49 protein-coding genes, 1 riboswitch and 1 other annotated feature (2 of these 51 only partly in view) are annotated in these 57,671 nt (G+C 38.4%); of the genes, 8 read left to right on the top strand and 41 right to left on the bottom strand.

The features are described from left to right. The 4 genes from R8495_RS07585 to R8495_RS07600 all read left to right on the top strand — a co-directional run. Window positions 1-305, top strand: the 3' portion of a protein-coding gene (locus tag R8495_RS07585; RefSeq protein WP_317634872.1) for an LTA glycolipid anchor biosynthesis glycosyltransferase, IagA/BgsA family. Its footprint begins 697 nt before the window's first position; the window shows 305 of its 1,002 coding nt (coding positions 698-1,002); its start codon lies beyond the left edge, outside the window; its stop codon occupies window positions 303-305. Then, entirely contained in the window at window positions 302-1,057 is a 756-nt protein-coding gene (locus R8495_RS07590; RefSeq protein ID WP_317634873.1) for an exodeoxyribonuclease III, read from the top strand. Before R8495_RS07585 ends, R8495_RS07590 begins: the two co-directional genes overlap by 4 nt. A gap of 6 nt (window positions 1,058-1,063) precedes the next feature. After that, on the top strand, window positions 1,064-1,603 hold the full coding sequence (locus tag R8495_RS07595; protein WP_317634874.1) for a 3'-5' exonuclease: 540 nt from the start codon (window positions 1,064-1,066) through the stop codon (window positions 1,601-1,603). A gap of 141 nt (window positions 1,604-1,744) precedes the next feature. After that, complete coding sequence (locus R8495_RS07600; RefSeq protein ID WP_317634875.1) at window positions 1,745-3,682, top strand: cation:proton antiporter; 1,938 nt, start codon at window positions 1,745-1,747, stop codon at window positions 3,680-3,682. Here the strand turns inward: R8495_RS07600 and R8495_RS07605 are convergent. The 5 genes from R8495_RS07605 to R8495_RS07625 all read right to left on the bottom strand — a co-directional run bounded on the left by R8495_RS07605 (window position 3,679) and on the right by R8495_RS07625 (window position 7,694). Next, complete coding sequence (locus tag R8495_RS07605; protein ID WP_317634876.1) at window positions 3,679-4,014, bottom strand: hypothetical protein; 336 nt, start codon at window positions 4,012-4,014, stop codon at window positions 3,679-3,681. The genes R8495_RS07600 and R8495_RS07605 overlap by 4 nt on opposite strands. A gap of 11 nt (window positions 4,015-4,025) precedes the next feature. Beyond that, the gene (locus R8495_RS07610; RefSeq protein ID WP_317634877.1) at window positions 4,026-5,492 is read right to left on the bottom strand and encodes a ribonuclease H1 domain-containing protein; all 1,467 of its coding nucleotides are present in this window, start codon (window positions 5,490-5,492) and stop codon (window positions 4,026-4,028) included. A gap of 63 nt (window positions 5,493-5,555) precedes the next feature. Further along, window positions 5,556-6,020 carry a tRNA (adenosine(37)-N6)-threonylcarbamoyltransferase complex ATPase subunit type 1 TsaE gene (tsaE, locus tag R8495_RS07615; RefSeq protein WP_317634878.1) on the bottom strand — a complete coding sequence of 155 codons (465 nt, stop codon included), beginning with the start codon at window positions 6,018-6,020 and terminating at the stop codon, window positions 5,556-5,558. Beyond that, window positions 6,010-6,993, bottom strand: coding sequence for a phosphate acetyltransferase (pta, locus tag R8495_RS07620; RefSeq protein WP_317634879.1), 984 nt, complete (start codon window positions 6,991-6,993; stop codon window positions 6,010-6,012). The genes tsaE and pta overlap by 11 nt, the downstream gene beginning before the upstream one ends. After that, window positions 6,990-7,694: a uracil-DNA glycosylase gene (locus tag R8495_RS07625; protein WP_317634880.1), complete on the bottom strand. Its 705-nt coding sequence runs from the start codon at window positions 7,692-7,694 to the stop codon at window positions 6,990-6,992. Before R8495_RS07625 ends, pta begins: the two co-directional genes overlap by 4 nt. Before the next feature lie 63 nt (window positions 7,695-7,757). Here R8495_RS07625 and R8495_RS07630 point away from each other — a divergent pair, with 63 nt between their 5' ends. Continuing rightward, window positions 7,758-8,639: a Cof-type HAD-IIB family hydrolase gene (locus R8495_RS07630; protein ID WP_317634881.1), complete on the top strand. Its 882-nt coding sequence runs from the start codon at window positions 7,758-7,760 to the stop codon at window positions 8,637-8,639. 240 nt (window positions 8,640-8,879) lie between these two features. Here R8495_RS07630 and R8495_RS07635 read toward each other — a convergent pair whose 3' ends face one another. The 15 genes from R8495_RS07635 to lysA form a co-directional block, all read right to left on the bottom strand. Beyond that, entirely contained in the window at window positions 8,880-9,074 is a 195-nt protein-coding gene (locus tag R8495_RS07635; RefSeq protein WP_317634882.1) for a hypothetical protein, read from the bottom strand. A 38-nt stretch (window positions 9,075-9,112) separates the two neighbouring features. Beyond that, window positions 9,113-9,664: an MgtC/SapB family protein gene (locus R8495_RS07640; RefSeq protein ID WP_317634883.1), complete on the bottom strand. Its 552-nt coding sequence runs from the start codon at window positions 9,662-9,664 to the stop codon at window positions 9,113-9,115. Beyond that, window positions 9,583-9,804: an MgtC/SapB family protein gene (locus tag R8495_RS07645; RefSeq protein WP_317636616.1), complete on the bottom strand. Its 222-nt coding sequence runs from the start codon at window positions 9,802-9,804 to the stop codon at window positions 9,583-9,585. Before R8495_RS07645 ends, R8495_RS07640 begins: the two co-directional genes overlap by 82 nt. A gap of 57 nt (window positions 9,805-9,861) precedes the next feature. Further along, window positions 9,862-10,662: a tyrosine-protein phosphatase gene (locus tag R8495_RS07650; RefSeq protein ID WP_317634884.1), complete on the bottom strand. Its 801-nt coding sequence runs from the start codon at window positions 10,660-10,662 to the stop codon at window positions 9,862-9,864. A gap of 85 nt (window positions 10,663-10,747) precedes the next feature. After that, the gene (locus R8495_RS07655) at window positions 10,748-15,880 is read right to left on the bottom strand and encodes a BspA family leucine-rich repeat surface protein (RefSeq protein WP_317634885.1); all 5,133 of its coding nucleotides are present in this window, start codon (window positions 15,878-15,880) and stop codon (window positions 10,748-10,750) included. 248 nt (window positions 15,881-16,128) lie between these two features. Then, window positions 16,129-16,845, bottom strand: coding sequence for a glucosamine-6-phosphate deaminase (locus R8495_RS07660; protein WP_317634886.1), 717 nt, complete (start codon window positions 16,843-16,845; stop codon window positions 16,129-16,131). Then, window positions 16,842-18,710: a beta-glucoside-specific PTS transporter subunit IIABC gene (locus tag R8495_RS07665; RefSeq protein ID WP_317634887.1), complete on the bottom strand. Its 1,869-nt coding sequence runs from the start codon at window positions 18,708-18,710 to the stop codon at window positions 16,842-16,844. Before R8495_RS07665 ends, R8495_RS07660 begins: the two co-directional genes overlap by 4 nt. 75 nt (window positions 18,711-18,785) lie before the next feature. After that, on the bottom strand, window positions 18,786-19,628 hold the full coding sequence (locus R8495_RS07670) for a PRD domain-containing protein (RefSeq protein ID WP_317634888.1): 843 nt from the start codon (window positions 19,626-19,628) through the stop codon (window positions 18,786-18,788). A gap of 155 nt (window positions 19,629-19,783) precedes the next feature. Continuing rightward, entirely contained in the window at window positions 19,784-20,836 is a 1,053-nt protein-coding gene (locus R8495_RS07675) for an aspartate-semialdehyde dehydrogenase (protein ID WP_317634889.1), read from the bottom strand. Continuing rightward, window positions 20,836-22,026 (bottom strand): aminotransferase class I/II-fold pyridoxal phosphate-dependent enzyme, encoded by a 1,191-nt coding sequence (locus tag R8495_RS07680; protein ID WP_317634890.1) that lies wholly within the window; start codon window positions 22,024-22,026, stop codon window positions 20,836-20,838. The genes R8495_RS07675 and R8495_RS07680 overlap by 1 nt, the downstream gene beginning before the upstream one ends. A gap of 18 nt (window positions 22,027-22,044) precedes the next feature. Beyond that, the gene (gene dapB / locus R8495_RS07685; RefSeq protein ID WP_317634891.1) at window positions 22,045-22,815 is read right to left on the bottom strand and encodes a 4-hydroxy-tetrahydrodipicolinate reductase; all 771 of its coding nucleotides are present in this window, start codon (window positions 22,813-22,815) and stop codon (window positions 22,045-22,047) included. Further along, window positions 22,812-23,708, bottom strand: a complete 897-nt coding sequence (gene dapA / locus R8495_RS07690; protein WP_317634892.1) for a 4-hydroxy-tetrahydrodipicolinate synthase — start codon at window positions 23,706-23,708, stop codon at window positions 22,812-22,814. The genes dapB and dapA overlap by 4 nt, the downstream gene beginning before the upstream one ends. Further along, window positions 23,705-24,871 (bottom strand): N-acetyldiaminopimelate deacetylase, encoded by a 1,167-nt coding sequence (locus tag R8495_RS07695; protein WP_317634893.1) that lies wholly within the window; start codon window positions 24,869-24,871, stop codon window positions 23,705-23,707. Before R8495_RS07695 ends, dapA begins: the two co-directional genes overlap by 4 nt. 2 nt (window positions 24,872-24,873) lie before the next feature. Beyond that, complete coding sequence (gene dapD / locus R8495_RS07700; RefSeq protein WP_317634894.1) at window positions 24,874-25,581, bottom strand: 2,3,4,5-tetrahydropyridine-2,6-dicarboxylate N-acetyltransferase; 708 nt, start codon at window positions 25,579-25,581, stop codon at window positions 24,874-24,876. Window positions 25,582-25,583: 2 nt separating this feature from the next. After that, complete coding sequence (gene lysA, locus R8495_RS07705) at window positions 25,584-26,894, bottom strand: diaminopimelate decarboxylase (protein WP_317634895.1); 1,311 nt, start codon at window positions 26,892-26,894, stop codon at window positions 25,584-25,586. Window positions 26,895-26,989: 95 nt separating this feature from the next. After that, window positions 26,990-27,167: riboswitch (Lysine riboswitch) on the bottom strand. Window positions 27,168-27,307: 140 nt separating this feature from the next. Here lysA and R8495_RS07710 point away from each other — a divergent pair. Then, on the top strand, window positions 27,308-28,642 hold the full coding sequence (locus tag R8495_RS07710; protein ID WP_317634896.1) for an MFS transporter: 1,335 nt from the start codon (window positions 27,308-27,310) through the stop codon (window positions 28,640-28,642). A gap of 23 nt (window positions 28,643-28,665) precedes the next feature. On the opposite strand, the gene R8495_RS07715 is transcribed toward R8495_RS07710, so the two are convergent. The 4 genes from R8495_RS07715 to citG form a co-directional block, all read right to left on the bottom strand. Further along, the gene (locus R8495_RS07715; RefSeq protein ID WP_317634897.1) at window positions 28,666-29,979 is read right to left on the bottom strand and encodes an MFS transporter; all 1,314 of its coding nucleotides are present in this window, start codon (window positions 29,977-29,979) and stop codon (window positions 28,666-28,668) included. 150 nt (window positions 29,980-30,129) lie between these two features. After that, window positions 30,130-31,590, bottom strand: coding sequence for a glycoside hydrolase family 1 protein (locus tag R8495_RS07720; RefSeq protein ID WP_317634898.1), 1,461 nt, complete (start codon window positions 31,588-31,590; stop codon window positions 30,130-30,132). Continuing rightward, the gene (locus tag R8495_RS07725) at window positions 31,587-34,226 is read right to left on the bottom strand and encodes a valine--tRNA ligase (RefSeq protein WP_425613243.1); all 2,640 of its coding nucleotides are present in this window, start codon (window positions 34,224-34,226) and stop codon (window positions 31,587-31,589) included. The genes R8495_RS07720 and R8495_RS07725 overlap by 4 nt, the downstream gene beginning before the upstream one ends. A gap of 40 nt (window positions 34,227-34,266) precedes the next feature. Next, window positions 34,267-34,469 (bottom strand) — a binding site (T-box leader). A gap of 28 nt (window positions 34,470-34,497) precedes the next feature. Further along, a complete protein-coding gene (gene citG / locus R8495_RS07730) occupies window positions 34,498-35,361 on the bottom strand; it encodes a triphosphoribosyl-dephospho-CoA synthase CitG (RefSeq protein WP_317636617.1) in 864 nt (287 codons plus the stop codon). Window positions 35,362-35,522: 161 nt separating this feature from the next. On the opposite strand from citG, the gene R8495_RS07735 reads away from it, so the two are divergent. Further along, window positions 35,523-36,476 (top strand): sugar-binding transcriptional regulator, encoded by a 954-nt coding sequence (locus tag R8495_RS07735; RefSeq protein WP_317634900.1) that lies wholly within the window; start codon window positions 35,523-35,525, stop codon window positions 36,474-36,476. Between the two features lie 288 nt (window positions 36,477-36,764). On the opposite strand, the gene R8495_RS07740 is transcribed toward R8495_RS07735, so the two are convergent. After that, window positions 36,765-37,130 carry a BlaI/MecI/CopY family transcriptional regulator gene (locus R8495_RS07740; RefSeq protein ID WP_317634901.1) on the bottom strand — a complete coding sequence of 122 codons (366 nt, stop codon included), beginning with the start codon at window positions 37,128-37,130 and terminating at the stop codon, window positions 36,765-36,767. A 715-nt stretch (window positions 37,131-37,845) separates the two neighbouring features. On the opposite strand from R8495_RS07740, the gene R8495_RS07745 reads away from it, so the two are divergent. After that, complete coding sequence (locus tag R8495_RS07745) at window positions 37,846-38,280, top strand: hypothetical protein (RefSeq protein ID WP_317634902.1); 435 nt, start codon at window positions 37,846-37,848, stop codon at window positions 38,278-38,280. 31 nt (window positions 38,281-38,311) lie between these two features. Here R8495_RS07745 and R8495_RS07750 read toward each other — a convergent pair whose 3' ends face one another. The 16 genes from R8495_RS07750 to R8495_RS07825 form a co-directional block, all read right to left on the bottom strand. Then, complete coding sequence (locus R8495_RS07750) at window positions 38,312-40,141, bottom strand: FtsX-like permease family protein (protein WP_317634903.1); 1,830 nt, start codon at window positions 40,139-40,141, stop codon at window positions 38,312-38,314. 8 nt (window positions 40,142-40,149) lie between these two features. Then, window positions 40,150-40,896, bottom strand: coding sequence for an ABC transporter ATP-binding protein (locus R8495_RS07755; protein ID WP_317634904.1), 747 nt, complete (start codon window positions 40,894-40,896; stop codon window positions 40,150-40,152). A gap of 56 nt (window positions 40,897-40,952) precedes the next feature. Beyond that, a complete protein-coding gene (locus R8495_RS07760) occupies window positions 40,953-42,884 on the bottom strand; it encodes an FtsX-like permease family protein (RefSeq protein ID WP_317634905.1) in 1,932 nt (643 codons plus the stop codon). Window positions 42,885-43,394: 510 nt separating this feature from the next. Further along, entirely contained in the window at window positions 43,395-47,015 is a 3,621-nt protein-coding gene (locus R8495_RS07765) for a pectate lyase-like adhesive domain-containing protein (RefSeq protein WP_317634906.1), read from the bottom strand. Between the two features lie 900 nt (window positions 47,016-47,915). Next, window positions 47,916-48,683: an ABC transporter ATP-binding protein gene (locus R8495_RS07770; protein WP_317634907.1), complete on the bottom strand. Its 768-nt coding sequence runs from the start codon at window positions 48,681-48,683 to the stop codon at window positions 47,916-47,918. Beyond that, entirely contained in the window at window positions 48,676-49,575 is a 900-nt protein-coding gene (locus tag R8495_RS07775) for an ABC transporter permease (protein ID WP_317634908.1), read from the bottom strand. The genes R8495_RS07770 and R8495_RS07775 overlap by 8 nt, the downstream gene beginning before the upstream one ends. Beyond that, window positions 49,575-50,570 (bottom strand): tryptophan ABC transporter substrate-binding protein, encoded by a 996-nt coding sequence (trpX, locus tag R8495_RS07780; protein ID WP_317634909.1) that lies wholly within the window; start codon window positions 50,568-50,570, stop codon window positions 49,575-49,577. Before trpX ends, R8495_RS07775 begins: the two co-directional genes overlap by 1 nt. 291 nt (window positions 50,571-50,861) lie before the next feature. Continuing rightward, entirely contained in the window at window positions 50,862-51,614 is a 753-nt protein-coding gene (locus R8495_RS07785; protein WP_317634910.1) for a tyrosine-protein phosphatase, read from the bottom strand. A gap of 341 nt (window positions 51,615-51,955) precedes the next feature. Continuing rightward, window positions 51,956-52,114 (bottom strand): hypothetical protein, encoded by a 159-nt coding sequence (locus R8495_RS07790; protein WP_317634911.1) that lies wholly within the window; start codon window positions 52,112-52,114, stop codon window positions 51,956-51,958. Window positions 52,115-52,294: 180 nt separating this feature from the next. Then, complete coding sequence (locus tag R8495_RS07795; RefSeq protein ID WP_317634912.1) at window positions 52,295-52,519, bottom strand: hypothetical protein; 225 nt, start codon at window positions 52,517-52,519, stop codon at window positions 52,295-52,297. A 16-nt stretch (window positions 52,520-52,535) separates the two neighbouring features. Continuing rightward, on the bottom strand, window positions 52,536-53,714 hold the full coding sequence (locus tag R8495_RS07800) for an ABC transporter permease (protein WP_317634913.1): 1,179 nt from the start codon (window positions 53,712-53,714) through the stop codon (window positions 52,536-52,538). Next, entirely contained in the window at window positions 53,711-54,382 is a 672-nt protein-coding gene (locus R8495_RS07805) for an ABC transporter ATP-binding protein (RefSeq protein ID WP_317634914.1), read from the bottom strand. Before R8495_RS07805 ends, R8495_RS07800 begins: the two co-directional genes overlap by 4 nt. A 3-nt stretch (window positions 54,383-54,385) precedes the next feature. Continuing rightward, window positions 54,386-55,345: an efflux RND transporter periplasmic adaptor subunit gene (locus tag R8495_RS07810; RefSeq protein WP_317634915.1), complete on the bottom strand. Its 960-nt coding sequence runs from the start codon at window positions 55,343-55,345 to the stop codon at window positions 54,386-54,388. A gap of 40 nt (window positions 55,346-55,385) precedes the next feature. After that, window positions 55,386-55,877: a hypothetical protein gene (locus R8495_RS07815; protein ID WP_317634916.1), complete on the bottom strand. Its 492-nt coding sequence runs from the start codon at window positions 55,875-55,877 to the stop codon at window positions 55,386-55,388. 167 nt (window positions 55,878-56,044) lie between these two features. Beyond that, window positions 56,045-56,674 (bottom strand): Rpn family recombination-promoting nuclease/putative transposase, encoded by a 630-nt coding sequence (locus R8495_RS07820; RefSeq protein WP_317634917.1) that lies wholly within the window; start codon window positions 56,672-56,674, stop codon window positions 56,045-56,047. 354 nt (window positions 56,675-57,028) lie between these two features. Then, a protein-coding gene (locus R8495_RS07825; RefSeq protein ID WP_317634918.1) for a LytR/AlgR family response regulator transcription factor crosses the window boundary here: on the bottom strand, window positions 57,029-57,671 show its 3' portion. Its footprint extends 107 nt past the window's final position; only the last 643 of its 750 coding nucleotides appear in the window; its start codon lies beyond the right edge, outside the window — the gene reads right to left on this strand; it ends in the stop codon at window positions 57,029-57,031.

Below are 57,671 nucleotides of genomic sequence, written 5' to 3' on the forward strand. Positions count from 1 at the left end.
ACACTGGTTGTGATCTCTTCTTTTTCCCTTCTAATGAGGAAACCGAAGGAATTGTTGTCTTAGAAGCTCTGGCCAGCCACAGTAAAACTCTTTTGCGTGACATTCCAGTCTATGACCCTTGGCTTTCTGACGGAGTAAACTGTTACAAAGGCAAAAACAACGAAGATTTCAATCTCAAGATTGAACAAATCATGAACAATCAAATTCCTGATTTGACTGATGCTGGTTTTGAAGTCGCCCAAGAACGTGATCTTGCAAGCATTGGACAAAAATTAAAGTCCATTTACGAAGAGGTTTTAAAATGAAATTTATCTCATGGAACGTTAATGGCCTGCGTGCCATTTTAAAAAAAGATTTTATCGAAGAATTTAACTCGCTGAACGCCGATTTTGTTTGCCTACAAGAAACTAAAATGCAAGAAGGCCAAGCAACGATGGATCTTCCTGGTTATTATCAATATTTTAACTACGCCGAGCGCAAAGGATATTCTGGCACTGCCATTTTGACTCGGATCAAACCCATCTCTGTTCACCTTGGGATGGATGTGGAAGAATTCGACAACGAAGGGAGATTAATTCGCCTTGAATATCCAGATTTCTTTTTGATTTGCTGTTACACGCCAAATTCTGGCTCTGAGTTAAAACGTCTAGCTTATCGCATGAAGTGGGAAGATGCTTTTAGAAATTATGTCAATAAACTTAAACAGCAGAAAACCGTCATCATTTGTGGTGATCTTAACGTAGCGCACGAAGAAATTGATCTCAAAAATTTCAAAACCAACCATCACAATGCAGGATTCACTGATGAAGAGCGCAGCAAGATGACCGAATTACTTGATTCTGGTTTCACTGATAGTTTTAGAAGTATTTATCCAGATGTGCGTAAATATTCATGGTGGAGCTACCGAGGGCACGCAAGAGAAAATAACGCTGGCTGGAGAATCGATTATTTCTTGGTCTCTAATAATGAAGAACGCAAACTAAAAATTAAAGATGCCCAAATCCTCAACGATTATCTGGGATCTGACCACTGCCCAGTTGTTTTAATTACGGAGTAGCTAACGATGACTTTAAATTTTGTCGCAATTGACTTTGAAACTGGCAACAATGAACGGTCTAGTGCCTGCTCTTTAGGCCTTGCTGTTGTAAGAAACAGTGAAATTCAAGATTCCTTCTACTCACTGATCAATCCGCCGACCCCGATCACTCCCGACACCCAAAAAATTCACGGAATTTCTAATGAAGATGTTGCCAATGCGCCAACTTTTGATCAGATTTGGCCCCATATTCAATACTTTTTCAAACAAGATTGTCTTGTTGCAGCCCACAATGCACCGTTTGATCTTGGAGTTTTACGGGCAACAGCTAATTACTACAATATTTATTTTGAACCGGTTTTAAGTATTGATACAGTTACCACCTCGCGCAAACTTTATCCTGAAATTCGTAGACACTCACTTGATGCGATGACCCGTTACTTAAAAATTGATCTGCCGCACCATCATCGATCAATCGATGACGCGATCGCTTGTGCGCAAATTCTTTTGACTCAAGAGAAACACTTTGGTGATTTTGTCTTAAAAGGAATGGTTCGAAGTTTTTAGAGTTTTTTTTATAAGAAGTACTGATTTTGAGCAATGGCAATCTTCTTCGTCGTATGAGACGGAGCTGATTGCTTTTTATTTGACCTTAAAGGACAGCTTTGAAATAATAAATTGATCGCAACCAAAAAGGAGGAGAAGTTTTTGGAAATAGTAATTAGTGTTATTTTACTCCTTGGAGCAACCGTAATTGCAAATATAATTCATCCGCTATTACCCCAAATTCCGTTAGCTTTTTATCAAATTGGGGCCGGATTTCTTGTCTCTTGGCTACCCCAGTTCAATAAATTTCATCTAGCGCCCGAAGTTTTTCTGTTAGTAATAATTGCCCCGTTAATGTTTAACGAGGGCCAAAACACATCACACGTCAGCCTTCAACGGCATTTCAAATCAATAATTTCTTTAGCAGTAGTCTTGACCGTTGCAACTGTTTTAGTAATTGGATTTTTCCTTCACTCAATTTGGCCAATCATTGCCCTCCCGCTTGCTTTTTGTCTCGCAGCAATCATTACGCCGACTGATTCAGTTGCTGTATCTTCGATTACCGCCAATTTCGAAATATCTCAATCTATTCGTGAAAAAATCGAAAATGAATCGTTGTTTAATGATGCAGCAGGAATCGTAGTTCTTGATTTAGCACTCACTGCTTTTATGACTGGTAAGTTTTCTCTGATCCGAGGAATCGCTAATTTCATTGTAGTTTTTGGAGGTGGGATTGTTTGTGGAATTATTTTAGGTTCGTTATGTGGGGCGTTACAACTATTCTTCCAACAACATTCACCCAACTCAGCCGCGACAATTTCCTCAATTAACCTCTTAACTCCCTTTTTGGTCTATTTAAGCGCTGAAGAATTGAATTTCTCTGGGATCTTAGCAGTTGTCTCAGCTGGTATTATCCAAGGAGTATACAAAAAAAGATTGCGCTTAACTTCTACTTCTAATCAGGTGGTTTTAAGCAGTATGTGGGAAATTTTATCCCAATTGTTGAATGGTTTCACTTTTGTCTTATTAGGAATTAGTTTGCCTCGTAATATGATCGAACTCGCTAATTCCGATAGTTTGAACCCTGGCACGCTTTTATTTCTAGCTTTAATTATTTATATTTTAATGACGCTTTTACGATTCATTTGGGTCCAATTTGGCAAGCCTTTAAAGAGAAATAATCTTAAAAATAGTGCTGTTATTGCTTTATGCGGAATTCACGGAACAATTACCCTAGCAATGGCATTTTCTTTACCTATAACGTTTAGAAATCAGCCATTTCCTCTTCGCACGAACCTAATCTTTCTAGCAGAAACCATTATTATCCTAAGTTTAATTGTCCCAACTTTTCTGTTGCCTTTATTTTTGCCTCATAAGAAAAATTCATTTAACGAACAACAATTTAACGGACTTTTAGCACAAATGATTGACTACGCGATTCAAGAATTAAAAGAACAAAAGAAGATCGATCCTCTGACCTTAAGCCAAGTCATCTCAATTTTACACACTCAAAGAGGACCAAATGACCACAATACAATTAAAAAAGTATCCAAATTATTTCAAAGATGTTTGGGTTTGGAAATCAAAGTTATTCGCTATTATGCCCACAAACAATTGATTCAACAAAATTTCGCCGAATATTATAACGCCAAACAGCTTCTACGTCTGCATAAAGTTATCTTAACTCCTAAAATGAGACTCAAATTGGATTGGAAAATTTTTTCAAACGTCTATGTTAATCAAAATATTTGGCGGACCGCTCACTTGATCAAGAAGAATCCTACAGAATACCGAAATCAAGCAAAATTAATGGAAAAATGGGGTTATCAAGCCGTTCTCAAGTATTTGAAGCAAGATAAAATTAGCGATCCAAAATGCCTCAAAATTCTTCGCCGCTATTATGAAATTCGGCATCAAAGGATTAACAAAACACCTGAAAAGAATACCAACGAACAAGAAGTATTAATTTCTGCTTTTCAGTATGAATATTCTTACTTGCAAATGATTGCCAAAGAGCAAATCTGCTCTGCTGAACTAATTCATGCATTAAGTGAGAAAATATCAACTGATCAATTCGTTTACATCACATCTGATGATTAATCTACAAAAATACTTTTTCGATATTCACTACTGACTGGCAAAAGATCAATTACGGCTGGAAATTCGCGGAGAACCTGGTTAGCTAAAGAAATTAAATTTCTTTGATCAATCTTCACTCCTCTTTGCGCCAGTTCAACTTGATTTTCCACCAAATGATAAGTCATAAACCGCCTTTTGCCCCCGCCGTTGAGTAAGATCACATCAGCAACAATTTCTCTAACTTGAGGTGATTTTTCAAATGCTGACAGTAATCGATCTGGTACAAACCAGGGCTGTAAAGCCGTTGCCAAAAAAATATCATCACTTAAATAAGTTAATTTATAAGTGTTCATCAAGCCTCCTTTCAAAATAGTTCATAATATCGATCAATAACTAATGCGCCTGCGCGCAATATCCGCTTCACTTCATAAATAGAATCATAAAACAAGACAATCTCTGGGTTGGACGGGAAATGAAATAGTTGATTACGCAAATAATAATAATCACGATAGATTTCACAATATAAGGCTTTTTGTTCTTTGTTCCAATTAATTTGATCTAAAAACTTTTTCTTGATGGTAACGCTTTTTCCTTTAGCTCCAATATTAAAAATTTGTCCGTAATTAACATAACGTTTCTTTTGCACTGCCGTGGGATAATATTTTCGCACTTGTTGATTCAAAAGATAGTCCGCAATTCGAAAAAGCGGGAAAAGCAAATCTGAATAGTCAGGTTTCACTCCTTTAAAATTTAAGTTATAAGCAATATTTTTAATTGTCGCAAGCACTTCATCAGTCATATTTTTAGAGTTAACGTGAGGAAAAACCGCCTTAAACTCGTTGTCAACCTCCTGTTGAGTAGTCATATTTGCATAGTAATCGTTAAGTACTTCAACAATCTCGCTTGTACTTTGAATATGCGACACAATGATAGACACTACCAAACTCATGAGAAACTGAGCCGGGTCGCCTTGTACATAAATGCTGCCTTTTAGATAACTGGTAATCACAATTCGCTGATCAGCAAACGTTAATGTTCGCTTTAAGGTCGAATTTTTGAGTTTCACTTCTTCAACTTTCAAATTCATCGGCGATTGAAGTTCTGTCAAATAACTAATTATTTCTTTTAGCCAACCTTCACCCACGTAATTGAAATAAACCGAACCGTCCGAATTTGTCCGAGCTGACTGATTGACCAAAGCTGCTTGAGCCAACTGTTTCACCTGTACTCGGTATTTAAATCTTGATCGCGCTGGAAGCTTCCTAAAATTAATTTTGAAATCCGTTGGCTGAAGGCTTAGAAACTCTACATACTTCTTCGATTCAGCCTTTAAAGGACGCCAGACCCCTGTTGCCCAATTACCAAGTCCTGGATACGAATAAAAAATAGTAATTGACTTATAGTTTTGCTTGACCGCCCAGCCAATTGCAGAAATTGCCGCTTGAATTTCACCTGCCAAACTACTAACTTGAATTTGAGCCTGGTCAATCACATGCGAAAAGTTATTTTGTTCTAACTTGCCATTTAATTTTCGAGTAAGTAAAATAGCGCCCCACGCACAAACATTATTAGTGCGGTCATATCCGCCGTTGGTAAAGGCAAAAACTTCGTCAAAAGTTTGTTCTTTAGTTAAATCCATTAGATCTAGGGCATCTTCAACTGAAATAACGGGACTGGCGTGACATTTTTTTAAATACTCTTTAGCGCTAATGAGATCATTAAACCCCCGATAATCCCCGTTTGAAAAGCCCTTAACCTGCTTTTCCGCATCCGGCCAATTATCGTAAATTCCTGGTCTACGACCTTGATAAACTGCATAAAATTTTTTCATTTTATAATTCTCCTACGTATATAGATTACGAGAAAAAAAGAATTATCACTAAAAAAAAATTAACTAATCGCTAGTTAATTCAAATTTTTCTGTAATTTTATGCTTGAGCTCAGACCCTGCGTTGATAATTTCTACCACCCGATGATAACCTGAAATCTCACTAAATGATAAGCGCAATGCCGCTGGATAATCGTTTAATAACGCCTCGCCCCACTCAATAATTAAAACATTGTGCTGATCTTGATAATCTTCAACCATTTCTGCGTCTTCCTGGGACAACTCTTTCAAGCGATAAAGATCAAGATGCATCAATGGCAAGCGCCCAGAACGATATTCTTTAACCAGCGTAAAAGTCGGACTATTAACAATTTCTTTAATCCCCAGCTCAAGTGCAATTTGCTGAGTCAAAGTCGTTTTGCCAGCACCCAAATCGCCGCTTAGAAAAATTAACTCACCACCGTGCAAGCTTTGAGCAATGAGTTTACCTAATTTTTTGGTTGAATCTAGATCTGTTAACTTAATTTTCATTATTCATTAACGCCAAAGTCGCAGTAACCGCCGCAATTTCAACAATATCTTCTTTACTGCACCCACGAGATAAATCAGAAACAGGCCGATTCAAGCCTTGTAAAATTGGACCAAGTGCTCGAAATCCACCTAAGCGCTGAGTCATCTTGTAACCAATATTCCCCGCTTCCAGACTTGGAAAAATAAACACGTTGGCATTTCCTGCCACCTTAGAGTCGGGCGCCTTAAGTTGTCCTACTTCTGGCACGAAAGCCGCATCAAATTGTAAATCACCATCATAATGCCCACTTGGATCTAACTGTTGAACCAATTTAGTTGCTTCACTAACTTTATCAACTAATGGATGTTTTGCCGAACCCTTGGTTGAAAAACTCAACAATGCAACTTTAGGATCAATATTAAAAAGTTCAGCTGTTTGTTTGGATTGATACGCAATCTCAGCCAAAGTCGCAGCATCCGGCTCAATATTAATTGCACAATCTGCCATTAAATATCTTTGTTCACCTTTTTCCATCAAAAATGACCCACTGACCCGACTAGCTCCCGGTCTGGTTTTGATAATCTGTAAAGCTGGTCGCACCGTATCGGCCGTCGAATGAATTGCACCTGATACCAAACCGTCAGCTCGCTTCAAATATACCAGCATCGTCGCATAGTAAATGGGATCTAGAAGAATTTTTTCAGCATCTTCTTTAGTCGCTTTACCTTTGCGCCGTTTTACAAACGCTTCAACTGTTGACTCAAAATTAGGGTCAGTTGCCGGATCTACAATTTCACTTCTACTTAAATCGATATGCAAATTACTTGCTGCTTCCTCAATACTCCCTTTTTTGCCCACTAGAACTGTTTTAATAAAGCCTTCTTGATTCAACTGCGCAACTGCCCGTAAATTTCGTTCTTCCGTCGCTTCTGGAAAAACAATCCGAAAGTCTTTTCCTTTAATCTTAGATTTCAATTCATCAATGATATTCATTTTTGTTCTCCTTTTGTCAAATCCCAATCAATGGGAGTTTTTTGAATCTGTTCCAAATATTCATTTGTTTTGGAAAATGGACGAGAGCCAAAAAATCCATAGCTGGCAGAAAATGGACTGGGATGCGAACTTTTAATTACAAAATTACGATTTAAGTCGATTAATTCCTCTTTCTTTTTCGCAAAATTTCCCCATAAGATAAAGACAATCCCGCCTTGTTTGGACAATATCTTAATAACCGTGTCCGTGAAATTCTCCCAACCTTTTCCTTGATGAGAATTAGCCTCCCCTGCTCGTACTGTTAAAACCGCATTTAAAAGCAACACGCCTTGATGGCCCCATTGGCTCAAATCACCATTTTCAGGAATCGGTAAATTCAAGTCGGTATGCAATTCCTTAAAAATATTCACTAGCGATGGCGGAACTTTGGCACTTGGTTGGACCGAAAAACTAGCTCCCATCGCTTGTCCTGCCCCGTGGTAAGGATCTTGACCCACGATTACAACTTTTACATTTTCCATCGGCGTCCATTTGAACGCATTAAATACACTACCGCGTGGCGGATAAATTGTAAATTTTTCTTCTTCGGCATTAAGAAAACTTAAGAGCTCCCCAAAATAGGGCTTATTAATTTCCTCATTAAGTACTTGATCCCAAGAATTACCAATAATTTCTAATCTTTTATTTGAATTCGTTTCCATAGTCATTACTACTATTGTACGACAATATGATAAAATTTGGGAAGAAAAGGAGAAAATTTTTCAATGATAAAATTAATTGCATCTGATATGGACGGGACCCTTTTAAATCATGACATGATCGTTCCCGAGGAAAACATTAAAGCTATTAAGCATGCGCAAGAAGAAGGAATCGAGTTTATGATTGCAACTGGACGTAATATCACCGAAGCTCGGCCGTTGCTGGCTAAATATGACTTAGAAACGGCGTTCATCACACTTAATGGGGCGCAAGTTTACGATGAAGACAACAACGTTAGAGTTGAATTCCCGTTAACCCCCGAGTGGATTAAAAAAGTGGTGCAGGAATTAAAAGCAGAAGATCTTTATTTTGAAATTATCACAAGTGACGGAATTTTTTCTGATAACAAGGTCAAAAGAATCAACAATCTCGCTAGTTTAATTTCTAATTTAAATCCCGACACTCCTTTTAAGCTCGCAATTGCTTTATCTTCTGCCCGGATGGAGCTGATGAATATCAAATACGTCGATAGTTATGAGCAAATTTTGTCAGATCCCAACATTGTTGTCTTTAAGATTATCGCTTTTGACACGGAAACTACCGAACATCTTAATGCTGTCAAGAATCGGCTCTTGTCTTTACCAAATCCAGGCGTCGCAATTACTGCCAGCTCAACTTACAATATTGAAATTAACGATATTCACGCCCAAAAAGGCATTGCTTTAAAGAAATACGCCGAACAAAGAGGGCTGACCGCTGAAAATGTGATGTCTCTTGGCGACAATGTAAACGATACGACGATGATCGAATACGCAAAGTATTCCGTTGCAATGGGTAACGCCATTGATGACATCAAAAAAATTGCCACTTGGCAAACTGATACCAACAATAACGCTGGTGTCGCAAAAGCCATTGAACGAGCAATCGAATTTAATCAAAAAAGCTGATAAACTCGGCTTTTTTTGTATTCGGCTTCAACTGCATTGTAAAAATAAAAATGAACTTTGAGGCGCCTCTCTTCTCGACTTTCTTCAAAAACACTCATTCGGTTACCTCCAAATACTGCGATCGTTCCTTAGTAATGAATAACTGATCACTAGCTGATTTTAAACATTGATCCAAAGGTCGATCAGAGACTACATAAAGGTAATAGTCATAACCGAAATGAAAAGCAACAGAAGTGCCTTCTAATTTACACCAGATTTTTTCCGCAAAATGAACTTTGCGAGTTTTTTTAGTTCATCAAACTTGACCAGTTGACCTTCACGATAGCCAGAAATATGATTAAAATTCTCTAGCTCTTTAATTGCAACTTGCTCGATGACATCTAAGTAGTTGTTCTCCATTTGTTGATACAGGATTTTAGAAACGATTAAGCCCACCTAGTCCACTCGCTTGTAGAATTATATTTTGAAACAATTTAACTACTAACCATCTTTATTGATTTGATATTTTCGTTCATCGATAAATCCTCGACGATCTCGGCATAACTCATCTCCGGAGGAATCTCCAGCTCATACTCGTTAGAATAAAGTTGATTTTCACTAGCAATAATCACATCAAGAACCACAATTTTATGCTCTACAAAATAATTTTGGATAAATTCTCTCGTCTCTTTGCGATGCCAATATTCAATCAAAACTTTCTTACTGGATTGGAAATGAAAAAGCTTTTTAAAAACTATTAAAACCAGTAAAACAACAACCGTCCCGGTACTGGCTATTCGATAATCCCCGATCCCAATTGCAAGTCCAATAATCGCAACAAGCCAAATACTAGCAGCAGTCGTTAAACCGTGAGTGTCCTGTTTAACGATCACAATTGTTCCCGCACCTAAAAAGCCAATGCCACTGACAACCTCAGCAATCAAACGAGATTCATCAGCATTAATTATCTTCGCATACTGCGGATTTTGAACAAAAAGTGCGAAAGCCGCATAACCAATTTTTTTTGCAGCAAAGCAATAATACAAGCTCCAACGCAGACTAAAACATGAGTTCTAATCCCAGCAAATTGATTTTTTTGCTGACGATTAAACCCAATCAAGCCTGCACAAATAACAGCTAAAAATAAACGGAGTACGATTTCTGCGATAGATAAGTTAAACTTCACTTTTTTTAATGTTCTTAATTCTGGCAAGCGCCAGCTTCAAGTCAATCCCTTCTTCCACTATTCTAATAATATTTTGCGTAATTTATTCTGATCGGTAATCGAAAATTCAAGACCCTTGGTCACAAAATCAGCAAAACTACCATATAACTTTTTAATCTCATCTAGTGCTGCATCAAAATACTCAGATTTAACAATCAGCATTTCATGAAGATTCAGCAGCAATTCTTCATCATCAGTGACACTACGATAAACTTGCATTTTTGACTCAATTGAATTCGCATTATAATCGTTACTTAATAGATAATCTTCTTTAATTTTTGACTCCGGTACTCCTAAAATTCCCAAAATCAAAGCTGATGCAAATCCGGTGCGGTCTTTGCCACCACGACAATGCTGCAAAATTGCGTAGTTTTCTTCTTTTAGATAAACATGCAAAAGTTTCTGAAAAACTAAGCGATTTTCTGGTACGTTAACAAAACTTCGCATCAGGTTTTCCATTTGGTCTTTCATATGTAAGAAACTGTCGAAGTGACCAGACTTAATCAATTCAAGCGAGGTTTTTCGTTTAGATGTGCCAGTTAAATTTTCTGAAGCCATTGATGCCAACTTTGCAACTGGCGCTAGACTAAGCAGCTGAACGCCTTCAATTAAAGGATCAGGTTCAAGATTAATTTCCGTTTGACTACGCAAATCGATCACAGTTTTGATTTGATACTTTTTGGTGATAATCTCTTCCTCAGCTGGTGTTAAATGACATATTGCATCACTTCGGTATAATAATCCTTTTTTAACTTTTTGGCCAGAAGTTGTTTTTGATCCTCCGTAATCTCTAAAATTATTTAAATTAGCAAAATCCATTATTTATCCTTTCTTAATCCTTGTTTCCAGAAACTCATTTATATGGACAGAGCATTTTATTTCTTTAAAAAATTGCTTTGATTTTTTATGGAGTTGTATTTATCAGTGAAAAGGTTACAGTTGCTTTGTAACTTCCAGCACTTGGAATATCACTTGGTTTTGATTTAAAACTCAGCGTCCATGGATAGCTCTTATTAAATGGTTGATTATCACTTCTTGTCCCACTGTAAATGGTCTGCCCTGTTGGCGTCAAATGCGTTGTCGTACCTGCAGTTGTATCGTGATAATACAACGGATCTCCACTAATTTTCTTTGTCGAATCTGTCGCCAAAGTGAACGCCTTCGTTACCGCTGCCTCAATATGCCAATCCTTGTTGATGTCACTATTGCGATTATCGGTTAGATTTAAGTTCTGTGCTGTGCTCACATATTCTTGATCCTTTAAATACCCCGCATGAATCCCTAAATCTATATTACCCTCGTCCGTCTCTAACGTCTGGGAACCAATCTGATCCCATACATAAGTTCTCGTATCATTTCTCACCGCTGATTCATTCATCATCTGAGTTACAGTCAACGCATTTCCTTTTGGTTTGTGAGGACTCCCCGTTCCAACCTCGCGCCACTGTGGATTAGTCGCATAATACACTGGTGTTGGGTTTTCGACATCATTGATTTCATCCCCGGGATTTGGATCTTTTAACATATCATTAGCTACATAATCTTCAAGAATAAAGTTCGGTCCAAACGTTAACTTCCAAAGTTTTGGCGTACTAGCTAACATTGCTTTGCGGCTGGAACTATATACCCGCTTTGTGTTAAAATTCTTTAAATCTAAACTAGTTAAATTAGTGCAGCCTGAAAACATTGAATTAAAATTGTTGACTTTCTCAGTATTAAAATCACCTACGTTTAAACTTGTTACGCTTGAACAATTATTAAACATACTATTCATATTCGTTACATTATCTGTCTTAAATTTGTTGCTTATGTTTATACTTGTTACATTTGAGCACCCATTAAACATACCATTCATATTCGTCACATTATCTGTCTCAAAGAAACTAACATCAATGCTTGGTAATGCCACACACCGATTAAACATATTCTCCATTGTTGTCACATTAATGGTTTTAAAATTAGACGAATCCATCTTAAGATCGGTCAATGACCGGCAGTAATAAAACATCCCTGACATATCTGTGACCTTGCTTGTCTCAAAACTTCTCAAATCTAGTGACGTTAACCCGGTACAAAAACCAAACATTGAACGCATATTTAATACGTTACTTGTAATAAAATTATCCAAATTTATGGTCGGTAACGAGGTGCATTCAAAAAACATCAAAGACATGTCCGTAACCATACTTGTATTAAAATGCGTTACATCTAAACTTGGTAAACTCGAACAGCTTGTGAACATTGATGACATATTGGTTACTTTACTTGTATCAAATTTCGTTACATCCAAGCTTGTTAAGTCATTACACTCCTTAAACATCGCTGTCATGTCGTTCACATTACTAGTATTAAAGTGAGTCACATCCAAATTGATTAGCTGCTTACAGTAACTGAACATACTTGACATATTTGTCACTTTAATTGTATTAAAATTAGTCACATCCAGAGTGGGAAGTGATGAACACGAAGAAAACATCGAACCCATGTTGGTTACTTCACTAGTATCAAGCTGCGCAAGTCCCTCAATTGAGGTCATTGCAGTCATTCCGTTAAAAAGTCCAAATAGTGAACCCTTAGCTGTCACTCCCGGGGAAATAACGGTTTTGACGATCTGACTATCTTTTTGATACCATGGCCAGTCTGAAACAGGTTTGCCATCAACACCAATATAACTAACGTGATCAACCTCAAAATTCAGTTCATGTGGATAGATGGTTAATACTCCTGCAGCAAATCTCCACCAATAAGTCCCCCATACATAAGTAGATCTCGTTGCCCCTACTCGATACCTAGTCATGATTTCATTCGCTGAAATCAAAGGCCCATTAGGACTTGTTACACTACCTGTTCCAACTTCTTGCCACTGAAAAGTACTACCAGATGCTGCTGGCAGATCACCCGATTCTGGAAAACGTGTATTGGGACCTAAAGTTAAATTAGAAAGTGCCTTAGCCCCTGTAAACATGTGATTAGTGGTAGTAGCATAATTCATCTTTAAAAAAGATAAATCAAGCGTCGCAAGGCTCGTACAATTTTCAAAAAGGTGACTAAAATCTTGACAGGAAGTAGTAGTAACATTTTGAAGACCGGATACTGAGGTAAGATACGGCATGTTTGAAAACATGTACGACATTGATTTAGCCGATACCCCTGCATTAATAACAACACTTTTTACATTTTCTCTACGGGAATCCCACGGCCAGTCCGCCGCACTTGTTGGTAAAATATCAATATTATGTGCATAAATAATTAATGTGCCTTGACTGTTTATTTCCCACCAATTACTTTGCGTTAAAGTAGCATTATTTGTCTTTGGAACAAAGTTTGCCGTATTGTAAACGAGATCGGTACTTGCAAGTGGAGAACTAGGATTTACGCTATTGTAAAAATATGAGCCCCATGTCGGCTGCCCCGCATCATCAATCAATTGATTAGACTGATCATAGATTGAAACACTGGAGGCAATCTGTGAACCTGGCGGAGTGGATGAATTACCCGCAACCGCAGTAATTACGATTTGTCCCTGATCATTTACCGTTAAATTGGCTTTATCTGCCCCTTGATAAGTCATGGATACAGTATTTGAACCCATATAATTCGGGCTTAAGTTATTACTCAATCCATTGTTTAAAGGAACATATAATAACCCATCTTTTTGCGTAACTCCTGCTGGTAGAGGAGCTATTGGTTCGAAAATTCCTCCCAATGATTGAACTGCTGTTACATTTGACCATATCCCTGAAATAGATGAACTGCGAGCAGAGTAACTAAAAGTAACTTTATCTCCCGGATTAATTGCTGATGTTGTTGTTAAAGCCCCTCCATTAACTCTCATCTTAAGATTTGCATATGGTTCAGATGCATTTATTGGAATCTTACGGTAAACGTAGTTAAGGAAAATAATATTCCCGAAATTTGTTTTTACTGTAACGTTAGACCCGACCGTATTTACTGAGGCCCCACTGCTAGCAGATCCCAATCTTTTATTAATTCGCCCATTATTTTGATAGAAAGTGCCATTAACTTGTGCTCTTTGATACGTATAACCGTCTTTATAAATGGTTGGTGTTGAACTAGTATCAACAAATTCTGGTGAGCCTGGATGCGTCCTCTGCCAATCAGATTGTAAAGTACTTACTGGTGTTTTCAGATCGGTCCCATTCTCATCAACGTAACGAGTGGTAATAATCTCGTCTCCCGGAGTAAAAGTCCCCTGAATATTTTTAATCGTATTAGTTTCATAAGTATCTCCAGTTGACCCAAGGATTGAAAAAGCCCAATTACTGCGATCCGCAATTACATTTCTTTCGTCAGCGTTTAAAATTTTTACCCAAGTTACTTTCCGATCAATATCTACTGTCAAGCGATAAGTACTAGCATCATAAGAAATCGTCATATGATGCCAAGCACGATCGATCATTTGCACTCTTGCAGTTCCACTAACTGTCCCTTCCGCATTGCTTTTAGGAGTAACCGTCATCCCATTTAGGGCAGCAGAAAGAATAGAAGCATAACCATATCCATTACTATCTGTACTAATAAATGCTCCATAACTGTTATCATCAATATTATTATAAACAAAGCGATCATCCGGTTTCGAATACTGATCAAGTAAATGATACGTGGAATCCCCGTAAGGTGTACTTTGCATCGAAGGATACATTGGCAAATAATCTAATCCATTAAAATGCGTATCAACTTTAAAAGCCAACGCATTCATCAAATCACTTACTCCCAAACACCCTCCACGTAAACCAAGTGAATGAACCGTCTGTCCATTATCCGGATCACTAGCATAAGTGACCGGACTTTGAGTCGCATCCGCATGACGTCCGAAAACGCTAGGCAAAGTATAACTACTCATTCCATGAGTCCCTGTTACTCGATCACCAGGTCGATAGATAGGATGGAAGGCAAACCCCAAACCATCGGCGCCCGTTGCTGCTCCCGGAATGATTTGTAAATCCCAATTAAAGTTAAAATTCTTAGTCATGTCAACCGTCGCATTAAGAGAAACTGCTCCTAGCTGCTTTGTGGAGTTTGTGATTACTACGGTACCCCAAGTGCCATCAGGGTTAACGTTAACTCTGGCACTACCTACAGGAGCGAAAAAGTTTTGACTGTCTCCAACTCCCACTGTTACTGGAGAAATCCCATCACGTGGTTGAATCCTCATTGGATTTACTTCTGGCAAAACTGGGTTATTATTCGTAAATCCTTGATTTGCAAGCAAATTTTCTTTTAATTTATCAATTTTCACTAACGAATTTTTATTTAATGTTACTTCTGCAACTTCACCACCTGCAGCAGCTAGTTGATATGTTAGTGCTGATTGATGACTAAAAGTAGCAGTAACACTGGATTCTTTGGCAGAACTTTTATCATCCTTTAAAAGCCAAGTAATTTCATCATCACGGGAAATTGTCCGCAATCTCGTTTCTGCAGGACAATACAAATTAGTAAATTCTGCTAAGTTAAGCCCGACTTCTTGATCAACTTGTAAGGGCAAATGTCCGTCAATTAACGCCAAATGATCAGTATCATGGAAGAAAAATTGCAACTTGATCTGCGCACTGGGATCTGTCCCTTTAAGATAAACCGAGCCAATCGAAGGGATCAACGCAGTTTTTGTCTTTTGCGTGCTTACAATCATTACAGCATCCAACAATTGACCAGCGGAATCACTACCAATAGCTGAATATCTAAACTTTGCTTTCATCGGACCAGCAGAAACTACAGCCAATTGGTAAGCGTTACCCATCTGTTTATCCACACGACAATTATCCTGACTAAGCAATTTAACAGAAGATCCGTTTGTTGAATCCGGAGTAAATGAAAACTTTCCCGCCAAAGGCGTACTCAAATCAGTTTTTACCGTAGATAATTTTGTAATGCTTACAGTATTTCCAGCTCGATCGGTTAAACCATTTTGGGACCTTAAATGAATTGTTATCCCAAGGATTAACAACACAATCACAAAGCTACCAAACAAAACTTTAAAATTTTGCCTTATCTTTAAAATTATTCTTTTATTCATGGTTTTCCACACTTATTTATCTTTAATGACATTATATGGTATTTTACATCCTAAAAAAACTAAAAAAGGCAAAAAAATTTTCCGATTTTGAAATTCTGTTGTTTTAGCAAAAAAATTCAAATCCGTCTTATGTATAATAAGCGCGACATATTTAATGATTTTAAATATTTTGATGATCAAGCTTACAAATGGCTTAATTCATGACCGGTTAGATTAGTACTTCCCAAGTCTAAACTAAAAGATTATCTTTAATTATTTATCCTTTCTGCAGCTTCTTCATCAACGATAACCGTTAAATCGGGATGTAATTTCAAAATTGAGGATGGATACTTATTTTCCACTGGTCCGTCTACCAAATGCCAAATAGCATCAGCTTTTTCAGTTCCGGTGGCAATCAAAATTAACTTTCGCGCATTCATGACGCTTTTTGGGCCCATTGTAATCCAGTAATCAGGTACAAGTAACGGATCAGAAAAATGTCTTCCAATCAAGTCTTTCAATGCACCCTTGGCCTCAACTTTAACAGTTTGATCTGCAAAATTAGTTGTCCCCGGTAAATTACCACAATAATGTCCATCTTTACCGATTCCTAAAAGCATTGCATCTAATCCGCCAGCCAAAAGAAGATTATGATCATGATTTTCAAAATTCTCGCTAGTCAGATGATGAATTCTTTTTGAATCGATTCCTGCTGGGTCCAAATATAATTTCTTCAGATCACGCATAGTTACTCCAATAAAATTTGGATCAGTTGAAGGAATTTCATCAAAATTATAATAGTGAACATGATCAAAAGCAGAATTTCTCTTAATGCGTGGCGCTAAATATTCATACACTCCCTTTGGTGTATTGCCAGCTGTGATCGATAAATTATAGCGTGTTTGTTTACTTAGCATTGATCCGATTAACATTTCCCCTGTCAATTCGTTCAACTCTTTCTTATTAGCTACTCTAATTATTTTCATCTTACATTTTCTCCATTTTCTACAATTTTAATCAATGATTCTTCAGCCTTGATCGGCTCGCTATCTGCTGGACTCAAAACTGAAAGGTAATTTGACGAATTGGTAATTACAACGATTACTGTTGGATCATAGCCAGATTCCTTTATTTTAGCTAGATCGAATTCTAAGAGTTTTTGACCAACTCTAACTTGATCACCCTCTTTAACAAAACTTTCAAAATATTTGCCCTCTAAATTAACAGTGTCGATTCCAATATGAAGCATTACTTCAACTCCTTCATCAGAAATGAGCCCAATTGAATGCCTAGTTTTAAAAACCATTTGAACTTTACCAGTAACTGGCGCCAAAATAACACCATCACTTGGCATAATTGCTACAGTTTTGCCCATCAATTCCTTAGAAAAAGTCTCATCTTGAACATCTTCAGTTAAATAAACATCACCATTTACCGGACTTTTAACATCAATTGCAGTTAAATCAGTTTGGGATTTTTCGCTACTTGGAACTTCCTCAAGCTTGAAGACAGTTTTTGAAAGTAAAAACGTGATAATAATTGTACTTACAATACTCACTCCTACACCAATTAGAAAACCAGCAGATTTATCATTTAGAAACACGGGAACTGACAATACACTTGGCATCACCATTGCCATTGCCTTGGCTCCCATTGCAGCACCGATTCCGCCCCCAAGCGCTCCGCCAAGGCAAGCTCCAGCAAAAGCAGCTTTATATTTTACTAAAACTCCATATAACGCTGGTTCTGTAATTCCTAAGAAACCCGAAATTGTAGCAGAAAGCGAAATTTGCTTCATTTTTTTATTTCGGACAATAAGATAAATAGCCAGTGCAGCGCTGGCCTGAGCCATTGTACTCATAAAATTCATAGCTTGCAGCGTTGAGTAACCGTAAGTTGCCACTTGTTGAATTGTTAAAGGTCTCAGCGCATGGTGCATTCCCGTCAGAACTAAAACCGGCCTTAGTCCTCCAATAATCGCTCCGGCAAGAAGGGGCGAAAAATTGATCAGGACTTGAAGGGCTTTGGCAATGTAGTCGCCGATATAAAATCCGAGCGGCGCAAGACAGAATAAAGTGATCGGGACCACCACGATTAAGGAGATTAACGGCGTGAATATAACCGTAACCATGCTCGGTAAATGATCCTCTAAGAAGCGATAAACGTAACTAAGAAACCAAACAGCTAAAATAATCGGGATAACCGATTGACTATAGTTAAACATCGGAATCGGGATAAAGCCCAAAAATTTAACTTGAGCAACTTTACCCGCGGTTGCCGCTGATATCAGAGTTGGGTACAACAAGGCCCCTGCCAAAGTCGCCGCCATATATTCGTTGGTCTTGAAAAATCGAGCCGAGCTAATTGCCAGCAAAAACGGGAAGAAATAAAACATTGCATCGGCAGAAATATTTAAGACAAACATGGTACCACTTTTGGAATCAACCCACTTCATCGTCGTTAGCAGATATAAAAATCCTTTGAGCATTCCGCCACCGATAACTGGCGCCAAACTTGGGACTAAAATTGCTGAAAGGGCATTGATGACGCGATTAATCAATGACTCTTTCTTAGTATTTGGAGCCAAATCGCTATTTTCATTTAGCCTCGGAACCTTTGAAACAATCGCCTTATAGACCTGCGTCACTTTGGGACCAATAATGACTTGATATTGACCGCCCTTTTTTTGCACGCCCATCACATCATCAAGCGCCTCAATTTTTTGATCCTGAGCTAAGCGATCATTTTTTAAATTAAAACGCAATCTTGTCACACAGTGAGTCAAAGCTTGAACATTTTGTTCTCCTCCGACATATTCAAGAATTCTTGCGGCTAAATCTTTTTCTGACATTTTTTCCTCCTTAAAATTTCCGAACTTCTCGGAAAACAGGTTATGCCAGCCAAACTGTAACTATTCCTGGATAAATTAAACATTTAATAAACGTGCTAGATGCAAAGTAAGATATAGATACTCGTCTTCGCTTACCTTGGAATGGAATCTTTTTGCCAAATAATCGCCAATCTTTTTGCTGATTTGATATTCATCAGGATACTGATCAATAATCATTTTCATCAACGATTCATTAGTAGTTACTGCGGGAGCAACCTCGTCACTTACCAGACGTAAAACAAAATATCTTAAATGATCAATAAATCTTTGATAAGAAATTGATTGCAAGTCAATCTCTTTATCACTGCTAATTCTAATTAGCGAATTGACATCCTTAGACACTTTAAGCAGATCGACAGTAGTATCAATTGAACTAATATTTTCAATGTTATTGATGATATGAAGCGATATGAAAGCCGCTTCCGATTTAGGAAGTTTGATTTTACGTTTTGAATTGATCAAATCAACCACCGCTAAACCAACACGATAAATATCGGGATAGAAATTCCTAATCTCCCAATCTAGCGGACTTTTGATCTCCAATTTTTTTTCATAACGCTGTAAAGTAAAAACCAAATGGTCTAGTAAACCAAAGAATAACCCTTCGCCTGACTTTTCACCAACTTGTTGCTCAATAAATTTGGTCACTTCATACGTCAAATTCACATCGTCTTCATTTGCTTCACCCAATTCGCTAGCCATCTGTTTTAAGTTCCGGTGCCCGCTGGGCAAATACATTGTTTGAACATTTTGTTTATCAATCGGATCATCTGGGTGGACGCCAAAACCAATCCCTTTGCCAATCAAAACTCCCTCTAAGTTACCGGAAATTTCCGAAGCCAAGACAACATTATTATTGATTCTTCGTTTAACTTTCACATTAAGCTCATCTCCCCTTGCACTAAAAAAACCACAACTAAACCAAAGATTGTACTCTTTAGTTTAGTCATGGTTATGCCCAGAAAATCTGGTTACGATTCCATTACTTATTTAGTCTAGCATTTCTAGAAATCGTTTTCAAGTTTTTTAATAAACTACATTAACTGCTCTTTAACTAAGCATTCTGCTATTTCGACGGTATTACTAGCTGCGCCACGCAATAAATTATCAGCTACAATCCACATGTTAAAAGCACCTGGATTTTCAGCATCTGCGCGCAAACGTCCAACAAAAGTTTCCCGCTTACCCTGAGCATTAATCGGCTGCGGGTAAAGCTGCTCTTTAGGATCATCTTGTAGAACCAATCGCGGCGTCGCTGCAATTAATTCCTTAATTTCGTGAACGCTAGATTTCTCATCGTCAACTGTGAAGTAAACACTCTCACCGTGACCGACTGCGACAGGAACACGCACACATGTTGCTGTAACTTTGATCTCAGGAGCGTCCGCATCGTTTAACAAAATTTTCTTGGTTTCATGAATCATTTTCCATTCTTCATGAGTATAGCCATCCTCTTCAAAGACATCGATTTGAGGCAGCAAGTTAAAAGCTAGAGGATAGTGATGTTTCTGCCCTTTCGTCGGTAAAATTTCTGGGTGCATTGGTCGATCAGACAAATAATCTTTTGCTTCATCTCTCATTTCATTCCAGGCTGACTGTCCGGCTCCTGAAACTGCTTGATAAGTAGAGACAATAATTTGTTTTAAGCCCCACTTTTTGTATATCGGATTAAGTGCTGCAACCATTTGAATGGTCGAACAATTAGGATTAGCAATGATTCCGTGGTGATATTTGAGTTGTTTTTCGTTCACCCCTGGCACAACTAAAGGGACGGTCGGATCCATCCGAAAAGCACTAGTGTTATCAACACAGACTGCGCCTCTTTTTACTGCTTCTGGTAATAATTGTTTTGAAACAGCGCCGCCTGCCGATGATAAAACCAAGTCTACATCATCAAAAGATTCAGGAGATGCTTCTTCAACAATAATGGTTTGCCCTTTAAATTGAAGTTTTTTGCCAGCTGAGCGCTTAGATGCCAATAATTTAACTCGCTCAATTGGAATCTTGGAATCCGCCAATTCACTAATCAAGCGGCTTCCCACAGCGCCAGTTGCGCCAAGAATTGCAACTACATAACGATCTTTCATTATTGATTTACTTCCTTTGTAAGAAAATCTTTGATTCTCCGAACTGCTTCTTCAAGCTTTTCATCACTTGCTGCATACGAAAAACGAATATATCCTTCGCCGCCAGCACCAAATGAACTACCAGGAATACCTGCAACTTTACCCTTTTGAGCTAAATCTTCAGCAAAAGCCCAATCATCTGTACCATATTTAGCTGGAATTTTGACAAAAATATAAAAAGCGCCGTTACTCGGAACCGTTTCTAATCCTAAATCATTGAGCGCTTTTGTAATGTAATCGCGCCGTTTTTGATAAATTTTACTTGCTTCAACTGGGTCCTGGTCGCCATTTTCTAGCGCTTCAGTTGCTGCTGCCTGCGCTGGATTGCTAGGAGCTGTAACGAGAAATGCGTGCATTTCCATCACCCATTTAACTAATCCAGCCGGTCCTGCTAGATAACCGGCCCGATAACCAGTCATAGCGTGAGATTTCGACAATCCATTAACGATAATTGTTCGTTCAGGTAAATACTGAGCGATTGAAGTATGTGGCAAATCATAGACTAGTTCACTATAGATCTCGTCAGAAATCACCATCAAATTATGTTCTTTGATGATTGCTGCTAATTTCTCCAATTCTTCTGCTGAGTATTCACGCCCCGTTGGATTGGTCGGATAGTTTAAGATAATTGCTTTTGCCTGCGGATGTGCCGCCAAAGTCTCCTCCAACACTTCTGGAGTCAAAACAAAGTTAGTTGGCGCTGTATTAACAGAAACTAAGTTACTGCCAGTCAAATGAATAATTGGGAAATACAAGGCATAACTTGGAGTTGGAACAATGATATCATCACCCGGATGGAAGAAAGTCAGCATTGTAGCGGTCAGCGCTTCTGTCCCACCAATTGTCACCAAAACTTCAGTTTGCGGATCATAAGATAAATCAAGTTTACGTTTTAAAAAATTGCTAATTGCTGTTCGCAGGCGAAGCGTTCCTTCCTGATCTGAATAGTGAGAATCGTTATCCAAAATACTTTGAACCGCTGCTTTTTTAACGTGTTCGGGCGTATTTAGATCTGGTTCACCCAAAGTTAATTTCAAAATATCAGGAATTTTATTAACTTTTACGTCAAAATACCGAATTCCCGAAGGAGGAATATCTTTCAAACTATTTTCTTTTGAATAATTTACTAAATCTTTTGCTATTTCTGGCATTTCTTAACCACCTTTTCTTTATAATATTTTATCTAATCCAACAACTAACTCAGAAAGTTCTGACACGTGCTCAAGCGCAACTTTCACACCTTGCATAAACGATGCGCGGTCAAAAGAATCTTGGCGAATCGTTAAGGCTTCACCTGGTCCGCCAAACAAAACTTCTTCATGAGCAACATAACCTGGTAATCGCACTGAATGCACCTTCACGCCCTCATAATCAGCACCACGAGCTGCAACATGTGCAGCAGGTGCTAACGGTTTCTCTAACCGACTTTTTGCAATCAGTTGCGCCGTCGCAGCTGCAGTACCAGAAGGGGCATCTAATTTATCTTCGTGATGCATTTCAATGACTTCAGCATCCGGGAAATATTGTGCTGCCATTTGAACAAATTTCATTAGTAAGACCGCTGATAAGCCGAAGTTCGGCACGATAATGCCTCCCATCTGCTCTTTAGCAGCAATTTCTTGTAATTTGGAAATTTGCGTTTCAGTTAGTCCACTGGTACCAATAATCGGGCGATAGTGATGTTCTAAAGCAAATTTTGTATTATTAAAAACTGCTTGGGGCGTGGTAAAATCTAGCCAAATATCAGCAGCAAGTGTCAAATCTTTTAAATCGATAAATAATTTAGTTTCTGAGGATAATTTCTTCGCTGCTGGGCAATCTGCAGTCAAGTCCGGTGCTATGACGCCCGCTAGCTCGAAATCAGTTAGACTTTCAATTAAGTCTGCACATTTTTGCCCCATTGAACCAGTTATTCCAGCAATAATTACTCTTTTTGTCATTTAATCTCCTTAAGTTCCTTAACTCCAAGTGCTCTAGCTAACTGCTCAATTTCATTCTCAGCTAGATCAACAATTGGCAAGCGACAGCCGCCACTGGCAAACCCTTGCGCATTAAGGACCGCTTTGACTGGGGATGGCGAAGGATAAAGAAATAATCCTTGCATCTTCAAAATCAAGTCACGCTGGATCGCACCAGCCCAGTCCGCCCGTCCATCAGCTAAAGTATCGTACATTTTACGCATCTGCTCGCCATAAACATGGCTTGCTACCGAGATAACACCTTTTGCACCAATGGATTTCGCTGCTAAGGACTGCGGATCTTCGCCCGTATAGACCAAAAAATCATCCGGCGTCTTCTCAATTAATTCAGCAAGATCTTCAAGGCTTGTACACTGTTTAACTCCTTTAATCAAAGGATTTTGCGCCAATTCAATAATTGTCTCGTTAGAAATCGTGATTCCAGTGCGTCCTGGAATGTTATAAATCATCAGCGGTAAATCACATTCATCAGTAATTGCCTTAAAATGAGCCTTAATTCCTCTTTGATCAGGTTTATTGTAATAGGGTGCGACCACCAAAGCGAGATCGATTCCTTTAATATTACTAACTTCTTTTGTAAAACTAACGGTTTGAGCGGTGTTGTTGCTGCCCGTTCCCGCAATTACGGGAACCCGCCCTTGAACAATTTCGGCAAATTTTTCGTAGAGTTCCAACTTTTCTGCATGAGTTAAAGTTGCCCCTTCCCCGGTCGTACCACCAATTACAAACCCGCGGCTACCAGTTTTTAGCAGATGCTCAGTTAGATCTTGAAGACCTGAGTAATCAATTTTGTCATCAGCCGTAAATGGGGTAATGATTGCCGTTAAAATATCTGCTGCTTGAAAATCAGTCATTTTGTTCTCCTTTTTTGTTCCATTCGATTGTTAAAAAATCCAATAAATGCCTCAACGCCTGCTTTTATCGCTGCTTCTTTAGGAGTAAAGGCGGCCGAATGCAGCTGAGAGTCATCTTCGACTCCCAGCCAACACATTGTTCCTGGGATTTTAGAAAGTAGATATCCAAAATCTTCCCCGGTCATCGCTGGCTCGGTCTCAACATAGTTTAGATCAGGATTTTTACTAACATAATTGATAAATTGCTCAGTTAAAATCGGATCATTTTCTACCGGCAGATATCCGCCCTGATTTAATTCCACCTTGACTTCGGCATTAAAGCTGGTGGCGATCCCCGCAGCTACTTGCTTAATCCGCTCATCAATTTTTAAAATCATTTTCTGGGTCAAACCGCGAATCGTACCTTCTAAATGAGCTTTACCCGCAATCACGTTACGAATGGTTCCCGCCGACATTCTCCCAATTGTAATTACGCCGCCTTCAATTGGATTAATACTACGAGAAACAATCGTTTGAATTTGATTAATCAGCTGAGCTGCTGCAACTACCATATCATTAGCCTCTTGCGGATAAGCAGCGTGCCCACCTTTTCCAATCAGATCGATATTTACTTCTGTCGTTCCCGCAAAAAGCGTCCCTAAGCGACACCCAATTGTCCCTGCCTGTAAATCTGGCGTTACATGCAAAGCATAAATTTCATCCGGCCGCCATTTATCAGTAAAAACCTTCTGTTCGTAGGCAAGCTTCCCGCCGTTCTCGCTTTCTTCAGCTGGCTGAAAGAAAAATATCAAATTATCGAGCGGTTGATACTCGCTATAATAGCTCAAAATTCCAAGTGCTACTGTCATATGGAGGTCATGCCCACAAGCATGCATGACGCCAGGATTTTTAGAAGCATAAGCTAAACCAGTCTGCTCAGTGACCGGAAGTGCATCGATATCTGTCCGATAACCGATTGTTTTTGTAGGCTCGGATCCGATAACTCTTACTAAAAGCGCCGTCGGAAGTTCGGGAATTGTTTTGAGTTCTAAGTATTTTTGATTAAGCTTTCCAATAACTTCTAACAAGTAGCGATGCGTATCAAATTCTTTTAGTGCTAGTTCTGGATTTTGGTGAAGGTGTCGCCTAATTTCAATTAATTCATTTTCGGTCAACACAGCCATTTTTATAACTTCCTCAAATCGGTTTCAATCCCCGTTTTACTTGCAGTTTTTTCGTCGATCTTCTTGATCACACGGGCTGGAACCCCAGCTACAACAGTTTTAGGTGCTACATCTTCAGTCACTACGGCACCTGCTGCCACTACAGCTTCTGCTCCCACTTCTACACCTTCAAGCACAACAGCGTTAGCACCAATTAGCGCTCCTGCTCCGATTTTAACTGGCTTAGCTGATGCTGGTTCAATGACCCCAGCGATTACGGCACCTGCTCCGACGTGAGCATTAGCGCCAACTACCGCGCGTCCTCCGAGCACTGCATTCATATCAATCATCGCTTTTGCTCCAACTTCGGCCCCGATATTAATAACTGCCCCCATCATAATCACTGCGTTATTACCAATTGACACTTGATCTCTAATCAGCGCCCCCGGTTCAATTCGAGCGTTGATCGTCTTTAGATCCAGAAGCGGAACTGCTGAGTTGCGAGCCCAATTGTCTACTTCATAATCAGTAATGCGCGTTTCTTCCTTTAGAAAAGGTGCCAACTGAGCCCAATCGCCAAAAACCACGCCTGACGAGGCTTCAACAAATGTTTTAACTCCTTTGGGCCAAGTTAGATTTTTTAAATCGCCTTTCACATAAACCTTAACTGGCGTCTGTTTCTTGGCCGAACCAATAAATTTAATAATTTCTTCTGCGGACATTTCTTTCAAGATTAAAGCTCCTTTTCCAAAAAACAATCGTTACTAACCAAATCATCATAAGTTTCTCTTTTAACAACAATCTGAGCGTACCCATTTTCACAAAAAACAACGGACGGACGCGGCACTCGATTATAATTAGATGCCATACTATACCCGTAGGCCCCTGTTTTCAAAATGGCAATAATATCACCTGGCTTCGTAGCAGGAAGTGATTGCTCATCGATCAAGATATCGCCTGATTCACAATATCGACCTGCTAAATGAACCTTTTCGACGGACGCTGCTGTCGGGTTGTTTGCGAGAACTGCTTCATATTTTGCTTGATAAAGAGCGGGGCGAATATTATCCCCCATTCCACCATTAACTGTGAGGTAATCAGTCATCCCAGGCAAATTTTTGCGCGATCCCACCGTATATAAACTATATCCGGCTGCCCCCACAATTGAACGGCCTGGTTCAATCCAAATCTCAGGTACTTTTAAATTTAACTGATCGCACTGAGCCTTTACCTCATCAACGATGGCACCCACAAAAACGTCGGGTGCTAAAACTTCATCTTCTTCAGTGTATCTAATCCCAAACCCCCCGCCAAGATTAATAACTTTGGGTTGATAATGGTCTTGAGCGTTCCATTGATTAATGAGCTTAAACAAATTTGCAACTTCCATTTGAAAACCCGCAACAGCTGAGATCTGGGAACCAATATGGGCATGCAATCCGATTAACTCCATTTGTGGATTAGCCTGCACTTTTTTTAAAGCCGAATGAGCCTGACCCGTTGTTATATCAAAGCCAAACTTGCTATCGGCCTGACCTGTCTGAATATATTCATGTGTATGAGCACTAACGTTTGGAGTCAATCGTAACATGACGCGGATATTTTTGTCCTGTTCGGCCAACACTTCTGATAAAAGCTCAATTTCATAAAAATTATCGAGAATGATTACTCCCACTTGATGTTCAACGGCCATCTCTAACTCCGCACGTGTTTTATTATTACCGTGAAAACTAATCTTATCCATTGGGAAATTTGCTTTAATTGCGGTGTAAAGCTCTCCGCCGGAAACAACATCGATATGGGCCTTTTCTTGGGCTACAACCTGATACATCGCAATGGCACTGAAAGCTTTACTGGCATAACTCACAACAGCTGGAAATTTTCGTTTGGCAAAAGCTTCCTTGAAAGCTCGAATTTGTGAACGAATCTGCGAAACGTCATATGCCACAAGCGGCGTGCCATATTCTAAAGCCAACTTTAGTGCGTCAACTCCACCAATCACCAAGTGACCTTCTTTGTTGGTAAAATATTTTTCATTTTCCATAATGCTGCTCCCTACTAAAAAAGAGGACCCTTTTTTGCTGCAGCAATCGAAAAGAGTCCTCAAATATTTTTCGCTTAAATCTTGTTTTTTAAAAGTTCAACAAAAGCGCTCCGCAAATTTTTTTGCGACAGTCCGTAATTTATTCAACTACAGCCCAGCTAATTAACCAGTGCAGTGATTAACGCTTCGGCAGCCTTCCCTTTCGCCTGGATCATAGCTCTTGCACGAGCTCCCCAAATGTTACTGATGTTGGTTGCAACCTCTTCGATAACATGAATCATATTATTAAATGAACATTAAATCAAGTCTTTTTTGAATATTAATGCAAATTAATTTAGAAACAAAGTAAAGCTTCCAAAGAAACCGTTTTAACTATATAATGTAAGCGGTAATTACTTTTTTGGGGGTAAAAAATGTTTTCATTTCTAAAACCGGCACCTGATGCAAAAGTGAAGGTTGCACCAGATAAAGTTGCCAATACTTATAAATGGCGCCAAATCGGTGTACTTGTTTCAATCCTTCTTGGATATGCTGGCTACACGGTCATTCGCCAAGTTTTCACAATCCAGCAACACGATATTATGAAAGTGTACCATTTCTCTACCGGACAAATTGGGATGATCCTCTCCTGCTTTGGACTCGGGTATGGAATCTCCAAATTATTTATGGGAGCGCTTAGCGACAAAAGCGATAGCAATCGATATCTAGCGACTGGCCTATTTCTTTCTTCGCTGATAAATTTTGCTTTTGGTGCCACTCGAAATTTCTATATAATGTGTTTTTTGATGCTAATCATGTCAATCGCTCAAGGAATGGGAGCCGGTGCATGCCAGAGAATTATTCAACTTTGGTGGAGTAAGAAACGGCGGGGAATTGTTTTTGCAGTTTGGGGTACTTCAAAAAGCTTCGGCGCAATTCTTTGCGTTTCCTTAGTTCAATTAGCGGCGTATTTATTCTCCAACTCGATCTCGATGGTCTTTTATGCAACTGGTGTTGTTGGAGTGGTGATGAGTCTAATTGTTTGGTTTGCTGGCTGTGACCGACCTGCTGCTGTGGGATTACCTAGCATCACCGAATACGCCCACGAAGAAGTCGTACTCGACAACGGTGAAAAAAATAATAACGAATTGACTAAGATGAATATTTTCCAGATCATCACGCACTACATCATTAACAACAAATTGGTCTGGGCGGTTACTTTGACCTCAATGTGTTTATACGTGGTCAGCTACGGAATTAACACTTGGATTCCTAGTTATTTAACGCAATTTAAAGGCTTCTCGCCAACAACTGCTAAATGGTTAGTCGGAATTGTCGGCGTTGCAACGATTCCTGGCGGTATAATTAGTGGCGTTTTATCAGATTTATTTAAAAATCGTCGTGCTGCCGTCTGCGTCGTCGGAATTCTCGGAGTCATTGCCTGCTTAATTCCTTACCTGTTAAGCACCAATCACACAGTAATTATTGTTGTTTTAATTTTAATGATGAACTTTCTAAGCGCGCCGATCATGCTAGTCGGGCTAATCATCAACGAAGTCGTCCCTAAATTTGCAGTTGGAACTTCGACGGGATTTATGGGATTCTTCCAATATTTAGGCGGTGAAATTGCCGCAACTGCGCTAGTAGGTCTACTAGTTGACAAATACGGTTGGGGCGCCAACATCACTGTTTTGTTCGTGGCCTCAGCGCTTGCCTTATGTTTGTCCATTTACATCATGATTACCGAGCGAAAATTAGATCGATCCTAAGAGCCATCGCCGAATGGCTTTTTTTATTTGTGCCTTTTTGCACTCCAATGCATCACGCTGACCGCAACAATTAAAATCACTGCAAAAAAGGTCATGATAATCAACTGCTGGTGATAATTCGTGGTTAAAGTTACAATCAGCGACAAGCCAAAAGACGAGCCAATTTGTTGGGCCATATTTAAAGTCCCCGAAGCAGCTCCTGCAATCTGCTCGTTGGTTCTCGCTACACTTGAAATCGTTAACGGTCCCATGATTAATCCTTGACCTAGACCGGTGAGCACCAATGGAAGTAAAAGACCGATCACGTAACCATTTTGAACGGGCAGGAAAATTCCAATAAACATTCCGGAAGCAAAAATTACCGCACCAATCAAGGATAAAAATGTATGATCCCATTTTTGCGCCAATTTATTCACCATTGAGGCCGTTAGAAACTGCAAAAGCATTTGGGGCAAAAATCCAAATGCCGCCATTAACGGAGTCCAATTAAGCACTTGTTGCATTACTTGAGGCGTCAAAAACAAATAAGAAGTCATCGCCGCCGTATCAGTAAATCTTGCCAGATAAGCGCTAGTTCGCTCTGAATCTGCGAATAAGCTTAAAGGCATCAGCGGATGAGCAGTTCGTTTTTCCTGGAACAAAAACAAAATCAAGAAAATTACCGCAGCGATTAAGAACCAAACTCCCTGTGCTTTGAGATTAATTCCCGCAATCAGCGAGGTTAGGCCCAAAACCGAAAGAAGCGTGCCGCCCCAATCCATTTTCTGACTTACCGTTTTACTTTGAGGAATTTTCAAGGACGTCAAAACCGCCAGAACCAATCCGAGCGGAAAGTTTAAGAAAAATCCCCAACGCCAAGAGGCATAACTGGCAATTAAGCCGCCAATTACCAAACCGACACTAGCTCCAATCCCAGTAGTGGCGCCGTAATAAGCAATCGCCTGACTCCGCCTTTTGCCTTGATAATTGTCCATCAACAAAGCAAGCGTCGTTGGGGCTAAAATTGCTGATCCTAAACCTTGAGCTGCCCGAGCAGCAATAATCATTGGCCCGCTTTGAGCCAGACCAACTAATAACGAACAAATACTAAAAATAGAAATTCCAATTAGAAAAATTCTTTTTCGCCCGAAAATATCGCCCATCCGGCCACCAAAGATAATGAATCCGCCGAATGTTAAAGCGTAAGCATTGGAAACCCAAGCGGTCATTTGCGAATCCAAATGTAACTCTTGCGCAATTTTCAAACTGCTCGTAAAAACTATCGAATTATCCAACAAGATTAAAAAATAACTAACCAAAATAATTGGTAAAATAATTCCAAATTTCTTTTCTTTCAAACTTTTACTCCTTTTTTTATTAAAAGGCTCAACGCCTTTTCTAATACCTTAATGGCTTAGAGAAAGTTTGAAAATTACTTAATCGGAATTGTAGTATGTTTTAAACGCATGCAAAAATATATCAAAAAAGCCTCCCGAAAGAGGCCAATTTTATAGGTCATTGCCATTAGAACGAATAACTTTTTGATACCAAGCAAAAGAATCTTTACGATACCGATCAAAGGTGCCATGTCCCTGATCGTCTTCATCAACATAAATGACGCCGTAGCGTTTTGACATCTGCGAAGTCGAAGCGCTGACCAGGTCAATAATCCCCCAAATTAGATAACCCATAACTTCAACTCCTTGGTCAACAGCTTTTCCAACTTCTTGAATGTGTTTACTCAGATAAGAAATCCGGTATGGATCGTGAATCGTTTGATCTTTTTCCAATTGATCCTGCGCCCCTAAGCCATTTTCGACGATAAAAAGCGGTAATTGATAACGATCGTACAACTCCAGTAAAGAAATTCTAATTCCAACAGGATCAATAGCCCAACCCCATTGCGAAGTTTCTAAATAAGGATTTTTGCCACCTTCAACAGTATTACCGCTTGTCATTTCAAGACCAGTCTCATCGGCCGCCGCAACCAAAGACATGTAGTAACTTAAAGAAATGAAATCGACTGTATTGGCAGCCAGAATCTGCAAATCATCTGGCTCCATGACTAATTTGATATTCTCTTTGGCAAAGTAATTCAAAATGAGTTTTGGATACTCGCCTTTTGCCTGAACGTCGGCACAGAAATAATTCATCGTATTTTTGTTAAAAGCAGCCAGTACATCTTCTGGACGACAAGTACTTGGGTAAGTTGTAATTTTAGTTAACATACAACCAACTTGGCTGTCAGGGATTAACTCGTGAGCTAATTTGGTAACCAAAGAAGAAGCTACAAATTGATGATGCAAAGCTTGGAAAATATCCTGATTTAAATTTTCGCTGCGATCGGGAATAATTCCACCAGAAGTGAAAGGATGCCGCATGATGCTGTCAATCTCGTTAAAAGTAATCCAGTATTTCACCTCAGGAAAACTTTCAAAGCAGATCTTGGCAAATTTCACGAAGTAATCAATGACTTTGCGGGAAACCCAGCCTTGACCGTTGACACTTAGATTTAAAGGCATCTCATAGTGAGACAGCGTCACAATCGGCTCAATTCCTTGCTCCTTTAGCGAATTAATTACCTCTTGGTAGAACTTAATCCCTGACTCGTTCGGCTCGTCCTCATCGCCGTTTGGAAAAATTCGCGACCAAGCAATTGACATTCTAAAAGCGTTAACACCCAATTCACCCAACAATTTGATGTCTTCGGGATAGCGATGATAAAAATCTATCCCTCTTCTTTTGGGACGGAGCTGATCAGTTTGGTCCGCGAGCGCCGCATTCACATCGTCAGATGTGAATTGGACCTGTTTTTGATAATTTACGCTCTGATCTTTTCCAAGCGCAACGTCAGACACAGCGAGCCCACGTCCATCAACATCCCAGGCTCCTTCAATTTGATTGGCGGCAGTTGCTCCGCCCCACCAAAAATCTTTTTTAAATGTCACTTTTTTCTCCTTTAAAATCATTTGTCTAAAATCGCTAAACTCTCTTTAGCGGTTTTTAGTTTAAAAGTGTAGTCAGTGACTTTTTGCTTCTCAGCTTCCACTAATTCTTGCGGCGCCTGGGATACAAATTTCTCATTCCCTAATTTCTTTTCTGCCCGCGTAATTTCTGCAGTAAAAGTTTTGATTTGTTTTTGAAGTTTCGCCCTTTCGACGTCTAAGTCCACCAAATCTTCCAACGGGATATAAACTTTAGCATGGGCTATAATTCCGATTTTAGCAAGATCCGGAGCAGCAACTTCTGAACCAATTTGAAGCTCTTTTGGGTTAACCAAGCGTTTAATGTACGGCAAGTTGTCGTTAAAAATTTCTTTTAAAGAATCATCTTCCGTCTTAATTAAAACCTCAATTGACCTCGATAACGGTGCGCCTGCTTCAGCCCGAATTCCTCTAATCACAGTAATTAATTCGATTACTGCCTGCATTTGATGCTTGGATTTTTGATCCATCAATTTTGCATCGGCTTCAGGATATTTAGCGACTACTAACGATTTGCCGTCATGAGTTGGCATACTGAGCCAAATTTTTTCAGTCACAAAAGGCATCAGTGGATGAACTAAGCGCAAAATCTGATCTAAAACGTAAGCTAACATTTGTTTTGTAGCCAGACTGCGCTTTGAATCTTCGCCATTTAGATCGGCTTTGCTAATTTCTAAGTACCAATCGCAAAAATCATGCCAGATAAAATCATAAATAGCGCGACCAGTTTCGCCATAATTAAACTGATCTAATTGAGTATTTACTTGTTCAATTGTTTCGTTTAGTCGAGTCAAAATCCAGCGATCAGCTAACGTTTGATCCGATTTATCGGGTAATTCAATTTTATCGATACCCTCTAAATTCATGATTACAAAACGACTCGCGTTCCAAAGTTTATTAATGAAATTCCAAGCCGCGTCCATCTTTTGATAATCAAAGCGCATATCTTGGCCGAGAGCCGTTCCGGTGATCAAAAACCATCTAAGCGCGTCGGCACCATAATGATCGATAACTTCCATCGGATCAATTCCGTTACCGAGCGACTTACTCATCTTGCGTCCCTGTTCATCACGAATTAGCCCATGCAAAACCACGTTTTTAAACGGCTTTTGACCCGTGAATTCGTACGATTGGAAGATCATCCGGGCAACCCAAAATGGAATGATGTCATAACCGGTTACCAAAGTATCAGTTGGAAAATAGCGTTTATAATCTGGACTTTCTTCATCTGGCCAACCAAGCGTACTAAACGGCCACAAAGCGCTAGAAAACCACGTATCCAAAACATCAGGATCTTGGTCCCAGTTTTCCAGATCTTTTGGCGGTTCTTCTCCTACATAAACCTCACCCGTTTCACGATGATACCAAGCAGGAATCCGATGCCCCCACCATAATTGGCGCGAAATAACCCAATCGTGGATATTTTCAAGCCAATTGACATATTGCTGCTTAAATCGTTCAGGCCAAAATTCAACCTGATCTTGCGCCTTCAAAGCTTGCTTAGCAAGCGGCTCCATTTTTACAAACCATTGAGTTGAAAGACGGGCTTCAACTTGCACCTTCGTCCGCTCAGAATGACCCACCGAGTGAACGATCGGCTCTGTTTTCAGCAAATAACCTTGATCTGATAAATCTTTAGCAATTGCCTCACGAGCTTTAAACCGGTCCAACCCTTGATATTTACCGGCGTTTTCGTTCATTGTCGCATCTTCATTCATTGTGTTGATTCGCTTTAAATTATGACGATTTCCTACCAAGAAATCATTCGGGTCATGTGCAGGCGTAATTTTAACCAAACCGGTCCCAAATTCGGGATCGACGTACTCATCGGCAATGATCGGAATCTCTCGGTTAGCTAATGGCAGGAGAACTTTTTTGCCAACCAAATCAGAATATCTCTGATCATTTGGATTGACGGCAATTGCAGTATCCCCCATCATCGTCTCCGGCCGAGTTGTTGCAATTTCAATATAGTCTTTGCCATTAAATTTAACTCCATCAAGCAACGGATAGGAAACGTAATAAAAAGCTCCTGGATCATCTTGGTGAATTACTTCAATGTCCGAAAGTGCAGTCTTAGCCTCAGGATCCCAGTTAATAATATATTCGCCCCGATAAATTAAACCTTTTTTGTAAAGGTCGACGAACACTTTTTTGACTGCATCGGATAATCCTTGATCCAACGTGAAGCGTTCTCTAGAATAATCCAGCGAAAGACCAAGCTTTGCCCATTGGTCCTTAATGGTTGCAGCAAAATCATCTTTCCACTCCCAAACCTTTTCAATAAATTTCTCTCGCCCAAGATCATAGCGTGAGAGGCCCTGTTCACTGAGCTTGGCTTCGACTTTAATTTGCGTTGCAATCCCCGCATGATCCATCCCTGGTAACCACAAAGTATCATAGCCTTGCATTCGCTTATGCCGAATTAAAATATCTTGTAAAGTCGTATCCCAAGCATGACCTAAATGTAATTTTCCTGTAACATTTGGTGGTGGAATTACGATTGAATACGGTTGAGCTTTTTCATCACCGCTCGGTTTAAAAAGATCTTCTGTCAACCATTCTTGATAACGACATTTTTCAACTTCTTTAGGATCATACTTCTTCGCCATTTCCTTCATTGTTTTTACCATCCTTTCTAAAAAAAATCCCGCCCTAAATTAATAGGGCGAGATTTCCGCGGTACCACCTAAATTGAGTTAATCCTCATCTTTACAAACCCATAACGAGGTCATCCGGTTTTACCTACTATCTTCAGCAAAACATCTCCCAAGCTACACGCCAAAAGTCCTGTGGACTGCCTCACACCGGCTACAGCCTCGCTGAACACTCAACTTTTCGCGCCTCTTGATCGTTGATTAGAACTTAATCTAACGCGTTAGGAGATCGATGTCAACTGTTTTTTGTTACCAAAAGATCTAAGAAAATAGTCAAAATCAGTAAATCTGCACTCCCGCCGAGACTAAGATGCTGCTGGGTAAAAACATCGTCTAAATTGCGCAAAAAAAGATAACCTTCCTCTGTCTGACTGCCTCCAAGCTCAAAGTATCTGCTAGCTTGCGCCTCGGCCCAATCAACGATTTCTAAATTTCCGGCCCGCTTAATTAAATTGCTGTCTTTTGTCGTCAAGACAATCTGCATTAAAGTGTCGATTAGCTGAGAATTGCGGCTTTGGTTGCTTTTAGTAAGCAAGAACGGCAAAGATTTTTTAAAAACAACAGGAAATCCTGCCTCTGCTTCACCTCTTGAACCCGTTAAGCCATATTTTTTGTATTCTAATTCGCCTGCCGTTAACTCATCAAGTGGCTTTTGATCAAGATTACGAAAATCATTTTTGGTTAATCCTTTTAACATTACCTTAACAGTCTGAGCGATCTCATCTAGCTCTATACATCCCGTACTAGAGAGTGTGTACGCGCTAGCAGTCAACAAAATTCCTAACGAAAAAATGGCTCCCTTATGTGTATTGATTCCATTCGTCGCCTTAAACATTGTTTGTTCAGCTTTAATTCCCGCTAAGCGAACTTGCTGAAAAAGTTTTGGCAAATTTGCAGCGGTAAAATTATTTGCCAGTTCGGTGATTTCCTCAAAGTAAGCACGCAAGCTCACAGCACTTGCTACAAAAGTAAAGACATCCATATCCGGATGTGATCCGTGATTAAGCGGGTCAACTAACCCCGGTTTAGGATAAACCATCACCTCATCAATTAAAGCCTGCTCTGCTAATTCTGGTAACAATTCGATTTTCATTAAAATATCCTCATTAACTTTCTTTCAAAAATATAATCGATTAAACTTAGCTAAGCCACTTACCAAAAAATCTATTGTTTTTAATTTTTAAAATAAAACGCTTGATTTTTTAATATTCCAATTATGTTAAAATAAAATCTATCACTTTACATAGGAGATGAACAAAATTGTCTGAAAAAGATCATCAAGACCTCTTAATTGGTATTGCACAGGGGTTCTATTATTCACGCAGTTCAATTAGCGAACTAGCCAAAAAATTTAACACTTCTCGTTATTACGTCGAGAAATACCTCGATGAAGCCACTAATTCTGGATTAGTTAATATTTCAATCCAAGCACCTGTCGAGCGACAACGGGAGATGGAAACACAATTTCAAAAAGTTTTTCCAAACCACAACATCACAATCATCAAGGATACTCCTAATCAAACTGAAGCAATTAGAAACGTCTTTTTATATTCGGCCCGCGAAATCCAACACTCGATTCAAGATAATCAAATTATCGGACTTTCTTGGGGGGAAACAATGTATGATTTAATTCAACACTTTTCATCTCAAGATCGACCTGACCTCACTTTCATTCAAATCATGGGCGAAAACATGAAGTATGAATCCAAAGCAGGTTCAACACGGATGGTCGAAATGGCCGCTAATCGACTTGGAGCAAAATATCACACCATTGTAGCACCTCTTTATGTTTTTGATCCAAAAACTCGTAATTTATTGGCTAAGGAGCCTGCAATTGCTCCAACTTTAGATTTGGGTGACAAAGTAGATCAAATTATTTGTAGTGTTGGAACATTTGAATCAATTGATGCGATTCCAATCTGGCAAGAACAGCAATCCAAAATCATTGCTCCAAAACAGAAAAATAAAGTAGCCGGTTTTCTATTTGGGCGACCTTATGATCAACAAGGTCATTTTATCGACGAACCTAACGTCCCCGTATTTAGTATCCCGATTGACCAAATTATGGCTACAAATAGAAGAGTAGCTGTAGTCGCAGACAAACTCAAAACCGAAGCAACACTTGGTGCAATCCGAGGCAATTTGCTAAACACTTTATATCTAAGTGAATCGGTTGCCAGCAAAATCATTTCAATCGCTGATGAATTCAAATGATTTCCCCTAATAGCGCTTAAATTTATAAAAAACTGCAATAACTCAAATAGTTACTGCAGTTTTTTTGGATATCAGCTATCAACTTAAAAAGCGAAAAATAATATCCAAGATCGTCGAATATGATTTTACAAATAAGGAAATAATTTTCATAAAATATTATTTGTCCCAATAAAAATCTTTGCATTAAATCTCTGGCATTCTTTAAAATTAGGGCAAGAAAAAAAGCACTGCCGTGTGCTTTGAGCGATGCAAGCTTTTTTTACTAAAATTCAAATCTCAGATTACGATTTACTTTTTAAATTCTTCTCTCTTTTTAGTAATCAAATCTTCGATTGAATCAAGATCTTCAGAGCTACTTTCTTTGATCAATAAAGAAATCAAATTAGTAATGCTCTTTTTTGAGAATTGTGATGATAAATAATCTTCCTCAGTCAATAATGGTGAATACTTACGGGTCAAAACCGTTCCACTATATCCAATCTCTGCAGTTTTGATCAATTTATTGCGTAGCAACTTTCTCAAAACTGCTTGAATTGTATTAAGACTGATTGTTGAATTCTTATCATATACCTCTTTTGCAGAAAGGGGTGCCTTTTCATCCCACAATACATGCATGATATCCAACTCTCTTTTAGTAAATTTTAACTTATCCAAACTATGTCCTCCTGAATTATTTTAAAGTGTGTCCACTTCCCTATAAGTATATAATATATCTAAAATTTATTCATTGTCTTTTTCTTGAAAAATAGATTACAAACCATGCGAAATTCAATCAACGAGTTAAAAATCATTCGTAAAGTAAAAAATTTTCAAAAATTGGGATAAACAAGAAAGAATTCATGAAAACTAACAACCGAAAAGAAAAATTCTTGTTTCGCTGCTGTCTTAAGTTGAGAAAATTCAAGATAAAATAGCTAATCTTAGTTTACTAATTCCGATTTTAATTTAGGTAAAATACTTTTTGAAGCAGATAATAGTCAAAGCTCTCAGATGAAGTTAAATTTCAGATTCCTATCACAATCATCAAATTAATTTCATCCTGTATTCGGTAGTATATCACTTAATCAATTTTAATACTATCCATTATCTTAATGATTTATCTATTAAACTAATAACTAGCTTATCTCGTTAAATTATCGAGACGTCAGAGGCTTGATTTTAAAGCATTTGTTATCAATACAGCAAAAAAGTAAATTTTTATTTAAGTTTCTGAAACGAAAAAAAATCCTAAATTTAATAAGCGATGAACACCAAAAATTTTAAGACCTCCGCATCTGTCCCCACTTTTCACCAGCTAAATCAAAAAAAATTTGTTGTTGATTTTTCGAACAATTGTTCGTATAATAACTAAAACAACGGGGGAAAACGAATGACATACAATTTAAAGAGCGTCACCATTAGAGCGAACAATGATCGAATGACCGAGATCGATGAATTATGGCAAGATATCATGACTGGTAAAATTCCGTTGTTGTTCGATCAATCGCAAGAGATCCGAAAAGGCATCTTTCCGATCGCCCGCTACAGCAATTATGAAAGCGACGAAACCGGAGATTATGATCTGAGCATCATGGCTGTCACACCTGAATTCATCTCCCAATTGGACGATGATAAATACCAAAAATATGATGTGGTAGCTGAAAATATTGGTGAATGTGCCAAGCAGGCCTGGACTGCCGTCTGGCAAGACAGTCAAAAGGGCGTAATTAAGCGCAGCTTCACTCAAGATTACGAGGTCAGTCTAACTCCTCAAACCAGTGGAGACGGCCAATTCCATTGTTTATTATTTATTGCAGTAAAGTAAAAAAGAATCAAAGCTCATGCTCGATTCTTTTTTATTTGGATTTATGCAAAACTATGCCACGGTAAATCAGAACGGTAATTAGATAATAAATGACGTAAAGAACGAAGAATATTGCAAAAGGAACCATTAGATTAGCGTAGGGATTAAGAAGAAGCTGAGCTTCTTTAAACATTTTAAGTCCGAATAGAACGTGAATTACTCCTAGAATTCCAGGCAATAAGAAAATTGTCCCAATTTCTTGGGCAATTGAACTTTTAAGCAAAACTCTACGAACTCCTAACTGATCAAGCCTTCGGTAACGCAAGCCATCTGCAGGTGCACTTGCGAGAATTTTAAACATCAAAATTGATGCCAACATCGCCAGAAATGCCAAACCTAAAAACAATCCAATAAATTCAAAACCAGCAGAATATCCATTGAGATCTTGATAGTAATCGTACTTCTGCCCCATTTTGTAAATTAAGTTTTTTCTGGACCCAATTTTTTTGTTATCAGCCTGGACTAATGGTTTCAATGAATGAAAATCGCGTTTAAAATTCTGCATTTTATAAAGCCTGATTTCATGTTCAGTTCCCTTAATTCGCTCGTAGCGAGTTTTACTTACTGGCACGATGTCTCGGTCTCGAAATTGTTCAGGAACATAAGACATAATCGCAGTATTAAACAAGAAAGAATCCTTTTCTAGCAATTTTGCTCCATCAATTTTTTCTTTTTGATTTTTCATGTAATTGATTCCAAAATATGGATTTTGGTCAAAGTCACCCGCATTCCAAACAACTTTATCAGAAACTTTATAGTGATAAATGGAAACGCCTTTCATTTTAATTTTAGCTACTTCTTTTAAATCTTGCGCTTTCGGGTCATGAAGCAATAAATCGTAATAAACACTTGTGTCGACTTCATTAATCACCTCTTCATTGAAACTCAGGCCGGTCGTAATTGCACCCAAAGACAAAGCGAAAAGTAACGTTACCATGGATAAAAGTCGCGTAAAATCACGCAGTCGAAAACTTAGCTGGCCTAAAGTGAAACTATGAATTTTCTTAAACCGAAAACGATCAGAATTTCGCAAACCCTGAACAATCCCTAAAAAGAGCGCATCAAAAGAAAAATAAGTTCCAAGAATAATTGTTATAAGAGAAATAATTAAACAAAGAATTACCCCGGTAAAAAGCTCAAATGGCGGATGTTTGATCCGCGACATCGTCCAATAGCCAATTGCAAGCAAACCAACTCCGCTAATCGATTCAATTAACCACAAAATTGAATTCTTTTTAAGTGCGCGCGGCGTCTCAGGTTGATTGATTAACTGAAGAATTGGTTTTTTGACTAATTTTGCCGCATTTATGAACGCCGCAAGAGCAAACACGATGAGAAAAAAGATTCCTGTTATCATCAAGGCTGAGGTGGAGAAAAAGTTCAGATTAGAAAACGACAGGTCCAACTGTTTGACGATCCATTCTCCTACTAGCATTGTTAGGCCCAGCCCCAAAAGAATTCCAACCGCAACAGCAAAAGTTCCAATTAATAAAGTTTCACAAAAAATCAAAAGCCCAATTTTTTTCGATCTAGCCCCAAGCATCATGTACATCGCGTAAACTTTCTGGCGCATCGATAGCAAAAATGAATTTGCATAAAAGATATATACCAAAATTATGAGTCCCAGCAGAAACGATCCCAAATAAGAAGTGTAGACAACTGTGTTAAAGTTCAAATGCAAATTTGACTTCAAAAACGCGCGATTTGTGGCAACGGCCTGAAACATATAAAAGACTGCGGAAGCGATCATCAAACCGGAAAATAGTACCAAATAATCTCTTAAATGGCTTTTAATTCCTTTGAGTGCTAATTTAATTGTCATAATGCCCCCTATTCTGCACTCAAAACCGATAAAATTGACTGATAAAAAACTGATCTTGCTTGCAACTCTTTATTAAGCTCTTGCCCAATCTCCCCGTCTTTAATAAACAGAATACGCGAGCAATAACTTGCTGCCACGGGATCATGAGTCACCAACAGAATTGTAATTTGTTCACTTTCATTTAGAGAGCTCATGGTATTTAAAAGTTCATGGGCGCTATGCGAATCCAGGGCGCCCGTTGGTTCGTCGCCAAATAAAATCGCTGGATGAGTTATTAGGGCCCGGGCTGCGGCTACGCGCTGTTTTTGCCCGCCCGAAATTTCCGTTGAATATTTGTTTAAAATATCCTCAATCTCAAGTTTTTCGGCAATATGGTTCACGCGCTCTTTAATTTGAGAGCTATTAACTGACTGCAATGATAACGGTAAAGCAATATTCTCCCTTGCCGTCATATTTTCCAACAAATTAAAATCTTGAAAAATAAAACCGACTTGTTTAGCTCGAAAGTCAGCTAAATCATTACCCTTGAGCTTAGTAACGTCTTCACCATTTACTAAAACTGAGCCAGCAGTGGGCTGATCAATGGTCGATAAAACATTAAGTAAAGTGGACTTCCCAGAACCTGAAGCACCCATGATACCCACAAATTCACCCTGTTTTACTTCAAAATTAACATTTTTTAGCGCGATCGTTAACTCGCCCTTTGATTTTCCGTAGATTTTACGAAGATTTTCGACTTCAACAACGTTTGACATTTTTGTTCCTCCTTAAGCTTATGAAGGTAACGAACAAAATGACAAAAAGTAACGCTTCATTCTCTACGAATGGCTCTTCTTGTAACAATTCTATAATATACATTGGTTGTAAGTTTATAAATCATAATGTAAAAAAGTGCAAAAATCAGCAAAACACAAAAAGTAACAATGATTAAATTTTTTTGATCGTGAAAACCAAAAAGCGTAATAATGCGCTGAAGCATCGGCAAAGAAACTGCTAAGTGAACAGAAGCTGCAACAAGCGGCAGATAGAAGACTAATAACAATTGACTGTTAATGGTTTTTCTAATTTCTTTGCGAGCTAGACCGACTCTTTCAAGCGTTTGATAACGTTTAGCATCTGCATACCCTTCACTTAATTGTTTATAATAAAGAATTAATACTGTTGCTAAAACAAATGCGAAACTCATTAAACAGCCAACAAACAAAGCTCCACTTATAAGCGAATTGGCACTTTTTGCTACCACCGGTTTTGAAAGAACGCCTAAATTGCTTGGAAGCGACCGATAAAGCGCCATTTTTTGCTTGTATGTACCATTAAGTGTCAAAAAATTCATCGTGACTAAGCCAATATCCTTAGATTTTATCCCGAAAGTTGCCTCCATCTCTTTTTTCATAATATTTTCATTAGCGAAAACCAGATATACAATGGTCGGATCGATCACTTCATTAAGTGCGTTTTGTCTGAAAACTTCTTTAACTCGATAATTATTACTGCCAATTTTTAGCTCCTTAAAAGGATATCCTGATTGTTTACAAATTATGATCTCATTAGGGCGGAGTTGTAATTTTCGACTTTTGAATTCATTAAAACTTTTGATTGTAGTGGCTTCAACTGCATAGTTGTTTCTTGATTCTTTTCTTAGACTGTTGCCTACCAATTCTGCCTTAAATCCCTGCGTAGTCGTAAAACGACGCAACTTTCCTAGGCGAATTCCAAATTTAGCTGCATTATTCTCAATTAACGGTCGGAAATCATTATTGGAAGTTGTCGTAAATTTGAGGTCATCTGGACTAATCGAGTTAACAACTTGATCGGAGCCAGAAAAAAAAGTTATGGTCGTAGATAACGTCATCATTGTCATTGTGAGCAAAATCGTGATGGAAGCTAGCCCTGCTCCATTTTGCTTTAAACGCGTAAGTAAATTTCCAAGTCCCACAAAATGAATTGGCTGATAATAATAGCGAGGTATCCGTCTTAGAAGTTTTAAAACGAAAATACTTCCTGCCATAAAAAGAAAATACGTCCCAATAATTACTAGCAAAACTGCCAAGAAAAAGTAAATTAAAGCTCTAAAAGGATTTTTTAACGTAAGGGCTAAATAATATCCGCTCCCTAAACTTAGTGTCCCTAAAATTAATAAAAACCAGCGAATCCGCGGTTCAATTTCATTAGAATTGGCAGCACGAACCAATTGAATCGGATTATGACGTTTTAACCAAATAAAGTCCAAAATCATCAAAAAAGCGAAAATTATGACCATCATAATTGAAGCAATCTCAAACGCTTTAAAATTAAGACCAAAGGCTGTATTGCTAGGAAGATTCAACATCCGGGCTAAAATCAAATAACCTAAACGCGAAAAACCGACACTTGTGACAATCCCTGTCAAAAGAGTTGTTAAAAGGCATAATAAATTCTCCAAGCCTAACATTTTAGCGATTTCACCCTTGCTAAAACCAATCACGCTAAAAAGTCCTAATTGCTGGATCCGTTGCCGTAAAATAAATGAATTAGCATAGCACGCCAAAATCAAAGTCATCAGCATTGTTACTGAACTGCTTAATCCAAAAACAATTTCACCTGTATGATTACCAAGATTTTTAAAAAGTTTAGATCCCATCAAAGCAATATTAAGCATAACAATACTGACCATCATCATAAAACTCATAGCGATGACAAACGGCAAATAAATGTATTCGTGTTGGCGCAAATTATTGCGTGCTAAAGTTAAGTAGAATTTCATTGTAACTGAATTTTAACAGAGTTTACTTCTCTAACAAATCAGCCATCAAGCTTAATTTTTTTGATTTTTTTTAGAAAACTACCCCCAACTACTATGTTTTTATTAGTATCTAGTGGTAAACTTAAAGGCAAAACGATTAAAATTATTAAGGGAACTGCAAATTTGAATTACTCGATCTATGTTTTAGAAGGTTTTATTATTTTTTTTAGTGCGATTTTGTTAACCGGAAGTTTTATCGGTTCTTTTAAAAAAATGACCCGCCTGCAGAAGTTTTGTTTATTTTTGGTTTTTATTTGTTCGCTTTTACCATTCATCACTGGAATGCTTCCGTTAATTAAAAAATTTTTATAATAAAAAGAGGCTGTGACATAAGTTACAAAAATCGGTCATCCATGCGATTATAATCTAAGTTTAAAGAAAAACGCTGATGAAAAAACGAGATCAGGAACGATTTCGATTTCATCAGCGTTATTTTATTTTTGAGAGACAGTTATGTCACAGCCTCTTTTTTTAAGGTGTAGCTCCAACTAAAGTCCAGGTTAGTTTCGCACCGTACGAACGCCCGTTAACTCGGCTATCCGGTCGAAGACGAGAGATTACCAATTTTTGATCTGAGTTAATAAGTCCATTACCCGTTAAAATGTCAAAATCATGGTTGCCCGTTCCCTGACTAATTGTATTCGAAGTTTCTACCAAATCTGTAAATATATTACTCGACTGATCTAGCAAACCTAAATCAATCAAATCGGTTGGAATTATAGCATTCCCTGGATTAGTCTCTTGAAATTTAGAAGCCTGAACTGATACTGACCACTGGGGACTTTGATCAACTCGATCATCAAGAACTTTAACTAAATAATTCTGGGTATCTTTTGAGTTTAAATATCCAGTGTTATAAGAGCCGTAGCGACCAAAATTAAGCGCAGTCGGATTATTTGAAGAATCATGTGGCATCTCAAATTTCAGAGAATCACTTCTCAACTCAATTGTGGCATCTTTACTAACTGTCGTTTCAGCTGGTGGCGTTGCACCCGTTGCAATGCTGTATTTAATATTATTAACTTTTTGCCCAAAAGCACTAGCATTATTAGTCATTTGGTCGCTAATATCAGTAGTCGTGCCATCAGAATTAATTCTTAATGCTCGCGCTCCGTTAGGATTTGCTGTCTTAACCCAATTCTGCCACTGGATATCAGTCCAATTGTCAGAGCCGCTTGGAATTTTATTAATTGCATTTGGGTTTTTTATTTCAATGAAAACTGGCGATGCAGAAATTGTGACCTGTCCCTTCACGACTGTCGTGTTACCAGATGGATCTTTAACATTAACATAAACGTCTTTAACTCCTGGCGTCTGCCAAAAAGCGTTATCAGAAGCTAGATTTTGCGCAGCAAACGTAAAAGTATAGTCATTGAGCTTAGTAAAAGCGTTGGAGTTAATGTCTGGGTGTAAATCACTCAAATGAGTTAGCCCTGTCACTAAATCTTGGGAAGTATCAACAAATCCCTTAGGATCCAACACTGGTTGATCAACAACGGTATAACGCATGGGTGCCTCTTTAGCAATTGGTTCAGTTCGATCAAGCACTGCTAAATTTGTCACATTGTAATTCCCAGCCTTAAAGGCAAAAGCCTGAATTCGACCATTTTCATCAGGTCTGGTATTTGTCAAATCATTTAGATCGCTTGCCATAAAAGTTTTTTGCACACCAGAAACTTTTGGTAAAGTCACCGTAAATGATCCATCAACAGCTGTCATCGCCGAGAACTTAGATTTTATATCAATACCTGAACTTGATAAATCACTCCACATTGAATCTGGCTCAACGGTATTAGAAAAAGGTTGATCTAAATCAACTAATCCTACTTCACTTGCTGCATCAGTGTTTTTGACGTGCCCGCTAAGCCGGACGTATGCTCCTTCCAATGGAATATAGTCGCCATTAGGGTCATTAATATTATCAGTAACTACTTTACCAGTAATTTGGTAAGAATTTGGATCGCTTACTGGTCCGTCAACTGGTTGGGAAGTAAAGTCTTTAAAATAAACAGTCGGAATGTAATGGAACATTACTCTTTGGAATTTATTCGTATTATAGTTGGTCCGCATATCTGCAATGTCGATTGGAAAAAGCGAGGAAGCCGTCGAATCAATATTTAAAAAACCTGCCGAATTATAGTCGGCTACAAAATTAAAAATTGACTGCCATAAGTAATCTTTTCCATCCGTATTATCGAAAGGATCTGGATTCACCCCAGATGATGCATGTCCTCGATTCCAAGCATAAACGTCCATATTTTGAACATGCATCTGGCCGGGATTCATTGAAATCAAATTGGTATTTGCTTGAGTTCCATTGTATTGGATATTAACCATCCTTGCCCGATTAAATTCAAAAGTAGCATTACTGCCAAGCTGAATCAAGGAGCGAGCGCCTGTATAAATTCCATCACCTTGTAAATCAAAAGTTCCAGGCTGAGCAACGCTTACTTTTGCGCTATTATCCATAAACAACACCGGTCGTGTGCTCATGTCTGCATTAGTCGATTTGATGTTAAACTTGCCCCATTTTCCCACAGTAAGAGCTGCTCCCGCACCTAAACCGACTGATCCGCTGCTTAAACCGGCTGAAGCAATTGGACCACTTTGAGTTCCATTAAGTGTTGCATAGTCGTCAACCTTTATATTCGGATTAAATCCCCCTTGGGGCGTTAAATTAATCAAGTCACGAGTGTAATTCGGATTATGTGTGATATTGTTTGAGTTTGTGTCACCACCAGAAGAAGTATTTTTAAACTCATAAGCGTTAACATTTAACACCGCATGGGGATGAACTTCTAACTCTCCACTCCATAACTGAATCGTTGCGCTATAGGAATATTCAATAACTGATCCTTGGTTTGTTGAAGATACATTTACCTCAGAATAATCCATCACATTAACATTACAAGGTTTCCCATCGTGAAGATAGTAACCCACAACGAAAGCACCATCAGTTGGTGTAAAACCGTCAAACTTCGTATTGTAAGCAAAAGTTACGTTGTAGCTCTCCATAATTTGCTGGCAATAATATGTCTCCGTCGAACCCGCAGGAGCATTTGTTGGTAGATGCCCGTAAGCGTAAGTCATTTTGCCTGGCTGAGCATTGTCATAAATTAGACCATTACTGTTTGTCGCACCACTGCTTACTGGTTGCAAAGTTTGATAAGAGATAGACGGCTTAATATCATTGTATCCAGTAAAAATTATATCTGTATAATATGAAGCTGCTAATTGAGAACCGTGATATTGAATATTACGATAAACAACAGTTTTGTCTACTGTATTCCCAACCGCCGAACCAGGGCCAAAATAATCTGTCCCTTGCAAAATTATATTATTAAAAACAAACTTAGATTTAAAATAATTACTGTTTAGATCGATTCGAGCCGCGTTATAAGAACCGTTAAAATCCAAAGTGTGTTTAGTACTTGTCGGATCTCTCGGATCAATTCCATCAATCACAATATTACGATTAGGAACGTAATTTCCTGTCATACCAACTAAATTAGTAAAGCTTTGATAGCCATTAACTGTGGTTCCATAAGTAAAAACGATATCTTTAGTTAGGACAATATGAGTAATATTGACTTGCGCAACTGCACCAGACCCATCTCCAGCAAATATTGGATAGGCATCACTGGATTTGTATGCTCCTTTTCGACCCCAAAGTGCATTTAAAAGTTCATCTGGCGTTGATACATACGCAGTTTCACCTTCTAATTTATACCTTTGAATCTGACCATAAACATCGCCATCAGTTAAACGCTGCTTAATTTGAGCATCAGTTTCTGGTTGAGTCTTGACTCTAAACTTTGCAATATTAGCTGGATCATCAGGATCTGGTGTATCATATTGAGTTCTCGGGTCATCGGTTGCGCTACTAAAAACATTAGGTAAAATCTCTTTACCATAGAAAGGCGCATAAATATCACCTTTATTAGTACTAGCGGGTGATAAGTCAACCAAATTTGGATTAATATTCCCAACCGCTTTCACTTTTAAACTTGGGATAATTATTATTGAAAACAATATCACAATTTTTAAAAGCATTAATCTTAAGTTCTGTTTTTTGATAATCATATAGTTCATCTTCCCCACATAAATGCAAAATCCGGCAAAAAAGTCCTTTCCAGATCTTTCTAAAAATTAAAAAAGTAATATAAAGAAACCATTAATTAAAATGATTTTTTTGAATTATTTAGTTAAGAAACTTGCCTCTAATTAGTGCAAGCCAATCGAAATGTGTAAGCGTTCTAGTTAATTGTCCACTAATGTCGAACAAACACTAGTTCAGACGTAAATAACACTTGAAAGAAATTTATACTTTAAATTTCAATAAAAGTTTTTCGTTCTATTCTTAATTATTTGCAATCAAAGAGAAATTGAATTTAGCTCGTCAAGTCAATCAATTTGATGAAACAAATGAAATTATTTTTGATATTCAGTTTTTCTTTAAACAAATACAAAAATTATAGATAGACGGATTTCAACTATTCAGCAAGTTGAAATTTGTTACAAACTTTTTAGGTTAAAATAAATTCCAAAAATGTGTATCTCCTGTTTTAATGCGATTATTCGCTGTCAAAACATTCGACAGATTTTCCTTACGGATGATACGCTTACTAAATGATAGTATAATCATATAGGTTATAAATTATAGCACAGGTTATTAGATTTGAAATAAAATTTCCTTTTTCGCAATATGTATAATTATAATTGCAAAACAACGCTTCATATTTGTAGTTACTTGAGCAGCTAGGCTTTTTAATAAAATTCTTTTTAATAAAAAAACTTATGTTTTTTTTCTTGAAATTTTTTTTGAAAAGTTGAATTACTTCAAGCAATGAAAGACTCCGATACCTATTTACCTTGAAGCTATTAGTTTATTTAGCTTTATTAATGGCTTGAAAGCTCACTTTTTTTTGAATCCTAATTTGTTTTAAACATTCACGCCAAATCAATTAAAGTCCAAAAAAAATAGAGCTTAGATCAAGCTCTTTCTAAATATTCATATAGTTCTTCTGTCGTAAGATTCTTTTTCTTTTCACCGGCAAAATCTGCTTCAATCTTCCCTTCCTTCAAAACCAGGAGGCGATTTCCGTATTTAATCGCATCTTCTAATTGATGGGTAATCATTAAGGCTGTCAGATGATCTTCCACAATGTGTTGATCAGTGGCTGCCATTAACGAAGCTGAAGTATGAGGATCAAGTGCGGCTGTATGCTCATCAAGTAAAATCACATCCGGACGTTTAATTACCGCCATCAGAAAACTTAGCGCCTGACGCTGACCACCTGACAGCGAACCCGTTGCGGTATTAAGTCGATCTTCTAAGCCATTATTCATCGTTTTAGCAAGGGTATGAAATTCTTGCAAGTGAGATTTGAGATTACGCGGCTTTAAAAAGCGATTTTCTCCTCGTTTTAAGGCCAAAAGTAAATTTTCAGCAACTGTCATTCGGGGTGCGGTTCCCATTTTCGGATCCTGAAATACACGGCTAAGAAATTCGGGATGAGCTTCTTCGGACAACTTAGTTATGTCTTTGCCTTGGTGAAGTACTTGACCAGAGCTAACTGGGATCAAGCCGCTGATAACATTAAAGAGCGTTGACTTACCAGCCCCGTTAGTGCCGACAATCGTAATGAAATCACCTTCATTAATTTCAAGATTAATCTGATTTAGAATTGTCAGTTCGTGAGAAGTTCCTTGATTGACTACAGTTGAGACATTTTTTAACGTTAAAATCGGCTTACTCATGACGTGTTACCCCTTTTACAATTGTATTTTTAACTCTTAGATGTTTTTCTAACTGTGGAAGCAGCATACAAAGCGCTAAAACGATTGATGATAGTAAGTTTAGATCGTCAGCCTTAAATCCGAGCTGAAGTACAACTAATAACAGCAAGCGATAAATAATGCTCCCGAGCGCCACTGCCACTAAACGCTGCGGCAAGGTTAATTCGCCAAATAATACTTCACCAATAATAATCGACGCCAGCGCAATTACGATTGTGCCAATTCCCATGTTGATATCTGCGTATCCGTTGCTTTGAGCGATCAATGCGCCGCATACCCCAACAATTCCGTTTGAGATCATCAGTCCCATAATTACCATTCGATCAGTCTTAATTCCTAGCGACTTAGCCATTTGACGATTGTCACCAGTTGCGATAAAAGCTTGCCCCCAGTCAGTATTCAGAACGAAAATCATCACGATTGTAAAAATAAAGATGACAACCATTCCAACCAAAACACTGTCAAAATATTGCGGTAAACTGCTTAGAAATTTACTGCTAAAAAGAGTTTTTTGATTCAAAAGAGAGATATTGGATTTGCCCATAATCCTGAGATTGATCGAATATGCAGCAGTCATCACCAAGATCCCCGCCAGCAAGCTTGGAATCTTGCCTTTAGTGTATAAAAGACCCGTGATTAAACCAGCAACAACGCCCACTCCGCAAGCCATCATGGTCGCCAAAAGTGGATTAACCCCGTGAGTAATTGCAGTTACAGCTGTTGCTGCTCCAAGCGGAAACGTTCCTTCCACCGTCATATCAGCAAAATTTAAAATTCTAAATGTTAAGTAAAGTCCGAGACCTAATAATGCCCATAAAAGCCCTTGTCCAATAGCAGAAACTACTAAATTCATTATTTAAATACCTTCCCTTCCTTAGTTGCTTCCTGTAAGAAGCGTGTTGGCACTTTTAAGCCTAATTTTTGTGCTTGTTTCAAATTTAAAACTGCTTCGCCGTGCTTAACGTATCTAATTGCGGTCGTTGCCGGTTTATTCTTGCCTTTCAAAATTGATGCTGTGAGATGTCCGCCAAGTAACCCTAACTTAAATTGATTAATCCCATAAGCTGCCACTCCGCCTTGCTTGACCATTGTGTCAACAGCTGGAAAAATCGGCTTATTCACTGCATCTGCATTTTTTACTAGCGTCTGCATCGCTCCTGCGATAACGTTATCTTGAGGAACCATCACTGCATCAACTTTTTGTAGCATCTCTTGGGAGACTTGGTTCAAATCATTGCTATTAGAGATTGAATAAACTTTGATTGGTACTTTTTGTTCGGCCGCGATTTTAACAATTTGCTTATATTCTGCCGTCGCTGAACTATCACTAGATGTGTAAATTACCCCTAAAGTTTTCAAATCAGGCATGAATTCTTTGATCAATTTCAGCTGATCTTTAATCGGCGACATGTTGGACACGCCGGTGATGTTTGAACCTGGGTGTTCATAATTCGTCACAAGACCTGCTGATTTCGGATCAGTTACCGCCCCCATTACAACGGGAATCTTTTTAGTTAAATTTGCTAAGGATTGTGAAGCTGGAGTGGTAATCCCGAACAAAACATCCGATTTTTCATCAACTAACTTAGCAGCCATCGTCTTTAAATTACTTTGATCACCTTGGGCATTTTGATAATCAATCAAAACATTTTTCCCATTGACGTAGCCTTCTTCTTTCATTCCTTTAGTGAATCCTTCTTGAATCTGATCTAACGCCGGATGATGCATTAATGTCAAAACTCCGACTCGCGCCATTGATTGAGATTTTGAATTCTCGCCGCTTTCGTTAAAAAAAGCAATTCCTAAAAAAATAACTAAAGCGCTAATTACAGCTAACATTCTTTTCATTTTTTCCTCACCTTTCATTAAATAAAAAAGGAGCCTCCTAAAAGGCTCCCATTGTTGAACAAAAGAAAAAGCCTGCAGGGTATGATCCATGCAGACTTTATTTTTTGAGTATTAGCCGGCACGAATACGATCTGATAAATCAGGTCGCATCCATGACGGAATTAACCTGAAATTACCGGCTTTGCCAACGAATATTTAAATTCAATTTCAAGTTAATCATTTCGATACTCCTTCTGTTCTTCTAAGTTAACATTTATTTTAGCAAGTATCCATTTCAATGTCAACTAAAATTTACTCTAAATAAAGTTTTTGCAGTTTTTCAATCTTCGAGGAATCAAAATTCAAAGCTTGCTCTGCGTAATTTAAAATATCCCCGTATTGCTTAATTATCGTGTCTTGAGCACATTTTAGATAACTTGCTTCAACGTTAGCAGTGACAAGAACGGCTTCTAAAGCCTTGCCCTCGTATCCTTCTTTTTTCATCCGGGCGATAATTCGATCATTTTCAGGCTTGCGATCAACGTTTGTCTGCATGTAATCTTTCATCACTTCTTCATCATCAACGTCAAGCAACCAGAGAAATATTGCAGCAGCAATTCCTGTCCGATCTTTACCAGAGTAACAATGAAATAGAGTAGAGCCCGTTTTATTCTCCAAAAGTAATTCTAAAAATTCTCCGAAGTGTTTTTGCGCTTGCGGATTTAGAACGATCTCTTGATACATATCTTCCATTTCTTTGGTAACAACATCTGGATCATTTGTATCAGCTGCAGCGTGGAACCCAAGTCCCCTATTTTTATTCATTTCTAAAATATCAAGATTAATATTTTTAACTCCCGGCAATTGGTCGTCGGGTTCTTTTTCAATTTCAGAACGTTTTCTTAAATCAATTACTTGTTTTAACTGGTAGTCGTTGACTAATTGATCTTTCATCAACTGGTCGAGATCAACTAATTTACCAGAACGTAAGACGCGCTTTGGCTTTACTTTTAGCCCTTGTTTATTTGGAATTCCACCTAAATCTCGAAAATTAACTAATTCCACTTTAAATTCTCCGTTTTATCAAATTATTGCCGCTCAAAGCAACCGTTTTCTATTATACTTTGATTTCCAGACGTCCAACGAAACTCATCGTAAAAAGTGTTTCAGTCAAAGAACCATTTAATAAGCCGTAATTTGGATCACAGTCAAAAATCATCGGATATTTGTTTGAAAGATCAGCAATAATCTATCAATTATTTTTTTATTTTGGTCTAGAATTTTGTTAAAAAATCAAAAACACTTTTTCTATTTTTGAGTTTGGTAACCTGAACTCATCGTTGCTTTGCCGATGACCTTGCTCGTGATATTTTTGGTATTCCCTAAAGATGAAAGGATAATTTCCCTCATTTTTCGCCTCCACTATTGGTTTTGACATCAATATAGTTGACGTGCATTACCTGATCATTATTTGCCCCACCTGCGCTGATGTTCTCAGTTTCAAATTCTTTTAGCGTTTTGGGATAATTGCTGAGGACGTATTTTTGCGTGTTATACGAAAACAAAAAATGATCGCAAGAAAAATCACGAGGTGTTCTTTAGAACGAATCTGAACTTTAAGCTGGATCTTTAAATAGCTCATGTTAGTAACTCCGCAGGGGAATTTTTTGGAAGATTGTGAGAATAATTGGTGAAGCCGGAAGTAAAAAAAGGAATGTCTGCCTTTAATCATTTAATATGATTCCTTATTTGCCATTTATTATTCTGACTTCTTGACCATTTTTTTCAGCTTCCTTCTTGAATTCCTCGATCTCTTTTTCACCTTCAATTGTAAAAGTATCTCCTGGTTTTGGATTCTTTATCTTCTCTTCTGTACTGCGTGGCGGTTGAAGAATTTTAAATCCGATAAAAATTCCGATAATTAAAACTACTGATGCGATGAAACTAATAATAATTTTTTTCTTTTTCATTTTGTCCTCCAAAACTTTATTTAATCAAATCGACAACGTTCTTTTGGGCTGCGTTCTTCGACGGAATATAACTAAACACTACCCCGACTAACATCGAGATCCCCATTGCCAGCGCCGCCACAAAAGGGTCGAACGTGAAGTCGATCTTCATGACTCGACTACTCATAAAGGCAAACAATTCGCCAAAGAGATAACCTACAAATCCGCCAAACAAAGTTAAAATCAAGCCTTCTAGCAGAAACTGACTCTGAATTTCTTTGCCTGTTGCCCCAAGCGCCCTTCGAATTCCAATTTCTTTGACCCGCTCGGAAATTGAGGTGTAAACCATATTCATTACACCCACTCCTGAGATAAAAAGGGAAATTCCTGCAATTAATGAGACAATCCAAGTTAACATTCGGAGATTAGAACTAATAGCGTCAGTCATAGAGGCGTTATTAGAAAAATCGTATTTTCCAAGGTTCTTCATACTTCCATATCTGCTCAACTTTTTCACGACATCACCTGCAACGGTCGTGATATTCTCTTCACTGGGAACCATAATCTGAATATTTTTCTGATTGGCGCCCGGGAAAAAATGATTGTAGGTTGCGTTATTCATTTCAATTTGGGTCATTGTCGTAAAATCAGACGGAAATACTCCCTGAATCAGAAAAGATTCATTAGAAATCTCCAGGGTTTTCCCGACAACTTCACTGGTTTTCAAATTAGGAAACTGTTCTTTTGCCAAGCGCTCCGATACAGTCACAACTTTATTGCCCAAATCGGCAGTACTAAGATTCTTTCCGAACTGGACTGTCTCACCGGCGCCCGTAACGAGCCTAATTTGCTTACCTTGACCACCAACTGATTGATTACGGTAAACCCGATCAGGCTTTTCAACCGCATACTTAACTGCACTAACCCCTTTTACACTGCGGACCAAATCTAAATCATACTGGTTGAAATAAATAAAACTACTCTTGGCAAAGTTATCGCTATCTTCGGGCGAAAATTTAATTGCAATCTGATTATTCTTGATGTCATCGCTATCAAGCAGTTGCTTAACCGAATACTTTTCGTAGCCTCGACCGACGGTAACAATCGTAATCACCGCGGCAATTCCCACAATAATTCCAATGACGGTTAGAAAACTGCGCCGTTTATTTTTGAGGATCGCTTTGATCGCCGTTTCGATGCTAATTGATAATCTCATCCAATCACCTGCCCGTCTTTAACTTCAACGACTCGTTTACAATATCTTGCTGCTTCTGGGTCATGAGTTACCATCAAGATTGTGACATCATGTAAGTTATTCAATTCTTGAAAAAGCGTCATGATCTCATCAGACGTTTTACTATCAAGTGCACCAGTTGGTTCATCAGCAACAATGAATTTGGGCTTATTAGCTAATGCTCTCGCAATTGCTACTCTCTGCTTCTGTCCGCCTGACAGCTGACTTGGCAACTGATCTTTCTTTGAAAGCAACCCGACTTTGTCCAGCTGTTCTAAGACAATTGGCTTAGCACAGCGATGCGTGGCTCCCCGATACAGTAGCGGTAGTTCTACATTTTCATAAATCGTATCGGTTTCAATTAAGTTAAATGACTGAAATACAAAACCGACATTTCGATTCCTCATCGTTGAAAGATCATTGTCTTTGAACTCTTTCACGTCTTCATCTGAGAAGTAATATTCACCTTCAAAGGCTCGATCAAGAAAACTGATAATGTTAATTAATGTCGACTTCCCTGAACCGCTTGGTCCCATGATTGCTGTGAACTCTTTTTCTTCGATGTTGAGATTGATATCTTTTAAGACATAGAGAGGAGTTTCATCATCATTTAAGATGTAAGATTTACTAATGTTATTCATCTTAATCATAAGCTAGTCCGCATCTTTATAGTTCTTCACGATTGACTCGTCGTTCTTTAACCCTTTAGTGACGACAAAGTAGTTGTCTTTCTTGGTTCCTTGAATTTCTTTCTTTGTATACTTCGAACCATTTGCTTTATAGACAAAGAACTTCTTGTCTTCTTCCTTCACCGCTGAGTTTGGAATCTTAATTTCTTTGAGCGGTACCGTCACTTGGACATGACTGCCGTTTTTAAGTTCAGTCTCAGGCTTAATCTGAGCCGTATAAGTAGAAATCTTACTTGTGGTATTATCAGGACGAGTTGCGATCCTGGTGATTGTTCCTTTAATCTTAGTTCCTGAATCAACGGGAGCAAGTTTTACTTCCTGATCTTGATTGAGATGACTCAAGTCATATTCACTGACTGAAATCACGACGCTCGCATCATTACTGCTAATCTCAGCCAACGGTTTCATGACCTCGCTACTGCTTGTCGGCACTGTCAACACTCCATCAAACTGCGCATAAACCTTATTAGGAGCAGCATCACGCATCTTTGTAATTTGTTTATTAAGCTGGTTAACTTCATTGGTTAAAGCTGTAATTTTAGCTGAGTTGTTTTGCACATCTTTTTTCAGATTATTAATCTCAGCATTTTTCTGACGCACCTTGTTTAGCTTATCTAAAAGGGTGTTGTAATCTTTCAAGATGTAGTAAGTAGCAATTAAATCACCTTGCGCTACTGCCTCACCGTCCTGTTTCTCCAAGTATAAGTTTTCACCGAGGGCTTGATTAAGCGTAATACTTTGCGTCTTTTTCGACTTTGAGATGCCGTTAAAAGTTAATGGAGCACTCTTTTGAACTTGAATGGTTTGGGTGATCTTTTCTGGCATCTTCGCACTAGTTTTGTTGTGATTATTAAAGATCGCTAACATCACTGCAAATGCTGCAATCACTCCAATTATCGTAATTATTAACCAACGTTTTTTCATCATTTACTCCTGTTTCGTTCGTTTAAATAAATATCTATACCTAGTTCTTGGGTGCTTCTTTTTTAAGATCCATATCAAGAAAAGTTTTTAAAATTTCGGTCGGCACTTCTTTTTCTAGCAAGTCCAGATATACACTTCCAGATCCTTTCCTTAAAATAATTGCATCGTAGGGAGATTTGATGTGTTTGTCTTCTTCCAGAATCTTCTTCCCCTCATCTGTACTCACATCCACTGTATATAATTTCTTGCCTATTTTCTGACATTTCGTTGAAAATTTCTTAAGCGCATCATCAGATTTACCTGGAGTTTCAAAAAATACAATTTTTCCATCTGAATCATTATCATCGGATAGCTTTTGATATTCCTCGACCGATATTTTTTCAATTTCAGGAGCTGAATTTTGATTTTTTTTACTGGGTTTTGAACTAGAAATATTACTGGAAAAAGAACTAGAACTTTCATTTTTTTGGCAGCCTGCCAACAGCGTTAAAACTCCTAAAAACAAAACTGTGCCTTTTAAATTGCTAAACATTTCTCTGTAATCCTTTATTTTTTTATGATTTAACTATACCGGCAGGCAAGGATTATTTAACAAATTCCGTGCGAATTACCATCTTCGCTACGTGAATTACAACTTTTGAAATTCGCGCATTACGCAAAATAAAAAAGCCGGGAATTTCCGACTTTTCATTTGGTAAATTATTTCAACTTTTCAATTTCTTCATAGCTTAACTCCGTAAACTTATGAATATCTTGCACGCTCATCTGGTTTGCCAACATTCGCTTGGCTGTCTCCCTAATCGCCTTTGCTCGACCTTCCGCCTTGCCCCGCGCTTCTCCTCTTGCTTCCCCTTCTTCAAGCGCTACTTTCTCTTTCAGTCTCATTTCATGTCTTGCCATTTCAATTGCATCCATCATTTCAAGTTCCTCCTTTTCTATGTTTTGATATCTCACAAATTCATACGAATCTTTTATATAATCGATTGCTCCACTATGAATCTCATCTTGCTCAATCATTGCCACCCAATCGTTAACATTCACCTGACGCTTGCGACCTGGCACCAAAAATTTCCGCTTTTTCAACTCGACAAACGTTGAATCTCCGTACCCATAATCATCATGGACTGAATCGTACGGCGGTGGATAATGCCGAAACCCATCCTCGTCTGGAAATAAGTTGAAGCCTAGGACATTAAGGGAATAAGTCTCTCCCATCGAACTAAACGGTCGATTTTTACTTACCATTTGAGCTTGATTCGAATAACCAGCCAGATAAGCGTGCGCCAAGTACGAGTAACTTCGCTCGAAAAAATCTGGATCTGGTCTCATTTACATTTCCATTGTCACAATAATTCTATCAAAAATCATAAAGCGGAAATCCAATTCCGTCAATAGTAGGAACTGCTCTCGCCCCTTCTCGTATGCATTCTGATAATTATCGATACTGTATGGGGTCAGCAAAATAATATCTTTACCTTCACATTTGATACCTAAAAATCATTGCTCATACCAGCTACAATTGAGCGATTCTGCGCACTTCCAAGCAGTTTTTTCATCATCAGATCGTTGTGAAATGGAACTCTCTTACGTCTATTCATTGATCCTCCTTTGCATGAGGTCTTTTGACCTCATAGATAATTTACGCAAAATTTTCGAAAATCATGAATTTTTTTGAGAAAAAACTTAGCCTTCCTTAAACTTCTCTAAGATTGGTTTAAACTTGTTGATTTGAAAGCGGGAGCACGAAATGGTAAAACCATTCGTCATCGTAATCATTTCTTCTTTCGTCGAACATGCAACGACCTCCTTTAAGTTCACCAACATGTCACGCCGACAGCGGATAAAATAATTGGGCAGTTCAGCTTCAAACTGTCCGAGTGAACCATTGCAACTGAAAACTTGGTGTTTAGAAACCACTTCCAGCTTGTGATTCCCGACCACTTCTAAGACAATCAGATCCGAAATCGAAACATATTTATCGCCTCGATCCGATGAAAATTTGATTTCTTGTTCGTGCTGCTTGACGCTATTTTGAGTTCGCTCACAAATCGTATCGATCGTGGAATTGATCTTAGATTTCAGAAGTTCTGGATCCGCTGTTTTGACAATATAATTCAAAGCCCCGATCTTATATTCAAAGATCAGCATGCCAAATTCCAGATGGGACGTAATGAAAATAATAAAACCGCTAGGGTCACTCTCCCTAATTTTGAGCGCCAGATTTAACCCGTCATACTGCTCATTAGCCAAATCAATATCCAAAAAATAGACATTTATCTCCTGAGAATTAAATCTTTCCAGCAATTCTGAAGGATTAGTGGTTGCA

It is taken from the genome of Xylocopilactobacillus apicola (genome assembly GCF_033095985.1).
In the GTDB taxonomy this organism is placed as follows: Bacteria; Bacillota; Bacilli; order Lactobacillales; family Lactobacillaceae; genus Xylocopilactobacillus; species Xylocopilactobacillus apicola.

What these genes read in the sequence shown, in the direction of transcription:
- R8495_RS07765 (WP_317634906.1), bottom strand. Translation starts at nt 47,015, where the DNA reads ATGAACTATATGATTATCAAAAAACAGAACTTAAGATTAATGCTTTTA.
- R8495_RS07805 (WP_317634914.1), bottom strand. Translation starts at nt 54,382, where the DNA reads ATGATTAAGATGAATAACATTAGTAAATCTTACATCTTAAATGATGAT.
- R8495_RS07695 (WP_317634893.1), bottom strand. Translation starts at nt 24,871, where the DNA reads ATGGCTGTGTTGACCGAAAATGAATTAATTGAAATTAGGCGACACCTT.
- R8495_RS07815 (WP_317634916.1), bottom strand. Translation starts at nt 55,877, where the DNA reads ATGTTTAGCAATTTAAAAGGCACAGTTTTGTTTTTAGGAGTTTTAACG.
- R8495_RS07800 (WP_317634913.1), bottom strand. Translation starts at nt 53,714, where the DNA reads ATGAGATTATCAATTAGCATCGAAACGGCGATCAAAGCGATCCTCAAA.
- R8495_RS07760 (WP_317634905.1), bottom strand. Translation starts at nt 42,884, where the DNA reads ATGAAATTCTACTTAACTTTAGCACGCAATAATTTGCGCCAACACGAA.
- R8495_RS07755 (WP_317634904.1), bottom strand. Translation starts at nt 40,896, where the DNA reads ATGTCAAACGTTGTTGAAGTCGAAAATCTTCGTAAAATCTACGGAAAA.
- R8495_RS07660 (WP_317634886.1), bottom strand. Translation starts at nt 16,845, where the DNA reads ATGAAAATAATTAGAGTAGCTAATAAGAAAGAGTTGAACGAATTGACA.
- R8495_RS07665 (WP_317634887.1), bottom strand. Translation starts at nt 18,710, where the DNA reads ATGTCAGAAAAAGATTTAGCCGCAAGAATTCTTGAATATGTCGGAGGA.
- R8495_RS07750 (WP_317634903.1), bottom strand. Translation starts at nt 40,141, where the DNA reads ATGACAATTAAATTAGCACTCAAAGGAATTAAAAGCCATTTAAGAGAT.
- R8495_RS07810 (WP_317634915.1), bottom strand. Translation starts at nt 55,345, where the DNA reads ATGAAAAAACGTTGGTTAATAATTACGATAATTGGAGTGATTGCAGCA.
- tsaE (WP_317634878.1), bottom strand. Translation starts at nt 6,020, where the DNA reads ATGAAAATTAAGTTAACAGATCTAGATTCAACCAAAAAATTAGGTAAA.
- R8495_RS07795 (WP_317634912.1), bottom strand. Translation starts at nt 52,519, where the DNA reads ATGAAAAAGAAAAAAATTATTATTAGTTTCATCGCATCAGTAGTTTTA.
- R8495_RS07655 (WP_317634885.1), bottom strand. Translation starts at nt 15,880, where the DNA reads ATGAATAAAAGAATAATTTTAAAGATAAGGCAAAATTTTAAAGTTTTG.
- R8495_RS07770 (WP_317634907.1), bottom strand. Translation starts at nt 48,683, where the DNA reads ATGAGTAAGCCGATTTTAACGTTAAAAAATGTCTCAACTGTAGTCAAT.
- R8495_RS07680 (WP_317634890.1), bottom strand. Translation starts at nt 22,026, where the DNA reads ATGCCAGAAATAGCAAAAGATTTAGTAAATTATTCAAAAGAAAATAGT.
- R8495_RS07650 (WP_317634884.1), bottom strand. Translation starts at nt 10,662, where the DNA reads ATGGATTTTGCTAATTTAAATAATTTTAGAGATTACGGAGGATCAAAA.
- R8495_RS07775 (WP_317634908.1), bottom strand. Translation starts at nt 49,575, where the DNA reads ATGAATTTAGTAGTTTCTGCTATTGGACAAGGGCTTTTATGGGCATTA.
- R8495_RS07745 (WP_317634902.1), top strand. Translation starts at nt 37,846, where the DNA reads ATGACATACAATTTAAAGAGCGTCACCATTAGAGCGAACAATGATCGA.
- R8495_RS07605 (WP_317634876.1), bottom strand. Translation starts at nt 4,014, where the DNA reads ATGAACACTTATAAATTAACTTATTTAAGTGATGATATTTTTTTGGCA.
- dapB (WP_317634891.1), bottom strand. Translation starts at nt 22,815, where the DNA reads ATGACAAAAAGAGTAATTATTGCTGGAATAACTGGTTCAATGGGGCAA.
- R8495_RS07625 (WP_317634880.1), bottom strand. Translation starts at nt 7,694, where the DNA reads ATGGAAACGAATTCAAATAAAAGATTAGAAATTATTGGTAATTCTTGG.
- R8495_RS07595 (WP_317634874.1), top strand. Translation starts at nt 1,064, where the DNA reads ATGACTTTAAATTTTGTCGCAATTGACTTTGAAACTGGCAACAATGAA.
- R8495_RS07820 (WP_317634917.1), bottom strand. Translation starts at nt 56,674, where the DNA reads ATGAGACCAGATCCAGATTTTTTCGAGCGAAGTTACTCGTACTTGGCG.
- pta (WP_317634879.1), bottom strand. Translation starts at nt 6,993, where the DNA reads ATGAATATCATTGATGAATTGAAATCTAAGATTAAAGGAAAAGACTTT.
- R8495_RS07590 (WP_317634873.1), top strand. Translation starts at nt 302, where the DNA reads ATGAAATTTATCTCATGGAACGTTAATGGCCTGCGTGCCATTTTAAAA.
- R8495_RS07720 (WP_317634898.1), bottom strand. Translation starts at nt 31,590, where the DNA reads ATGATTTTAAAGGAGAAAAAAGTGACATTTAAAAAAGATTTTTGGTGG.
- dapA (WP_317634892.1), bottom strand. Translation starts at nt 23,708, where the DNA reads ATGACTGATTTTCAAGCAGCAGATATTTTAACGGCAATCATTACCCCA.
- R8495_RS07630 (WP_317634881.1), top strand. Translation starts at nt 7,758, where the DNA reads ATGATAAAATTAATTGCATCTGATATGGACGGGACCCTTTTAAATCAT.
- R8495_RS07725 (WP_425613243.1), bottom strand. Translation starts at nt 34,226, where the DNA reads ATGAAGGAAATGGCGAAGAAGTATGATCCTAAAGAAGTTGAAAAATGT.
- lysA (WP_317634895.1), bottom strand. Translation starts at nt 26,894, where the DNA reads ATGGAAAATGAAAAATATTTTACCAACAAAGAAGGTCACTTGGTGATT.
- R8495_RS07675 (WP_317634889.1), bottom strand. Translation starts at nt 20,836, where the DNA reads ATGAAAGATCGTTATGTAGTTGCAATTCTTGGCGCAACTGGCGCTGTG.
- trpX (WP_317634909.1), bottom strand. Translation starts at nt 50,570, where the DNA reads ATGAAAAGAATGTTAGCTGTAATTAGCGCTTTAGTTATTTTTTTAGGA.
- R8495_RS07610 (WP_317634877.1), bottom strand. Translation starts at nt 5,492, where the DNA reads ATGAAAAAATTTTATGCAGTTTATCAAGGTCGTAGACCAGGAATTTAC.
- R8495_RS07710 (WP_317634896.1), top strand. Translation starts at nt 27,308, where the DNA reads ATGTTTTCATTTCTAAAACCGGCACCTGATGCAAAAGTGAAGGTTGCA.